The sequence below is a fragment of the Methylobacterium sp. CM6257 genome (assembly GCF_054611515.1).
The window spans coordinates 4,417,414-4,474,868 of the sequence record NZ_CM137735.1 but is presented as its reverse complement, the minus strand read 5'-3'; the positions used below and the strand labels follow the sequence as shown (position 1 = coordinate 4,474,868).

46 protein-coding genes and 3 pseudogenes (2 of these 49 only partly in view) are annotated in these 57,455 nt (G+C 67.9%); 20 read left to right on the top strand and 29 right to left on the bottom strand.

What is annotated here, in order from left to right; translation table 11 throughout:
- The 4 genes from ACYCO6_RS21795 to ACYCO6_RS21780 form a co-directional block, all read left to right on the top strand.
- Positions 1–893 carry the 3' portion of an OpgC family protein gene (locus ACYCO6_RS21795; protein ID WP_459763209.1) on the top strand. It extends 205 nt beyond the left edge of the window, so 893 of the gene's 1,098 nt are visible here — the last part of the coding sequence; its start codon lies beyond the left edge, outside the window; the stop codon is at positions 891–893.
- A gap of 53 nt (positions 894–946) precedes the next feature.
- The gene (locus ACYCO6_RS21790; RefSeq protein ID WP_459763207.1) at positions 947–1,744 is read left to right on the top strand and encodes an SGNH/GDSL hydrolase family protein; all 798 of its coding nucleotides are present in this window, start codon (positions 947–949) and stop codon (positions 1,742–1,744) included.
- Between the two features lie 81 nt (positions 1,745–1,825).
- The gene (locus ACYCO6_RS21785) at positions 1,826–3,163 is read left to right on the top strand and encodes a lipopolysaccharide biosynthesis protein (protein ID WP_459763205.1); all 1,338 of its coding nucleotides are present in this window, start codon (positions 1,826–1,828) and stop codon (positions 3,161–3,163) included.
- Positions 3,163–4,305 (top strand): GNAT family N-acetyltransferase, encoded by a 1,143-nt coding sequence (locus tag ACYCO6_RS21780; RefSeq protein ID WP_459763203.1) that lies wholly within the window; start codon positions 3,163–3,165, stop codon positions 4,303–4,305. The genes ACYCO6_RS21785 and ACYCO6_RS21780 overlap by 1 nt, the downstream gene beginning before the upstream one ends.
- Before the next feature lie 21 nt (positions 4,306–4,326).
- Here the strand turns inward: ACYCO6_RS21780 and ACYCO6_RS21775 are convergent, their stop codons facing one another.
- Positions 4,327–4,611 carry a hypothetical protein gene (locus ACYCO6_RS21775; protein WP_459763201.1) on the bottom strand — a complete coding sequence of 95 codons (285 nt, stop codon included), beginning with the start codon at positions 4,609–4,611 and terminating at the stop codon, positions 4,327–4,329.
- A 174-nt stretch (positions 4,612–4,785) separates the two neighbouring features.
- Between ACYCO6_RS21775 and ACYCO6_RS21770 the strand changes: the two genes are divergently transcribed.
- Complete coding sequence (locus ACYCO6_RS21770; protein ID WP_459763199.1) at positions 4,786–5,040, top strand: hypothetical protein; 255 nt, start codon at positions 4,786–4,788, stop codon at positions 5,038–5,040.
- Positions 5,041–5,049: 9 nt separating this feature from the next.
- Here ACYCO6_RS21770 and ACYCO6_RS21765 read toward each other — a convergent pair whose 3' ends face one another.
- The 5 genes from ACYCO6_RS21765 to ACYCO6_RS21745 form a co-directional block, all read right to left on the bottom strand.
- Entirely contained in the window at positions 5,050–7,398 is a 2,349-nt protein-coding gene (locus ACYCO6_RS21765; protein WP_459763197.1) for a PAS domain-containing sensor histidine kinase, read from the bottom strand.
- A gap of 178 nt (positions 7,399–7,576) precedes the next feature.
- Positions 7,577–10,198: an aminopeptidase N gene (gene pepN / locus ACYCO6_RS21760; protein ID WP_459763195.1), complete on the bottom strand. Its 2,622-nt coding sequence runs from the start codon at positions 10,196–10,198 to the stop codon at positions 7,577–7,579.
- Between the two features lie 109 nt (positions 10,199–10,307).
- Positions 10,308–11,507 carry an MFS transporter gene (locus ACYCO6_RS21755; protein WP_459763193.1) on the bottom strand — a complete coding sequence of 400 codons (1,200 nt, stop codon included), beginning with the start codon at positions 11,505–11,507 and terminating at the stop codon, positions 10,308–10,310.
- A gap of 23 nt (positions 11,508–11,530) precedes the next feature.
- Positions 11,531–11,956, bottom strand: coding sequence for an arsenate reductase (glutaredoxin) (gene arsC / locus ACYCO6_RS21750; protein ID WP_459773654.1), 426 nt, complete (start codon positions 11,954–11,956; stop codon positions 11,531–11,533).
- A gap of 7 nt (positions 11,957–11,963) precedes the next feature.
- Entirely contained in the window at positions 11,964–12,323 is a 360-nt protein-coding gene (locus tag ACYCO6_RS21745) for an ArsR/SmtB family transcription factor (RefSeq protein WP_459763191.1), read from the bottom strand.
- 98 nt (positions 12,324–12,421) lie between these two features.
- On the opposite strand from ACYCO6_RS21745, the gene arsH reads away from it, so the two are divergent.
- Positions 12,422–13,135 carry an arsenical resistance protein ArsH gene (gene arsH / locus ACYCO6_RS21740; protein ID WP_459773653.1) on the top strand — a complete coding sequence of 238 codons (714 nt, stop codon included), beginning with the start codon at positions 12,422–12,424 and terminating at the stop codon, positions 13,133–13,135.
- A 253-nt stretch (positions 13,136–13,388) separates the two neighbouring features.
- Here the strand turns inward: arsH and ACYCO6_RS21735 are convergent, their stop codons facing one another.
- The 13 genes from ACYCO6_RS21735 to ACYCO6_RS21675 form a co-directional block, all read right to left on the bottom strand.
- Positions 13,389–13,556, bottom strand: coding sequence for a hypothetical protein (locus ACYCO6_RS21735; protein ID WP_459763189.1), 168 nt, complete (start codon positions 13,554–13,556; stop codon positions 13,389–13,391).
- 409 nt (positions 13,557–13,965) lie between these two features.
- Complete coding sequence (locus ACYCO6_RS21730) at positions 13,966–14,520, bottom strand: hypothetical protein (RefSeq protein ID WP_459763187.1); 555 nt, start codon at positions 14,518–14,520, stop codon at positions 13,966–13,968.
- A 58-nt stretch (positions 14,521–14,578) separates the two neighbouring features.
- Positions 14,579–14,818, bottom strand: coding sequence for a hypothetical protein (locus ACYCO6_RS21725; RefSeq protein ID WP_459763185.1), 240 nt, complete (start codon positions 14,816–14,818; stop codon positions 14,579–14,581).
- 63 nt (positions 14,819–14,881) lie between these two features.
- The gene (locus ACYCO6_RS21720) at positions 14,882–15,919 is read right to left on the bottom strand and encodes a formate dehydrogenase subunit gamma (RefSeq protein ID WP_459763183.1); all 1,038 of its coding nucleotides are present in this window, start codon (positions 15,917–15,919) and stop codon (positions 14,882–14,884) included.
- A gap of 115 nt (positions 15,920–16,034) precedes the next feature.
- The gene (gene fdh3B / locus ACYCO6_RS21715) at positions 16,035–16,631 is read right to left on the bottom strand and encodes a formate dehydrogenase FDH3 subunit beta (RefSeq protein WP_459763181.1); all 597 of its coding nucleotides are present in this window, start codon (positions 16,629–16,631) and stop codon (positions 16,035–16,037) included.
- A 16-nt stretch (positions 16,632–16,647) separates the two neighbouring features.
- Entirely contained in the window at positions 16,648–19,590 is a 2,943-nt protein-coding gene (locus tag ACYCO6_RS21710) for a formate dehydrogenase subunit alpha (protein ID WP_459763179.1), read from the bottom strand.
- A 7-nt stretch (positions 19,591–19,597) separates the two neighbouring features.
- A complete protein-coding gene (locus tag ACYCO6_RS21705) occupies positions 19,598–19,840 on the bottom strand; it encodes a formate dehydrogenase (protein WP_459773651.1) in 243 nt (80 codons plus the stop codon).
- Between the two features lie 87 nt (positions 19,841–19,927).
- Positions 19,928–20,500, bottom strand: coding sequence for a TorD/DmsD family molecular chaperone (locus ACYCO6_RS21700; RefSeq protein WP_459763177.1), 573 nt, complete (start codon positions 20,498–20,500; stop codon positions 19,928–19,930).
- Positions 20,501–20,642: 142 nt separating this feature from the next.
- A complete protein-coding gene (locus tag ACYCO6_RS21695) occupies positions 20,643–21,395 on the bottom strand; it encodes a DUF3306 domain-containing protein (protein WP_459763175.1) in 753 nt (250 codons plus the stop codon).
- Positions 21,392–21,895 carry a DUF3305 domain-containing protein gene (locus ACYCO6_RS21690; protein WP_459763173.1) on the bottom strand — a complete coding sequence of 168 codons (504 nt, stop codon included), beginning with the start codon at positions 21,893–21,895 and terminating at the stop codon, positions 21,392–21,394. The genes ACYCO6_RS21695 and ACYCO6_RS21690 overlap by 4 nt, the downstream gene beginning before the upstream one ends.
- Before the next feature lie 10 nt (positions 21,896–21,905).
- Entirely contained in the window at positions 21,906–22,916 is a 1,011-nt protein-coding gene (locus tag ACYCO6_RS21685) for a DUF6352 family protein (RefSeq protein ID WP_459763171.1), read from the bottom strand.
- A 4-nt stretch (positions 22,917–22,920) separates the two neighbouring features.
- On the bottom strand, positions 22,921–23,472 hold the full coding sequence (locus ACYCO6_RS21680; RefSeq protein WP_459763169.1) for a DUF6505 family protein: 552 nt from the start codon (positions 23,470–23,472) through the stop codon (positions 22,921–22,923).
- Positions 23,469–24,218: a biotin/lipoate--protein ligase family protein gene (locus tag ACYCO6_RS21675; protein ID WP_459763167.1), complete on the bottom strand. Its 750-nt coding sequence runs from the start codon at positions 24,216–24,218 to the stop codon at positions 23,469–23,471. Before ACYCO6_RS21675 ends, ACYCO6_RS21680 begins: the two co-directional genes overlap by 4 nt.
- 192 nt (positions 24,219–24,410) lie before the next feature.
- Between ACYCO6_RS21675 and ACYCO6_RS21670 the strand changes: the two genes are divergently transcribed.
- A complete protein-coding gene (locus ACYCO6_RS21670; RefSeq protein WP_459763165.1) occupies positions 24,411–26,396 on the top strand; it encodes a 4Fe-4S binding protein in 1,986 nt (661 codons plus the stop codon).
- Between the two features lie 8 nt (positions 26,397–26,404).
- Here the strand turns inward: ACYCO6_RS21670 and ACYCO6_RS21665 are convergent, their stop codons facing one another.
- Positions 26,405–27,691 (bottom strand): c-type cytochrome, encoded by a 1,287-nt coding sequence (locus tag ACYCO6_RS21665; RefSeq protein WP_459763163.1) that lies wholly within the window; start codon positions 27,689–27,691, stop codon positions 26,405–26,407.
- A gap of 176 nt (positions 27,692–27,867) precedes the next feature.
- Between ACYCO6_RS21665 and ACYCO6_RS21660 the strand changes: the two genes are divergently transcribed.
- The 6 genes from ACYCO6_RS21660 (at position 27,868) to ACYCO6_RS21635 (ending at position 34,749) form a co-directional block, all read left to right on the top strand.
- Positions 27,868–28,962, top strand: coding sequence for a molybdopterin-binding protein (locus ACYCO6_RS21660; RefSeq protein WP_459763161.1), 1,095 nt, complete (start codon positions 27,868–27,870; stop codon positions 28,960–28,962).
- Entirely contained in the window at positions 28,950–30,947 is a 1,998-nt protein-coding gene (locus ACYCO6_RS21655; protein WP_459763159.1) for a molybdopterin biosynthesis protein, read from the top strand. Before ACYCO6_RS21660 ends, ACYCO6_RS21655 begins: the two co-directional genes overlap by 13 nt.
- Positions 30,948–31,177: 230 nt before the next feature.
- On the top strand, positions 31,178–32,428 hold the full coding sequence (locus tag ACYCO6_RS21650) for a molybdopterin molybdotransferase MoeA (RefSeq protein WP_459763157.1): 1,251 nt from the start codon (positions 31,178–31,180) through the stop codon (positions 32,426–32,428).
- Between the two features lie 100 nt (positions 32,429–32,528).
- Positions 32,529–33,224, top strand: a complete 696-nt coding sequence (locus tag ACYCO6_RS21645; protein ID WP_459763155.1) for an ABC transporter permease — start codon at positions 32,529–32,531, stop codon at positions 33,222–33,224.
- Positions 33,221–33,931 (top strand): ATP-binding cassette domain-containing protein, encoded by a 711-nt coding sequence (locus ACYCO6_RS21640; protein ID WP_459763153.1) that lies wholly within the window; start codon positions 33,221–33,223, stop codon positions 33,929–33,931. The genes ACYCO6_RS21645 and ACYCO6_RS21640 overlap by 4 nt, the downstream gene beginning before the upstream one ends.
- Positions 33,904–34,749 (top strand): ABC transporter substrate-binding protein, encoded by an 846-nt coding sequence (locus ACYCO6_RS21635; protein WP_459763151.1) that lies wholly within the window; start codon positions 33,904–33,906, stop codon positions 34,747–34,749. Before ACYCO6_RS21640 ends, ACYCO6_RS21635 begins: the two co-directional genes overlap by 28 nt.
- A gap of 287 nt (positions 34,750–35,036) precedes the next feature.
- Here ACYCO6_RS21635 and ACYCO6_RS21630 read toward each other — a convergent pair whose 3' ends face one another.
- Positions 35,037–35,663: a PRC-barrel domain-containing protein gene (locus tag ACYCO6_RS21630; RefSeq protein WP_459763149.1), complete on the bottom strand. Its 627-nt coding sequence runs from the start codon at positions 35,661–35,663 to the stop codon at positions 35,037–35,039.
- A 243-nt stretch (positions 35,664–35,906) separates the two neighbouring features.
- Here ACYCO6_RS21630 and ACYCO6_RS21625 point away from each other — a divergent pair, with 243 nt between their 5' ends.
- Positions 35,907–36,251 carry an avidin/streptavidin family protein gene (locus ACYCO6_RS21625; RefSeq protein WP_459763147.1) on the top strand — a complete coding sequence of 115 codons (345 nt, stop codon included), beginning with the start codon at positions 35,907–35,909 and terminating at the stop codon, positions 36,249–36,251.
- A gap of 53 nt (positions 36,252–36,304) precedes the next feature.
- Here ACYCO6_RS21625 and mobB read toward each other — a convergent pair whose 3' ends face one another.
- A complete protein-coding gene (mobB, locus tag ACYCO6_RS21620) occupies positions 36,305–36,850 on the bottom strand; it encodes a molybdopterin-guanine dinucleotide biosynthesis protein B (RefSeq protein WP_459763145.1) in 546 nt (181 codons plus the stop codon).
- Between the two features lie 226 nt (positions 36,851–37,076).
- On the opposite strand from mobB, the gene ACYCO6_RS21615 reads away from it, so the two are divergent.
- Genes ACYCO6_RS21615 through fdhF form a run of 3 tightly spaced genes read left to right on the top strand, consistent with a single transcriptional unit; the run spans position 37,077 to position 42,195 of the window.
- The gene (locus tag ACYCO6_RS21615; RefSeq protein ID WP_459763143.1) at positions 37,077–37,400 is read left to right on the top strand and encodes a hypothetical protein; all 324 of its coding nucleotides are present in this window, start codon (positions 37,077–37,079) and stop codon (positions 37,398–37,400) included.
- Positions 37,401–37,460: 60 nt separating this feature from the next.
- Positions 37,461–39,179, top strand: coding sequence for an NAD(P)H-dependent oxidoreductase subunit E (locus ACYCO6_RS21610; protein WP_459763141.1), 1,719 nt, complete (start codon positions 37,461–37,463; stop codon positions 39,177–39,179).
- Positions 39,180–39,222: 43 nt separating this feature from the next.
- Positions 39,223–42,195 carry a formate dehydrogenase subunit alpha gene (gene fdhF / locus ACYCO6_RS21605; RefSeq protein WP_459763139.1) on the top strand — a complete coding sequence of 991 codons (2,973 nt, stop codon included), beginning with the start codon at positions 39,223–39,225 and terminating at the stop codon, positions 42,193–42,195.
- Positions 42,196–42,558: 363 nt separating this feature from the next.
- Here the strand turns inward: fdhF and ACYCO6_RS21600 are convergent, their stop codons facing one another.
- The 6 genes and pseudogenes from ACYCO6_RS21600 to ACYCO6_RS21575 all read right to left on the bottom strand — a co-directional run bounded on the left by ACYCO6_RS21600 (position 42,559) and on the right by ACYCO6_RS21575 (position 53,588).
- Positions 42,559–42,912 carry a winged helix-turn-helix domain-containing protein gene (locus ACYCO6_RS21600; RefSeq protein ID WP_459763137.1) on the bottom strand — a complete coding sequence of 118 codons (354 nt, stop codon included), beginning with the start codon at positions 42,910–42,912 and terminating at the stop codon, positions 42,559–42,561.
- A 570-nt stretch (positions 42,913–43,482) separates the two neighbouring features.
- A complete protein-coding gene (locus ACYCO6_RS21595) occupies positions 43,483–45,567 on the bottom strand; it encodes a response regulator (protein WP_459763135.1) in 2,085 nt (694 codons plus the stop codon).
- On the bottom strand, positions 45,564–51,377 hold the full coding sequence (locus ACYCO6_RS21590; RefSeq protein ID WP_459763133.1) for a HAMP domain-containing protein: 5,814 nt from the start codon (positions 51,375–51,377) through the stop codon (positions 45,564–45,566). The genes ACYCO6_RS21595 and ACYCO6_RS21590 overlap by 4 nt, the downstream gene beginning before the upstream one ends.
- A gap of 218 nt (positions 51,378–51,595) precedes the next feature.
- A pseudogene (locus ACYCO6_RS21585) lies at positions 51,596–51,700 on the bottom strand (ArsR/SmtB family transcription factor); the annotation flags it as partial.
- A gap of 239 nt (positions 51,701–51,939) precedes the next feature.
- Positions 51,940–53,244, bottom strand: a pseudogene (locus tag ACYCO6_RS21580) (sodium:solute symporter family transporter); the annotation flags it as partial.
- On the bottom strand, positions 53,226–53,588 hold the full coding sequence (locus tag ACYCO6_RS21575; protein WP_459763130.1) for a hypothetical protein: 363 nt from the start codon (positions 53,586–53,588) through the stop codon (positions 53,226–53,228). The pseudogene ACYCO6_RS21580 and the gene ACYCO6_RS21575, both read right to left, overlap by 19 nt.
- Positions 53,589–53,848: 260 nt before the next feature.
- Here ACYCO6_RS21575 and ACYCO6_RS21570 point away from each other — a divergent pair, with 260 nt between their 5' ends.
- The 3 genes and pseudogenes from ACYCO6_RS21570 (at position 53,849) to ACYCO6_RS21560 (ending at position 57,075) form a co-directional block, all read left to right on the top strand.
- Positions 53,849–54,298, top strand: coding sequence for a hypothetical protein (locus ACYCO6_RS21570; RefSeq protein WP_459763128.1), 450 nt, complete (start codon positions 53,849–53,851; stop codon positions 54,296–54,298).
- Between the two features lie 1,259 nt (positions 54,299–55,557).
- Positions 55,558–56,628 carry an NAD(P)H-dependent flavin oxidoreductase gene (locus ACYCO6_RS21565; protein WP_459763126.1) on the top strand — a complete coding sequence of 357 codons (1,071 nt, stop codon included), beginning with the start codon at positions 55,558–55,560 and terminating at the stop codon, positions 56,626–56,628.
- A 131-nt stretch (positions 56,629–56,759) separates the two neighbouring features.
- Positions 56,760–57,075: pseudogene (locus ACYCO6_RS21560) on the top strand (HU family DNA-binding protein).
- 53 nt (positions 57,076–57,128) lie between these two features.
- Here the strand turns inward: ACYCO6_RS21560 and ACYCO6_RS21555 are convergent.
- Positions 57,129–57,455 carry the 3' portion of a hypothetical protein gene (locus ACYCO6_RS21555; RefSeq protein ID WP_459763124.1) on the bottom strand. The gene runs 213 nt beyond the window's last position, so 327 of the gene's 540 nt are visible here — the last part of the coding sequence; the start codon falls outside the window, past its right edge; the stop codon is at positions 57,129–57,131.

The following is a 57,455-nucleotide window of genomic DNA, read 5'->3' as shown; positions in this document are numbered from 1 at the left end:
GCAGCGTCGTGCGGCTGCTTGCCCGCACCGTCGAGGTCTACCGGGCCCAGCTCACGGTGATGCTGCTCGCGCTGGCGATCATCGCGGGCGCGGCGCTGCTGCTCGACAACCCGCTGATCCTCGAATGGCACAATGCCGGCGGCTTCTTCGCGGATCCGATCCAGTCGGTCTGCGGGATGGCCCTGCTGACCTACCAGCTCGGCTACTTCAACATCCTGCCCCTCTACGTGTTGCTGATCGGCATCGCGCCGGTCTTCGTGCTGGTCGGCCGGCTCAGCCTGGTCGCGGCCCTGGCCCTTTCCGGGAGCCTCTATCTCGCGAGCCTCGTGTTCGCGTGGAACCTGCCGTCCTGGCCCGGAGAGGGGGATTGGTTCTTCGACCCGCTGTGCTGGCAGGTGCTGCTGGTGCTCGGCTTCGTGCTCCAGGGCTGGAACCTGCGCACCGACACCCTGCGCCGCTGGTCGCGCCGGCTGTTTCCGGCGGGCGTGGTCATCGTCCTCGTCGGAATCGTGCTCGCCGTCACGGAGATCCGACCGGACCCGATGGTCGTGCCCGAGCCGCGTCTGCTCTTCACCTTCGAGAAAACCTATCTCACGCCGGCCCGACTACTCCATTTTCTGGGGGTATTGCTCGCCGTTGCGCCCGTTTACGCACTTCTATCCCCCCGAATCGGCCCTATCGTCGGCTATCTGAACAGGCTGGGTCGGAATTCCCTGGCTGTTTTCTCGATGGGTTCGATCCTGAGCCTGATCGGGCAGCTCGTGCGTTTCCAGACCGGCGGCGGCCTGCTGATCGACATGCTGGTCGCCGGCTCGGGCCTGGTCGGGCTGGGGTTTACCGCATGGTTCGTCGAGTGGCGCACCCGCAGCAAGTCTTCGCGACCCCGCACGTGAGCCCCGCGTGCCGTTCCGGGCCGCCCCCCTGCGGCCGCACCCGCGGTGCCGCGATGCGGCCCTTCCTGGCCCTGGCGGCTCTGATCCTGGCCGTCCTGGCGCCCCCGGCCGTGGCCGAGCAGCCGGCCGATCCCGGCGCGAGCGAGCCCGGCCTGTCGCAGGAGTGCCGTGTCCCGGGCGCGCAGCTCTACACCGCCGCCCAACTCGGCGCCGTCAAGGCGGCCCTGCTCGAGAACCGCCCCCTCAAGATCCTGGCGATCGGCGGCAGCGCGGCGCCGGGGGCCTCAGCGTCCTACCCGGCCAAGCTCGAGGCCGCCCTGGAGCACGCGCTGCCGAAGGTCGACGTGGTGATCGACCACCGCGGCCTGCCGGGCGAGATTGCCTCCGGCGCCGCCGAGCGCCTGCGGACCATGGTCACCGAGGCCGAGCCCGACTTGGTGGTCTGGCAGGTCGGCACCCATGACGCCATCGCCCGCGTGGATGCCGATGCCTTCGCGGACGCGCTCGGCGAAGCCGTGGCCTGGATCCGGTCGCACGGGATCGACGTCGTGCTGGTCGATCCGATCTACACGGCCAGCATGGCCGCCGATGTGGACTACAATCGGATCGTCGAGGCTGTTCGGACCGTCGCCACTCAGCAGGCGGTGCCCCTGGTGCGGCGCTACGAGGCGCTGCACTATCTGTCGAGCCGCAGCGACAAGGGCGAGGGGCATATGCTCGGTCGCCGGTTCCGGCTGAACGATCTGGGCCTGCGCTGCATGGCCGAGCACGTGGCCCTGACGATCGCCACCTCGCTGATGCGAACCGAGACGCCGAAGCCCCCAAGACCGATCCGACCGCCCCGGCCTTAACCGAGCCGCAACGCACACCGGGCTAGACCGGGCACTCGGAGGTCGGCCTTCCGCCGTCCCAGGTCTGGCGCGGAGCGCGTAGTGTCAGCCACGGCTCTCCCGGCCTTCGCGTTCAGCCGCCTGCGCGCCCTGCGGAACGGCCCACAACGGGCTGCCCTCACGGTCTTCGCGATCCGCGTCGGTTCAGCCGGCTTTGCATATGGCTCGCAGGTTCTGGCAGCGCGCCTGATGGGCTGGGAGGCCTATGGGATTTTCGCCTCCGTTTGGGTCTGGACCGCGATGCTCGGCCACACCCTGACGCTTGGCCTGTCCCAGGGCGCCTGCCGGTTCGTGCCGGGAAACCAAGCCCAGGGCGACCTCGACCTCGCCCGCGGCTACATCCGGGCTGGGGCGCTCGCGACCGGCGGCGCGGCGCTGGCCGTCGCCGGTCTCGGGGCCGCCCTCCTGAGCTTGGAGCCCGGATTGTTCGCGCCCGCCTACCGCATCCCGATCGCGGTTGCGATCTGCGTGATGCCGCTCTTCGCGCTGCAGGATTATCTGGAGGGCGTGGCCCGCAGTCAGAACTGGGTCGGCCTCGCCATCGCGCCGCCCTACCTCCTGCGTCAGACCCTGATGATGGCCTGCATGGTCGGGGCGGTCCTGATCGGAGCGCCACCGCGCGCCGAAGTGGCGATGGCCTGCATGCTGGCGGCAGCCGTAGTCGCGACGGCACTGCAGGCCGGCCTGCTCGTCATGCGGCTCCGGAACGACCTGCCGTCCGGACCGCATCGCTACCGATGGCGGATGTGGCTCGGAACGAGTCTGCCGATCGCCGCGATCGATCTGGCCAATGCCGGCTTCACCTTCGTGGACGTGATCGTGCTGGGCGTCCTGGTGAGCCCGGCCGAGGTCGGCCTCTACTTCGCGGCGACACGGATCCAGCAATTCGTGGTCTTCGTGCATTTCGCCGTCAGCGCCGTGACGCTCCAGCGCTACAGCGCGGCCCAGGCGCAGGCCAACCGCTTCCTGCTCGCCGAACTGGTCCGCCGCCAGGGCCGGATGACCGCGGCCGCGACGCTTGTGGTGGGCGGCGCGATCCTGGCCGCCAGCCCCCTGCTTCTGGCGATGTTCGGCCCGGGGCTCGGCGCGAGCGTGCCGATCCTCTGCATCCTGGTCGCCGGCAGCGTCGCGGCCAGCCTGTTCGGGCCGGGCGAGGACCTTCTCACCATGCTAGGGGGCGAGCGGCTCTGCGCCGGCATCACCGCGGGGAGCCTCGTCGCCGCCGCGGGCCTGTGTCTCGCACTGGTTCCGGCGCTGGGGACGCTCGGCGCGGCCCTGGCGGTGGCGCTCGCCACCGTCGGCCGGGCCGGTCTCCTGGCGCGTGCCGCAGGACGTGTCCACGGGCTTCGAACACCTGTCTGGTCGGCGGGAGCGGCCTGATGAGCCCGGCGCCGCTGGCTGCCCGCGGCCTCTCGGATTTTACGATCTCCCTCGACGGTGCGCCGGAGGCGACCGCGTGGGACGCGTTGTTCGCGGATGGCATCACGCCGCACCCGCATTTCTCCCGGCACGTGATCGAGGCGCACCGGGCCGCTGGCCTGCTGCCGGAGGCCCTGCGCTTCGTGACGATCCGGCGCGGGGATCGGCTCACCGCGCTGCTGCCCTACACCCTGAACCGCGACCTCACCGGTCTGGGCGGCCTGGTCGCCCGGCCGTTCCTCTCGCCCTTCGTGACCGCCGCCGCGCCCCTCGTCGCCGCTGAACCCGACCGCGCCGGCCACGCGCAGGCGCTGGTGACCGGCCTCGAAGCGGCCTCAGGCGGCCGGGCCTGGCGATGGCCGCTCCTGCCGACCGGGGAGGGCGCCGTGTCGGCCATGCTGGAGGCCATGCGGGCGCGCGGCTGGACGGTCGGCACGGTGGCGGCGTTCGACCGACCGGTGATGGACCGCCGCGCCGACCACGAGGCGTTTCTGGCCGGCCATCCGCACCGGTCGCGGTTCAAGGATCTGCGCCGCCGGGCGCGTCGGCTTGCGGACCTTGGCGCCGTCGCCCACGCGAGCGCCACGGAGGGCCCGGACCTCCAGCGCCTCCTCGCGGCCTTCCTCGACCTGGAGCGCGCCGGCTGGAAGGGCCAGGCCGGTACCGCCCTGGCCTGTCGGCCCGAGACCGCCGCGCTCGCCCGCGCCCTGTTCGCCGGATCAGATGGGCCGGTCGGCATCCGGGCGGACGCGCTGACCCTCGACGGACGCCCGATCGCGGTCAGCCTCGCCCTGCTCGGGGGCGGCATCGCGACCCTGCTGAAGACCGCCTACGACGAGGATCTGCGCAGCCATGCCCCCGGGCTGCTGCTGGAGGCCGAGATCGTGCGCGCCTGCCACGACACCCCCTTCGCCGACCGCCTCGATTCCGCGACGCTGGACGGTTCGGCCCTGGAGAGCCTCTACCGCGACCGGACCCCCGTGGCCGAGATCATCGCGGTCCCGCCGGGCATCCGCACCCTATCCCTGGAGCGGCGCGTGCGGCTCGCGCGGTTCGAGCGGGATGCGCGCATGGCCGCCAAACGAATCCTGCGGAGGCGTTGAAGCGAGGGCTCAGGGCCGCTTCTATCGAGCCCGATGCGGACCGTCGCCCTCGACCCGGTCGTACACGCCGTGGCCGGTTCGGGCCCGATAGGCGCGGCCGGCGATCGCGCCGGGCGTCGGCGGCGTCCCGGGCTGGGCGAAGCTCGTCTCGGGGCGATAGGCCGGCCCCCAACCGATCTCCTCGTCGCCCGCGGGGTCCTTGCCCGGGAAAGCGGTGACGTAGCCCGTGCTCTGCGCGAGTGCTGGGGCGGCGGCGAGCCCGAGCAGAGCCGCGAGGGTGAGGCGTAGCGTTGTCCTGTCGGGCATCGGTCGTATTCTCCGATCGTGATCCGCCGGGCGGACCGTATTCGGAGCAAACACCGGGCCCAGACGCGGGTTTTGAGGGCGCGCAGTCATGCCGCGGGGTGCGGCATCACACGGTCCGGAAACACCTGCCGGCCGGGCACGTGCGGACGGGGCATCCGCTCGGAGGCGCGAGCCATGGAAGACTGGAAGGCCGGGTTCCGGGCCGAATTGCGGGCCATCGAGATCGCCACCGGCGAAGCGGCCTCGGCGCAGCTGCCGGGCCTGCTGCGTCGCCTGCATCGGCATCAGGCAGGTCTCGGAGGCAATCCGGTTCTGTCGCTTTACCGGCGCTGGCGCATCCGGTGCCTCACCCGGAGAGTCGCGGATGCCCGCTGGCACGCGGAACAGGGGCGCCTCGCCCGCCTCGGCGGCCTCGAACCGCGCCCGTGACAGCTGCCCTCAGGCGGCGAACGACCGGGCGGCCGCCCGGCGGCCGGGGCGCTGTGCGCCCGACACGCGACCCGCCGCGGATTCCGACGCGAGCCGCGCCTCGGCCGGGGCGGGGAGGCGCACGAGGACGATGGTTCCGACCGACTCCTCCGAGCGGATCCGCAGGGAGCCGCCGTGCAGTTCGACCATCGAGCGCGTGATCGCGAGCCCCAGGCCCGACCCCTTGTGGCTCCGGGTCATCTGCGTCTCGACCTGCGTGAAGGGACGGCCAAGCCGGGCGAGGTCGGAGCGCGGGATGCCGATCCCGTCATCCTCGACGAACAGGTGCGTGCACCCGCCCGCGCGCCGGGCCCGGATCGCGACGCGGCCTCCGGCCGGGGTGAATTTCACGGCGTTCTGAACGAGGTTGACGAGGATCTGCTGCATCGCGCTGGGATCAGCCACGAGTTCGAGCCCCGGGGCGACGTCGACGCTGACGGTGATCGCCTTCTCGCGGGCGGCCGCCTCGACGGGTTGGAGGGCGGCCGCGATGACGGCCTCTGCGGCGATCGGGCGGGGATTCAGGCGCACCCGGCGCGCCTCGAGCCGGGCCATGTTGAGGATGTCGTCGATCATGGAGAGCAGGTGCGAGCCGCTCTCGCGGATGTCCCGGCAATACTCGGTGTAGCGGGGCGTGCCGAGCGGGCCGAGCACCGCGTTCTCCATGACGTCGGCGAAGCCGATGATCGCGTTGAGCGGCGTGCGCAACTCGTGGCTCATGTTGGCGAGAAATTCGGACTTGGCCTGGTTGGCCGCCTCGGCGGCAGCCTTCTGGTCGAGGTAGCGCTCGGCGAGGTCGGCGAGCTGCTGGGTCTGGAGTTCCAGGGTACGGCGGGAGCGCTTGAGGTCCTTCACGGTCTCAATCAGCTCGCGCTCCGAGGCCAGGAGCTGCTCCTGGTTGCGCTTGAGGCTGGTGATGTCGGTGCCGACCGAGACGTAGCCGCCGTCCTTGGTGCGGCGCTCGCTGATCTGCAGCCAGCGACCGTCCGCGAGTTCCGCTTCGAAGGTTCGGGCCGCCATGCCGGCCAGCGCCATACCGGCCTCCGGCGATTCCCGCCGGATCTGGGGCAGCACGCCCCGGCCCATCACATCCGTGTAGCTCCGGCCGGCCTGCGCATCCTCGGGGCTGAGGGCATGGAGGTGGCGGAATTTCGAGTTGCACAGGACCAGCCGATTGCCGGTATCCCAGAGGACGAAGGCCTCCGAGATCGCTTCGACGGCGTCGCGCAGGCGCATGTCGGCGGCCGCATTGGTCTCTTCCAGCGCCCGCTGCTCGCTGATGTCGGTGGCAATGCCGACGAGATGACGGCTCCCGTCAGAGGCGTCCGCCACGACTTCGGCCCGGGCCCGCAGCCAGACATAGGCCCCGTCGGCGCCCCGCATCCGGAAGGCGTGATCGATGCAGTCGTGGTTTGCCGCGAGCCCCCGGGCGAGGCTGTAGAGATCTCCGTCGTCGGGATGGACCAGGCCGTTGACGTCCCCGAAGGAGAGATACTCGTGCTGGCGCCGGTAGCCGAGCAGGCTGTACATCGAGTCGGACCAGTAGATCCGGCCCCGGGCGATGTCCCAGTCCCAGATGCCGCAGGCGCCCCGCCGCAAGGCCGTCTCCAGACGGCCGCGGATCTGTTCCCGGGCCCGGTCGGCGCGGGCCGCCTGCCGGGTCTGAAGCCCGTAGGCGACACCGACGCCGACGATGACGAGAATCGCGGCGGCGATCAGCACGATCTGGTCGCGGGTGCGGGTGCTCCAGCCGCGCAGCAACGGCTCCACGGGCTGGAGCACCGCCACCTGTCCGGTACCGTCGGGCAGGCTGTGCATGGCGGCCAGCACGCTCTCGCCCCCGGGAAGGTCGAGCGCCATGGCGCCGGCGCGCTCGCCGAGGCCGGAGAGCGGCTCGCTCTCGCCGAGCACCTGGGCCAGGGTCGTCAGGTCGGCCGGCAGGGGCGGGTGGGCGGCGGCGATGCGGGTATCGGAGCGGACCAGGAGCAGCCGTCGGCCCGGATGCCGGTGGCTTTCCGGCAGTAATGCGCGCAGATCCGCAGAGGCGATCTCCGCCGGAGCGAGGGCCCGGGCCGCCATCCAGGCGAAGCCCTCGACCTCGGCCTGGGCCCCGGCGAGGATCTCGGCCCGCTGACCACGGATGTGGAGGGCGGCGAGCCCGACCAGGCAGGCCAGGAACACGGCCAGGGTGCCCGGCACGGCGTAGCGCAGCAACCGCTCCGCCTGCCCGAGCCGTGGATCCCGGGCGCGCATCGGCCAGGACACCGTGAGACTCGATTCCGCACGCGCGGAGAAGGAAGCGGAAGCCGCCTCCGGCATGGCCGAACCTCACCCGTGGGAGCTGCGATCGGTTCGTGGCGTCCCGCGCCCCCGAATCTGAGTGAATACAATCACCTCAGAGGGCAGTTTGTCCACGGGTTTTTTACCATTTAACCTTGACGGGCCGCCAGTGTGGCAGCGCCGCCAGGGAATCAATTTCTACCGCAAGTTCAATATGTTAGCCGCCTCCAAGCGTGCGCGCCACGATGTCGGCGGTATCCCGCGACAGGCCCGGGATCGCCTTGATCTGATTAAGCATTTCGGCGGCTTTCTCCGCCCGCGCTTTTTCCAGCCGGCGCCAGGACCCGAAGGCCGTGAGCAGCCGCGCAGCAACCTGCGGGTTCGAAGAATCAAGCACCGCGACCGTGTCGGCCACCAAGTCGAACCCCTGTCCGTCCCGTCGCGCGAACTGCGTCGGGTTGCCGAAGGCGAAGCTCCCGATCAGCGCCCGGACCCGATTCGGATTGGTCATGGTGAAGGCCGGGTGCTCCTTGAGGCGGGCGATCCGCTCCAGCGTGCCGGGCTCGGGAATCTGGGCCTGGATCGCGAACCACTTGTCGAGAACCAACGGCTCGTCGGCGTAGCGCGCGGCGAAGTCCGCGAGCGCGGCCTCGCGGCTCGCCCCAGGTATCAGCGCGAGCGTGCCGAGGGCGGCGAGCCGATCGGTCATGTTGGTGGCGTTCGCAAAGCGCTCCGCGGCCCGTTGCGCGCCGGTCCCGGGATCGCCCGCAGCGATCAGGTCGAGGGCGGCGTTGCGCAGGGAGCGCCGTCCCGCCGAGGCCGCATCGGGGCTGTAGCCCGCGCCATCCGCCGGCGCGAGCGCTCCGTCGAGCCGTTCGAGGCGCGGTCGAAGGGCGCGCCCGAGGTAGGACCGCAGGTCGAAGCGGGCCCGGTGGATCGCGTCGGGATCGACGTCGGCCGGCACGGCATCGGCGGCCTCGCCCTCGCTCGGGAGAGCCAGGACCAGAGCCGCGAAGGCCGGGTCGGACAGGGCCTCGCCGTCGAGGAAGCGCCCGAGCGCTTCCGCGAAGGCCTCGGTCCGGGCTCGATCGGGGTCGAGGATGAGCCGCAGGGCGACATCCTGTGCTGCCTGCCAGCGGTTGAAAGGGTCGCTGTCATGGGCGAGCAGTCGCATGCGCTGCGCGTCGGTGAGCTCCAGCTCGAGCCGGACGGGCGCCGAGAAGTCCCGCAGCAGCGACGGGACCGGGTCCTCGGAGACGTTCTCGAAGACGATCTCGGCCTCCGGCCGGTCGAGGACGTAGACACCGTCCGTCACGGCCGGGCAGGTGGCGCCCGTGAGCGGCCCCGACGCACCAACAAGCCCGAGGGCCACCGGAATCACCAACGGCATCTCCTCCTGTCCCGCCTCGGCCGGCAGGCTCTGCGCGAGGCGCAGGACGCAGCGGGCGGCGGCCGGCTCGTACGCATAGGTGACGCTGAGACGGGGCGTGCCGGGCCGCTCGTACCAGCGGGCGAAGACCGTGAGATCGCGCCCGGTGACGGAGGTGAAGGCGGCCAGGAAATCCTCCACCGTGGCGGCGCGCCCGTCATTGTCGGCGAAGTAGCGGTCCATGCCGGCCCGAAACGCCTCTGCGCCGATCAGCGTGCGCAGCATCCGGACGATCTCGGCGCCCTTGTCGTAGACGGTCGCCGTGTAGAAGTTGTTGATCTCCGCGTAGGCCCTCGGCCGCACCGGGTGGCGCAGCGGCCCGGCATCCTCGGGGAACTGCCGCGCCCGGAGCGAGCGCACCTCGGCGATCCGGTGGACCGGCCGGGAGCGCATGTCGGAGGAGAATTCCTGGTCGCGGAAGACCGTCAATCCCTCCTTGAGGCAGAGCTGGAACCAGTCCCGGCAGGTGACCCGGTTGCCCGACCAGTTGTGGAAATACTCGTGGGCGATGATCGCCTCGATGGCCGCGTAATCCGCGTCGGTAGCGGTCTCGGGACTCGCCAGCACGTATTTGTCGTTAAAGATGTTGAGGCCCTTGTTCTCCATCGCGCCCATGTTGAAGTCGGACACGGCGACAACGTTGAACACGTCGAGGTCGTAGGGTCGGGCGAAGGCGGTCTCGTCCCAAGCCATGGAGCGGATCACGGCGTCCAGGGCGTAATCGGCGCGATCCTCCTTTCCGGGCTCCACGTAGACCGCACAGGTGACGGCGCGCCCCTCCATGGTGGTGAAGGGCGACTCGACCTTCCCGAGTTGCCCCCCAACCAGGGCGAACAGGTAGGCGGGCTTCGGGTGCGGATCGTGCCAGACGGCGAAATGCCGGTCCGTTCCCACGGGGCCGGACTCGACGAGGTTGCCGTTGCCGAGCAGCACCGGCGCCTCGGCGCGGTCCGCCTCGAGGCGCGTGGTGTAGACTGCCATGACGTCGGGGCGGTCGAGGAAGTAGGTGATCCGCCGGAAGCCATCGGCCTCGCACTGGGTGCAGTAGACGCCGTTCGACCTATAGAGGCCCATCAGCTTGGTGTTGGCCGTCGGGTCGACCTCGGTGACGAGGCGCAGGGTGAAGGGCTGCCGTGGCGGCTTCAGGAGCGTGAGACCCGAGGGCGCCGCCGTGTAGGCGTCGCCCGGCAGTGGAGCGCCGTCGAGGGCGACCGAGACCAGCCGCAGGTCGTCGCCGTCGAGGTTGAGCGGCGCGCCCGGTTCGCCCCCCGCGTTCGGACGCAGCGCCAGCGTCGCGTCGATCCGGGTCGCGTGCGGATCGAGGCGAATATCGAGATCGACGCGGTCGATCAGGTAGTCGCTCGGCCGGTATTCCTCGAGGCGGATCAGCGGCGGCGTCTCGGTGCGCATTCAGCTCCCTCCGGGTGCGGGTCTGGCCCGTTCTGGTCTCTCGGAGCCGCCGGTGCAACGCGGTTGACGGAACTGAGCCGAAAGCCGGACCAGGGGGCCGTCCGCTCGATCAGCCGGCTTTCCGTTTCTGCCGCCACAGGCCGCCGATCAGGCCGAGGTTGATCACGGCGAGCACCGCCAGAATGCCCCAGAGGGCGTCCGCGCCGGTCCATGTCAACAGGAAGGCCCCTAGAGGCGGGGCGGCGGCCTGGGCCATCAGGCCGGGCCGGGCCAGGCGTCCGATCAGCGCGGCGTAATGATCGGGGCCGAAAAGGGCCAGAGGCACCGTGCCACGGGCGATCGAGTAGATGCCGTTTCCCGCACCGTACAGGACCAGGGCGACGCCGATGCCCGGGAGACGGGCCGCCAGCAGCAACAGACCGAGCGCGACCAGGGCGAAGGCCGCGGTCAGCGTCCAGAGCGGGTGATGCCGTCCCCGTCCGGCCATCTCGATCAGGCGCGCGCCCACCTGTGACGGACCGATCAGTCCGCCATAGGCGACCGCAGAGGCGAGGGCGACGCCGCGGGCCTGCAGCAGCGTGATCAGGTGGACCGAGACCAGCGCCATGATGGTCCCACCGAGGACCAGCACGCCGGCCATCAGCAGGACGGCGCGGCGCTGCCACGGGGCCAGCGGCAACACCGCCTCCGTCTGGCCGCCCGCCGTGGCCACGAGGGGCGGAGCCGGCGGGATCATTCCGAGTACCAGGGGCAGGGTCAGCGCGAGGTGCAGGCCTGCATAGGCCAGGCACGTCCCACGCCAGCCGACCTGCGCAACCAGGATCGCCGAGAGCGGCCAGCAGACCGTGCTGGCGAAGCCACCCCAGAGCGTGAGGGCCGTGATCGCGGGCCGCGCCTCGGCACCGTAGAGGCGGCCGAGGGTGGCATAGGCGGGATCGTAGAGGCCGCAGCCCATGCCCAAACCCATCAGGAGCCAGCCGCCGAGGAACACCGGAAGGACCGGGGCGAGGCCCAGAACCGCGAGACCGGCCGCCAGCAGCAGGGCCGCGAGCGCCAGCACGGGCCGTCCGCCGCGGCGATGGATGGCCGCACCGACACGCGGCGAGGCGATCCCCGCGACGAGCAGCCCGAGGGACAGGCCGCCAACGATCCAGGGCAGCGGCCAGCCGGTATCCCGGGCGATCGGCTCCGCCAGCACGGCGGGCAGGTAGTAGGACGAGCCCCAGGCGAGGATCTGCACCACGCCGAGGGCGGAGATCACGGGCCAGCGGCGCGTCCGATGAAGCAAATCGGCGGCCGGCATGCGCATGCAGGCGTTCCGCGCCGGCGCCGCTACGCCGTGCCGACCCGGCGGCCGTGCTCGTCCACGACCCGCTCCCCGTCCTCCTTGACGAACTCGCCCTGCTGCACCGGCAGCAGGTCCAGCACGACCTCCGACGGCCGGCACAGGCGCACGCCCTTCGAGCTCACCACGATCGGACGGTTGAGCAGGACCGGGTGCGCCTCGATGGCATCGAGCAATTGGTCGTCGGTGAGCGCCGGATCGTCGAGGCCGAGTTCGGCGTAGGGCGTGCCCTTCTCGCGCAGCACGTCGCGTACCGAGATGCCGGCGCGCGCCACAAGCTGCCTCAGCAGCGCCCGTGTGGGCGGAGTCTTCAGGTACTCCACAATGTGCGGCTCGATGCCGGCGTTGCGGATCATAGCCAACGTGTTGCGCGACGTGCCGCAGGCCGGGTTGTGATAGATCACCACGTCCAGTGCGCGATCAGGCATGGTCCACCTCGCTTTCGGGTATGTAGGACGCCGACAGGGCGGCCAGCGCGGGGGCGCAGACCTCGGGATGCCCCTGGCAGCAATCCGTCATGAGGAATTCGACCACCCCGGACAGGACGGGGTAGGCGACGCTGTAGATCATCGACCGCCCCGCGCGGCGGGACCGGATCAGCCCGGCCTGCTGCAGCTCCTTGAGATGGAAGGAGATCGTCGAGGCGGACACGCCGATCGCACTGGCCAGCACCCCAGAGGCCAGGCCCTCGGGACCCGCCTTCACCAAGACCCGGAGCGCCCGCAGCCGATGCTCCTGGCCCAAGGCCGCGAAGGCCGCGAGGGCTTGAGGTTCATCCATTTTCATTTCAACATTCAAACCATCGTTTAAGCATAAGGGACAGCCGATCCGTGGACAAGCCCGAGCCGGCACTCCCCAGGCAGCCCTTCGCAGACGGGATGCCCCATCTCAGCGCGCCGCATTTCGTGGTCCCGACCGCCGCACAGCTTCAGGTCACGCGGCCCTTGGCGCATGCGCCGCGCTTTCTGCTCCTCTACGGGTCGCTGCGTCCGCGCTCGTTCAGCCGCCTCCTGGCCTACGAGGCGGCGCGCCTGCTCGAAGCCATGGGCGGCGAAGTGCGAATCTACCACGCCCACGGGTTGCCCCTGCCCGACGACACTACCGCCGATCACCCCAAGGTTCAGGAGCTGCGAGCGCTCTCGCTCTGGTCCGAGGGCCAGGTCTGGGTCTCGCCCGAGCGCCACGGCAACCTCACCGGCGTGATGAAGAGCCAGATCGACTGGCTCCCCTTGAGCGAGGGCAGCCTGCGCCCGACCCAGGGGCGTACGCTGGCGGTGATGCAGGTCTCGGGCGGGTCGCAGAGCTTCAACGCGGTGAATGCCCTGCGCCTGCTCGGCCGCTGGATGCGGATGATCACCATCCCCAATCAGTCCTCGGTGCCGATGGCCTACAGGGAGTTCGACGAGGCCGGCCGCATGAAGCCGGGGCCGCTCTACGAGCGTGTCGTGGATGTCTGCGAGGAGCTGATGAAGTTCACGCTGCTGACGCGCGAGCGGGCCGCGTACCTCGTCGACCGCTACAGCGAGCGCAAGGAGCGTGAGCCCGAGCGATTGAAGGCCGTGGCGGCCGATATCGGCTTCTCGAAACCATAGGGCCCGCGGCGGGCCACCCGCGTGCCCGAGTGCCCATCCTCCAAGCGCAGTGCGATCGCACAGACTGGGCGTTCACACCGACAGCTCGGCCCAAGTTCGGAGACCGCTAACGCTCCCGGAACGCGATTTGGGATCAGATCTTCCCGCCGGCTGTGCACCGCGTGCTATGGTCCGCGGGCGCTTGGCTCGGCAGCGGCGACACAGGATGCGTGGCGCTGTCATAAGGGCATCGAACCCGACAAGCGCCGGCAGCTTATCGGGTGATGCGCTTCGGCGAGATCGGGTCGCTGGCCGGGAAGGTCTCCTCGATCGCCTCGTCCAGCAACTGCTCCTGCCGCTGCCTCAGGTCCTCGCCGGGGCTCAGCGGCCCGGGAGCGGAATCTGCAGCCAGATCAGCGTTGAACCGGCCGCTTGTCCGCACCGTCTCATCCCGTTTCGAATCGATTCCCTGGCCGAGAGAGGATTGTCTTGGATTAGAGTTCGTCATGAGACGCCTCCTCTGGTGTTAAATCACCAACTCTTGAATAAATCGATTGTTCGAAGGCTGATCGCTCGCATCTGAATGCTCTGAACGCGGCGCTCCGTGACCGGCACAATCACAGGGCATTCGGACCCGTTAGCCCTTCGCTGCGGATCCGGGCCCCACCCGAGCTCGGCTCCGCAATCGACGCTTGGCGTCCCATGCTCACAGTTTCGAGTGGGATGCTCGGGCCTTGAGAAGAGCGGCTCGATGGGTCCTCAGGCCGCGAGGACTTGAAGATGGACCTCGTTCGAGGCGCGGGACAGGCTGATCGCCAATGCCCGAGCGATCACCCGGACATCGGCGAGCCCTACTGGGCGTAGAACTTCGGATCGAGCGCAGCGAGCGCAAGGAGCGGTGGCGGGAGAGCAACCCCGTGCAACCGCATCGTGCGCGCGGCCGCACGACAGCCGAGCTGGTCGTTGGCTGCGGCGGCCGCTTCGACCTTCGCAACGGTGGCAGGGTCAGGGGGAGGGGCTGGTGCCGGCGCGCCGGCTGCCGGCGCAACCTTCGCCGCCTTGTTCGCTTGGTCGCGCTGGGCCTTGGGCCCCGTCTGATCCGGAGACTCTGCTTTCGTTGGGCCGCTCAGGCCGGATTTCTGCTGGACGTCACCACCGCTGGAGGATGGCGTACCCTGGCTCGACCCGGAGGGGTTTGAAACGGCGGTCGACTGTTGCGGCGGGGTCACGGCCGCCTGCTTCGCCGGCTCCGGCTGCTTCACGAACGCGAGAAGCTCCTGGCAGAGATTGGCTGGCCGGCCGGTCGGGGTGGCGGTGCCGCTCTCCTGCGCGCAGGCGTTATCCGCCGCCAGCAAGGCACCTACCAAGCCGATCGCCGTGGCGCACGTGGTCAGTCGCCGCTTCATCGGATGAGCTCCTCCAGAAACCTCAGTCTCGCCGCGGCTGGTGCTCGCATTCCAAGCCTCAGGAGCGCTTCGGCTGCGAGGCAGCGCCCTCGGCCTTTCCATGCGGCTCGCCGGCGAATTCGTCGGGAGACGGGTCGCCGTTCCAACGGGGACCGACAAGGTTGGTGCCCGGCTCGGAGACCCGCGCACCTGAGGTCGCGAATGCCTGATAGGCAAACTTTTGGTTGCTTGTGAGCGCCAACATGGCCGCAACTCCTAAGAGAACGGCGGCAATGACGGCGGCAATGAAGGCTTTCATCTTCGTGGTTCCCGTTAGGAGCCCAGAGCGCTTGCTGCCACGCCGGGAGGCCGACCCGGCCCGTCATTCGGCGGGTGCCGCGCGTGGCCCGATCTGCGGGCCACCCGCATTGCGGGCTTGCTCCTGCTCGACCCAAAGGTCGTGATGCGCGCGTGCCCAGGCAAGATCGACTTGGCCGCTGCCCATCGCGTCGTAGGCGCCCTTCATCCCGAGCGTGCCGATGTAGATGTGGGCCAGGATACCGGCGATGAAAATGATACCGATGAGGGAATGGATCACTTGCGTGATCTGCATCCCGTTGACGTCGAAGAGCGCGAACGGAAAGAGCATCATCAGCCCGGTCGCTCCCATCGCGGCGCCGAAGCCTGCCACCATCCAGAACACGCCCTTCTGGCCCGCGTTGAAGCGGCCCGCATGCGGGTGTTTGCTGCCTACGAAGCCGCCCCCTGCTTTGAGCCATTCCCAGTCGATCCGGTTCGGGATGTTGTCCCGGATCCAGACGACGAACATGAAGGCGACGCCCAGCATGAAGGGCCATGCGAGGTAGACGTGGCTGTACTTCGCGTACTGGGCGAGCGCACCGAAGGCATCCGGCCCGATCAAGGGCATCAACAGCCGTTTGCCGAAGATGTAGTTCAGGCCAGACAGGGACAGGATGATGAAACACACCGCCGTCATCCAGTGCGTGAACCGCTCGAAAGCGTTGAATCGGAGGATCTTCTTGCCGGATTCCTGGCTGTGATCCGTGATGATCCGGCCGCGCCACAGGAAGAAGAGCGCCAGCGCTGCGAGCATCCCGAGGATAACGAGCGCCCCGATCCAGGGCAGCCACCCCTCGCGGAACATCTGATACTCGCGGCCCTGGGGCTGGATCAGGTTGGCGGCCTTGCTGTCCGGAATGCTGATGCGCCCGCTGATCTTGGGGGCCTGCCGGAACAGGAGTTCCTCATTGATCGAGTCCGCCGTGGGATTGGCGCCCATCGGGTTCTGGCCGTTGGCCTGGATGGGGTTCTGCGCGTGTGCACCCCCGTAGGCACCCGGTGCCGTCCAAAGCGTCGTCGCCAAGACGAGCGTGCTGAGAAGCGTCAATGGCCGCCGCATTGGCGTTCCTTTCAGGTCGGTCGAGAGGAACGCAGACGCCACTGCGCTCCAGTCCTTGGTCCTTCGCACTTCCCAGCAGAGACGGCTCCCGCCTCGGCCGGGAAGTGCCATCGAATCAGATCGCGATCGTCTCTCGGTACGCCGTCTTCCAACCCCAGGCCCCCGAGCCATACCCCCGCTTCACCACCCGCTGCTTGTAGATCTCGGCGATCATCTCGCCGTCGCCTGCCAGCAATGCCTTGGTCGAGCACATCTCGGCGCAGAGGGGCAGCTTGCCCTCCGCCAGCCGGTTCGAGCCGTATTTTTCGTACTCGGCGGTCGAGAGATCAGGCTCGGGGCCGCCCGAGCAGTAGGTGCATTTGTCCATCTTTCCTCGGGACCCGAAGTTCCCGACGCGCGGGTACTGCGGCGCACCGAACGGACAGGCATAGAAGCAGTAGCCGCAGCCGATGCAGATGTCCTTGGAGTGCAACACCACCGCGTCGGCGGTGGTGTAGAAACAATTCACCGGGCATACGGCCGCGCACGGCGCGTCGGTGCAATGCATGCACGCCATCGAGACCGAGCGCTCGCCAGGCTTGCCGTCGTTCAGGGTAACCACCCGCCGCCGGTTGATGCCCCACGGCACCTCATGCTCGTTTTTGCACGCAGTGACGCAGGCGTTGCACTCGATGCAACGATCCGCGTCGCAGAGAAACTTCATGCGCGCCATGATCAGGTCGCTCCTCTCAGGCCGCTCGGATCTGACACAGTGTGGCTTTCGTCTCCTGCATGCCCGTGACAGGATCGAAGCCGTAGGTCGTGACGGTGTTCACGCTCTCGCCGAGCACCACCGGGTCAGTGCCCTTCGGGTAGTAGTCGCGCATGTCCTTGCCTTCGTACCAACCGGAGAAGTGGAAGGGCATGAACGCCACGCCCTTCCCCACACGATCGGTGACAAGCGCCTTCACCTTCGTCTTGGAGTTGTTTTCCGCTCCCGTCACCCAGACCCATTGACCATCCTTGATGCCGCGCTCCGCCGCGTCACCGGTGTTGATCTCGACGAACATGTCCTGCTGCAGCTCGGCGAGCCACGGGTTGGAGCGGGTCTCCTCGCCGCCGCCCTCGTACTCGACGAGACGGCCCGAGGTGAGGATGATCGGGAAGTCTTTGGCGACGTTACGCTCGACCGCGGATTTCTGCACCGAAAACCCGATGTTGGGCATGCGGAACTGACGCTCATCGGGCCGCGTCGGGTACTTGGCGACGAGGTCCGGCCGCGGCGAGTAGATCGGCTCGCGGTGGACCGGCACCGGATCGGGCAGGTTCCAGGCATTCGCCCGGGCCTTGCCGTTGCCGAACGGCGAGACGCCGTGCTCGAGACACACGCGCTGGATGCCGCCCGAGAGGTCGGTCGCCCAACTCACGGTGTCGGGTTTGTCGCCGCCGATCTTCAGGATCGTCGCGAGCTCGTCGGCGGTCAGATCCTTGTCCCACCCGAGCTTCTTGAACACGCCGAGGGTGAATTCCGGATATCCGTCGGTCAGGTCCGAGCCTTGCGAGAAGGAATCCTCGGCCAGCAGCGTCTCGCCGTTGCGTTCGGTGCCGAAGCGCGCCCGGAACGTGCCGCCCCCCTCCTTCACGTGCAGCGCCGTGTTGTAGAGGATGGCCGAGCCCGGATGACGGATCTCGGGCTTGCCCCAGCAGGGCCAGGGCAGGCCGTAATAATCCCCGCCGACCTCCGGATCGTCCTTCGGCGCCCGCAGGGTGACGAGGTCGAATTTCTGCTGGTTGCGCATATGCGCCTTCAGGCGCTCGGGCGACTGCCCGCAATAGCCGGTCGACCAGCCGCCGCGGTTGATCTCCCGCAGAATGTCCTCAGCCAGGGGTATGTTGTTCTCGACTTTGATATTCTTGAACAGCGCCTCGGCGAAGCCGAGCTTTTTCGAAAGCAGGTAAAGGAACTCGTAGTCGTTCTTGGACTCGAAGGCGGGCTTCACGATCTGCTCGCCCCATTGCAGGGAGCGGTTCGAAGCCGTGCGGCACCCGTCCATCTCCAACGAGGTGCAGATCGGCAGCAGGTAGGTGTTGTCCTGCCGCGCATCGAGCGCCGCGAACGTCGTCGGATGCGGGTCCGCGACGACCAGCAGGTCGAGCTTGTTCAGGCCTTCCAGAGCTTCGGGCAGGCGCGTGACGGTGTTGCCGCCGTGTCCGGAGATCATCATCGCCCGTGTGGGGCTTCGCTGATCGATCTGGTCCGGCGGGAGGTTCACGGAATCGAACCAGCGGGTCGAGGTGATGCCCGGCGTCTCCATGTTCTCCTTGCGGGAACGCGCCTTGCGACCGGCGACCGCGGGGACTTCGTCGAAGCGCGACTGCAGCCACGCGTAATCCACCTCCCAGACGCGGGCCCAGTGCCGCCAGCCGCCCTCGACCAGGCCGTAGTAGAGCGGCAGCGTCGTCACATCGAGGCCGAGATCGGTCGCCCCCTGCACGTTCGTGTGCCCGCGGAAGATGTTGGCGCCCGTGCCCGGCTTGCCGACATTGCCCGTGGCCAAGCACAGAATGCAGAGCGCGCGCACATTGGCGGTGCCGACCGTGTGCTGCGTGTTGCCCATGCACCAGATCATGGTGGCGGGCTTCTCCTTGGCGAACTTCTCCGCCACGCGGCGGAGCTGCTCGCCCGGCACGCCGGTAACGCGCTCGACTTCCTCGGGCGTCCACTTGGCGACTTCCTTGCGGACGTCGTCCATCGCGTAGACGCGCTGGCGGATGAACTCCTTATCCTCCCAGCCATTCTGAAAGATGTGCCAGAGGAGGCCCCAGGCGACCGGAATGTCCGTCCCGGACCGAATGCGCACGTATTCGGTGGCGTGCGCCGCCGTGCGGGTGAAACGGGGATCGATGACGATCAGGTTGGCTCGGTTGATCTCCTTGCCGGACAGCACGTGCTGCATCGAGATCGGATGCGCCTCGGCGGGATTGCCGCCCATGATGATCATGGTCTTGGCGTTGCGGATGTCGTTGTACGAGTTGGTCTGGGCGCCATAGCCCCAGGTATTCGCAACGCCCGCCACGGTGGTCGAGTGGCAGATACGTGCCTGATGGTCGACGTTGTTGGTGCCCCAGAAGGCTCCGAATTTCCGCAACAGGTACGCGGCCTCGTTCGTGTACTTGGCCGAACCGAGCCAATAGACGGAGTCGGAACCCCACTTCTCGCGGATGTCCAACAGCTTGTTGCCGATCTCGTCGATCGCCTGATCCCAGGAGATCCGCTGCCATTGCCCGCCGACGAGCTTCATCGGATACTTCAGTCGGCGATCCGACGAGACCAGTTCGCGAATTGCTGCGCCCTTGGCGCAGTGTGTGCCGCGGTTGATGGGGCTCGCCCAGGACGGTTCCTGGCCGACCCACACGCCGTTCACGACTTCGGCGGTCACCGTGCAGCCGACCGAACAATGCGTGCAGATATTCTTCTTGATGACCGTGCCCGGCCCTACGGCCGAGGAGCCGGCGGCCTCGGCCTTGCGGACGGCGCCGAGCTGGATCGAGCCCGCGGCGGCGAGCGCGCCGGCCGTGAGCCCGGACTTGCGCAGGAACGCGCGTCGATCCAGCACTCCGGCCGCGAGACCCGCGGCGACCGCCTGATGCTTGCTGCGGCTGGCTTCGCCGCTCTTGCGCTTCGTCAGCATGGCAGCCTCACTTCGTCCCGGGCGCGGGATCGGGATTTTTCAGGAGCGTCTCGTAGCCGTTGGTGCGGTAGTACGCCTTCACGTGATCGCTCAGGCGGTATCGGCTGCGCGTCTCGTCCTGGCCCGGATCGTAGGCCTGGGCCTCCGTCGCACCCATCGGCGACGCAACCGCTGCGGCCGCCGCCACGGTACTTCCGCCGAGCGCCCGAAAGAACTGGCGACGACCGAGTGTCTTCGGATCCTGTCGCATCATCCATCTCCCCAGCGACACCAGCTTGATAGGAAACTTAACATCACGCATTTCGGTCACGCTCCGGCCACGGGGGCCGCATCCGCGTCACGCATCCATCGCGAAGGCTGCCGCCTCCACCTCCATGAAGGTGCGCCCGAGGCCGCCGACCGTCCGGTAGAAGCGGGCATTCTGCGCCTGCTCGAGATCTGCGAAGAAGCGGTCGGCCCAGGGAACGAGGTGTCGGCCGAAGAAGCGCGCCTGCGCGCCGAGCTCCGCCTCGAACCGCCCAGCGGCCAGCCCGGCCATGACCTCTAAGAGGAATGCAAGGTGGTCCTCCGGCTCGCTCATCGCCTCGACCCGCGAGAGACCAAGTGCCGCGAGATCCTCTCGGACCAACGCGAGCGGGCGCTCGTTGAGGAAGCCGGTGAGATAGTAGGAGGCGTAGGGGAGAAGCTCTCCCCTGCCCACACCAATGAAGAGCGAGAAGAACTCGCGCTCGACCTCCGCGCCCGTCGCCTCTGCCGCCGCGCGGCTCAGGTCCGCGACATGCTGGCCGAGGATCCCTTCGCCGCCCGAGAGGCCGGCGAGCGTATTGAGCAATTCCTGGCTGGGCGAGCGTCCGAGCAGGACGGCTAAAAGATCGTAGTGCCGCGCGCGCAGCCCATCGACGTCGTCCACGTGGCGGCCGCCACGCGACGCCTCCGGTTCCGCAGGTCTTGACGTCGACGACACCGGAATACTCTACGCGCCCGAGATCATGCCGATCCCGCTCTCTGGAACGATAATAAGGAGGGGTCTTAATCCCCGCAATCCGAATCTCCTAGCCCGTGGAGGGGACAGCCCCGCCGTGACGGCGCAAGCGCGGCCGCGGATCCGTCGGCTCTCCCCGGACAGCACGCGCGGCCTCGAGTCCGGGCCCGGGTTCGGCGGCCGATGCCGCTTGCCGGGTCGGTACCGTTTCGCCCGCGACGGGGAGGGCCGGTACGTGGTCCTGCAGATCGGCCGAGGGCAGGGCGGGATCGGTCGTCCGGGGTGGCTCCGGCGCCAGGCTTGGCGCCCGCGGGTCCTCGGGCTCACCGTCGCGCGCCTCTCCCGACGCAGCCTCCGCTCTGGAAGCGCCGCCCAGGAGCCGCCCGAGCATCGCCTTGACGTCGTCGCTGGGCAGAAGCGGGCCCAGCCCGGGCACGCTGCCCGGTGTGTTCCAGTCGTAGGCGTATTCCCGCGCCTCGCTGACGAAGTCGCGGATGGCCGGATCGAGGGACCACATGCGGCGCAGGGCCGCGTTACGCAAAGCCGTCGGAACGCCAGCCTGCAGGAACTGCGCGAGATCGCTCTCCGGGGTCAGTGCGTCGACGGACGGGAGATCCAGCGCCGGACCGTCGGCCCACCCGGGTTCCGGCGGCCCCGCCTCGGGTCCAGCCTGCGGTTCGATGTGGGCCGCCTCGATCGCAGGCGCATCCGGCGCCGGGACGGACGCGTCGTCGGGGACGGCCGGCGCGTCGCGGTCCGCCAAGGCGGCGGCGCGCACGGCGAGCTTGCGCCGCGTCCACCGCGCGAGAAACCCCTCGCTCATGCGCCTCCCTCCCGAGCGTTCCGCGCGCGACGGGCCAGCGCCTCGGGATCGGCGCGGTCGCGCTTGCGCTTCTCGAATTTGCGCTCCACGTGGAAGGCCTCGAAGAAGGCCAGGAGCTTGACCTGCACCTCGGGCGGCATCGGCACCGGCTCGACGATCTCGCCGACCCCTTCGGCCATGGACTCACCCTCATACGGGTCGGCCGTGACGCACGCGACCTCGTAGGTCTCTTCTGCCGTGTTGCGCAGTGCCACCCACAGGGACGGACGACCGGAGACGAGATTGTCGCGGTAGTGCCCGGTCTCACCCGGGTGCAGCGAGACCTCGTACGAGCCGGCATAGAAGGTCGCCTCGTCCTCGGTCTCGGAGAGCTTCGTCCAGGGCGAAGCGACCGCCGCCGCCGGCAAGGCCCCGATCGGGAGCCAGGCATGGCTCGCCCAGGGGCCGTTCAGGCGCCGCCGCGCGACGATGATGCCGACCTCGAAACGATGCTCAGGCATAGTGGACACCTCAGGCGGCCTCCCGGTCATCGGACAGGGGCAATCCGACAACGAGATTGTGCGGCTTGAGCTGCAAGCTTCTATCCGGCGCCGCGGCCAGCAGAAGGTAGACGGGGCGCTCACCCACGTTCGGCAGAACCTGTGCCGGGTCGTCGAAGGTGAGGCTGAACACTGCGAGCACGCGCTCGCGTGTTCCGGTGTCGAGCGTGTCACCGCGCCAGAGCGCGTTGCCGATGCGCGTACCCTCCTGGTCGAGCCCGACGAACCAGCGCCAGTCGGGGTCTTCCAGTCGGTCAAGCGGCGTTACGTTTACCGCGACGTTCAGCAGGTGGCTCACGAAGGCTTCGATCACCCGGGCCAATCCGGCGCGGCTGCGGGGATCGGAGCCGAGATTGAGCGCCATCGTGAACGCGTCCGACCGGCTCCAGTAAGTCCAGGCATTCTCCGCCGTGAGCACGTCCAACTCGCTCACCGCCTCTTTGCCCAGCATCGTCAGCAGCGGCGAGAGAGGCGCGCTCCCCTCGCGCGCGGCGATCACCTCAGCATCAGCCAGGAGCAGGGCGCCCTCGTGGAAGCTCACGCGCTGGGGGCGGAAGAACAGCTCGGCCGCGCGCAGGATGAAAGGGTCCTCGCAACCGTCGAGGGCATTGCGCAGGATCAGATGCACGAGCTGGTTCAGGAAGAGGGACGGCACCCCCTGAAGGTCGCCGCGCACGAGCGACAGATATCCGGCCTCGATAGAGCGCGACGCGAGAAGGCGATCGCGGAAGGCGAGGATCACCCCCCAGTTCTCCCGTGCGTCGGCGTCGGCGATGGCGGCGACCTCTGCGGGCTCCACAGGCCGCCGGGGCGCAGCCATCAGGGTCGCGTGGAGGGCGACCTCGGACGCGCAGGCATCCTCCGGGGGCACGAGTTCAGGCCGCGCGAGATACGCCAGGATCAGCTCGTCCGTGACCATGAGGCCGCCGCCGGCCGTGCGCTGCGTGAGGTGATGGCCACTTGAGACCCAGAACTCGATCATCCGCTTAGCGTCCTGCCGTCGTATCACGCAGAAGACCGACGAGATCGGCCTGTTCCTCCGGCCAGTCCTCGTCGGCCTCGACGAAGTGGAAGGCGCGTCCGTGCAGCCGGTCGACACCAGGACGCTGGTGCAGCGTACGAAACTCCTCCCGAATTGCCCCGTCCTTCTCAATGCGGTGCATCGCGACGACGCTGCCGACCGGCAGGTCGCAGAGGGAGGCGGCGACATCGAGTTCCTCGCTGGCGGCCGCGCGGGCGGCGTCCCGATCGGGAGCACCGAAGCGCTCGTGAATGTGGCGGGCGAGATCCTCTACGGCCTGCACGCGCTCCTCTACGCTTGCCTCGCTCACCACGACCAGGGTCGAGAAGCCGAGCGAGCGTACGCCGACGAACCCTGAGCGGAAGGCCGTCAGGGCCTTGGCCGTCAGTCGCGATGGATCTGCGTCGAGGAACAGGAAGGTTCCGGTCACAGCCCATTCCCCGGGTTCGGCGGCCTTCGCAAAGACGAAGGTGTCGGAGGGATCCAGTCGCAAGGTTCTGGGCAGCTTGAGCGTCACAGCCGTACCCCGCCGGTCTTCCGATCGTGCCAGCTCGGCTCCTCCAAGGCTGTGCGCAACGGGAGACCTTCCGAACGCCCGTCCGGCCAGGTCAGCCGTCCATCGCCAGAGGCCTCGATCGCGGCCCGCACACCGGACCCCAGGGGCAGGTGGGCCAGATAGAGTGCGGCGAGATGATCGAACCCGTCCTCGCGCCAGATCTCGAAGCTCTTGGTCAGGTGACGCGCGAAGCTCTCGACCAGAGGCGTGCGGAGGTTCGTGCCGAACCCTTCCTCCTCCAGGGCGGTGGAGTCCGGCGTGTGCCCCGGGTCGCCCGCCGCCAATTTCGAGGCGATCAGCATCCCCGAGAAGACGAGCCAGTCCGGCTCCTCGTCCTCGGGGCACTCCTCAGGCCAACCGAGGCGCCCGCCTCCGAGGCGCGCGCCATTGAACAACAGGGTCCCGGGCCACCCAAACGTGACCGGGATCTCCGGCGGTCCGAAGGCGCCGACGGCGTTCGCCAGCGCGACCATCCCGGCAAAGACAGCGCGTCGCGCCGTGACGAGCGGCTCGGCCGGAGCGAGCACCACTGCGAGGTCGATCAGGTCGTCGCGCCGAGTCAGGACGAGCGTTGCTGTCTCGGCCTCAGCCGAAGCGGCGAGCCGGCAGGCTTCCGAATGGGCGTCGGACGGCGGCTCCGTTGCGCGCTCGCTGAAGCCAGGGGGCAGGACCAGCCGCGGCGGGCCGGCATCGACAAGGACGGTCATGGAGCGGCTTTTGCGACGGGCCGGTGCGAATCCGGGAGCGGGCGGCCACCTGCGCCCGCATGCCGGATCGTTGTTTCGAAGGGTTCGAGTATAAGGGACCGGCCCCGTCGCGCGAAGGGGCCATACGTCCGAAGCTACACGGGTCCGATCTTGTCCGACCGCCTCGTACTTGCCTGCTCCTGCGAGAGGACGATGTCCCTCGATACCGCCGTCATGGGCGGTGCCTGCGGCGGCGAGCTCCGCACCGCCGACCAGCTCTGCGGCCGCGAACTCGACCGCTTCCGGGCAGCCTTGGCGACCGGGCGACCCGTCACCGTGTCCTGCACCCTCCAGGCGCCGCTCTTCGACGAGGTGGCCGAGGAAGAAGAAGCGGAGGACCGGGTCGCCTACGCCAAGATCCGGGAAACCGCCGGCTGGTCGTCCGAAGCCGCGGCTGCCGGAGCGAAGATGGCCGCCCTGCTCGCCGCGGCGGCGGAGCCGCTGCCCGACGCCGCGACCGTTTCCTTGGGAAGCCGCGGCGTGGCCTTGATCTACGGGCGGGACGAGGTGGCGGTCGAAGCCGGCCGGCGGCTCGCTGAGCATCTCGACATCACGGTCCTGCTGACACGGCCCCGCGAGATCGCGCCGCCCCACCGCAACGCCTTTCCGGTCCTGCAGGGCACGGTTCGGAGCGCGCAGGGGCACCTCGGTGCGTTCGAGCTCCGCATCGATGACTATGCCCTGCCAGCTCCATCCTCGCGCACGCACCTCGTCTTCGGGGCGCCTCGGAACGGGGCCGTGTCGACTTGCGATCTGGTCATCGACCTCTCTGGCGGCACGCCGATGTTTCCGGCACACGCGCTGCGGAGCGGCTATCTGCGCGCGGATCCGGCGGATCCCGCGGCCGTCGAGCGGGCGCTGGCGGAAGCCTCCCATCTCGTCGGCGAGTTCGACAAGCCGCGCTTCATCGATTTTCACGGCGAACTCTGTGCGCACGCGCGCTCCCGCATCACGGGCTGCACGCGCTGCTTGGACGTCTGCCCGACCGGCGCGATCGCGCCCGGCGGCGACACCGTGCACATCGACCCTCATGTCTGCGCGGGCTGCGGCAGTTGTGCCGCGGTTTGCCCCACGGGGGCGGCGGCTTACGCACTGCCGACCTCCGACGCGCTGATGCGCCGGCTGCGCAGCCTGATGCGGGCCTACCGGTTGGCGGGCGGGCAGAACGCGATCGTCCTGTTCCATGACGGCGACCACGGCGAGCCGCTCATCGATGCGCTGGGCCGCTACGGCGATGGCCTTCCCGCGCACGTCCTCCCGGTGCAGGTCAACGAGGTGACTCAGATCGGACCGGAGGTCATCGCCGCCCTGTTCGCCTACGGCGCTGCGGGCATCAGGGTTCTGGTGCGGGCCCGAGCCAAGCACGATCTCGCCCCACTGTACGGCACACTGACCCTCGGGGACACGCTGGCTCAGGCGCTGGGCTACGGCCCGGAAGCCGGCGGGAGCGTGGTGGCGACCATCGAGACCGACGACCCGGACGTGCTCGGCGGCGCCCTCAGACGGGCCACTCTGGGACGCTCTGCCACGATCCCGGCCGGACTTCTGTTTCTGGGAAACAAGCGCGAGGTGCTGCGCCACGCCTTCCGGTCCATGCACAGCGCCGCACCCGTTCCCGTGAATCGGATCCCGCTCGCGGCCGGGGCTCCTTTCGGCGGGCTCGATTTCCGAACCGCGGACTGCACCCTGTGCCTTGCATGCGTGAGCGCCTGCCCGACCCACGCCCTCACCGACAGTGCCGAGCGGCCGCTTCTCGCCTTCGAGGAGAGCCTGTGCGTGCAGTGCGGCCTGTGCGCCGCGACTTGCCCCGAGGACGTGATCGACCTCCGCCCGCAGATCGATTTCGAGGCGTGGGCCGCCCCCCGTCGCATCGTCAAGGAGGAAGAACCCTTCTGCTGCACACAATGCGCCAAGCCCTTCGGCACGCGCTCCACGATCGAGCGCATCATCGAGCGGCTGCGCGAGCGGCACTGGATGTTCAGCGGCGCCGGCGGCGAGGAGCGCATCCGCGCGCTGACGATGTGCGAGGATTGTCGCGTCGAGGTCGCGCTGAATCAGGGCTTCGATCCGCACGCGGCGCCGGAGCGCGACAAGCCCCGTACGACCGAGGATTACCTGCGCGAACGTGCCGGCGGCTGACGGGCGCGTCAGCGGGACCCGGTCGCTTGTTCGAGGAATCGGATCAGTGCCTCGCGGTCGGCGGGGCTGCCGATCGTCTGCTCGGGCATCTTCGTCCCGGGCGTGTAGCGGGCAGGCCCGACCTCGAAGAGGCGTGAAACGGTCTCGGGCGTCCAGACGAGGTCCATCCGCTTCAGCGGCTCCGAGTACCGGTAACCGGGTACGCTGGCGATCCGGCGGCCGAACAGGCCGGCGAGCGTCGGCCCGGCCCGCTCCCCCTCGCCGGGCGTCAAGGTGTGACAGGCAACGCACGCCCCGAACACCTCCGCGCCGCGGCCGCCATAGCGAGCCGTGAGGGAGTCCGTCGGTCGCTGCACGACGAGCGCACCGATCGGTTCGCCGCTCTTCGCGTTCCAGCGCCGGACGAGGCGATCGCCGCCGCCCGTGACCAGTTCGGCGCCGTCCGGACGCCAAGCGAGCGACCAGACGGGAAGACCCGGCCCAACGAGGCGCACCAGGATCCGGGCCGTCGGTCGCTCGACCACCGCGACGGTGCCGCCGGTCGTGGCCGCGGCCACCCTGGCCCCGTCCGGGGACAGGGCCAGGGCGATCACCGGGTTCGGGCCGAGCTCGGCGACGGCGCGGACGGTTCCATCAACCCGGATGAATCGCAGCACGGCATCGGCCCCAGCCACCGCGATCTCGCCGTCAGGAGCGACCGCGATGGCGTTGAGGTTCGCCGATACGGTCGCCAAGACCGTGGGTGTGCCCGTCTTCGTCCAGATGCGCACCGCTCCATCAGTCCCCGCCGTGACGGGCTCACCGCCCGGCAGGAAGGCCACCGCGTTCACGTTGCCCCGGTGCGCGTCGAGCACGCGGACCTCTTCTCCGGAGAGCGGCCAGATCCGTGCCGTGCCGTCCCAGGAGGCGGAGGCCAGCGAAAGGCCGTCTGGCGACACGGCGAGCGCGACGATCGGGCCCGTATGGCCTTCCAGAACCCTTTCCGGCTCCGCTCGCCCCAGTCGCCAGAGGGCGATCCGCCCATCCTCGGAGGCCGTGGCGAAGCGTCCGTCCGGGAGCGCGGCGACCGCGTTCACCGCGCCATCGTGGTAGCGCAGCACCCCGAGCGCGGCGCCGGTGTCGATGGCCCAAACGATGGCCGATTGGTCGAAGCTGCCCGAAATCGCGAGGCCGCCGTCTCCCGTCAGGGCGAGCGCCCGCACCGGGCCGCCGTGGCCCCGCATCTGCGCGCGGGCCGGAGCGGCGCAGAACAGCAGGAGGGTGATCAGGCTCAGGATCCGCGCAACGCTGGTCATCGTGGCTCGGCTCTCAAGGGGCCGCCCCACCATACTCGGGTGTCGGCCAGGATGTCGCGGTGCCGCGGAAGCGATCGATCATTCACCGGGCGCGGGCTCCGGCCCGTGAGGCGGGACCGGGGTAGCACACCGGCTGAATCTTGATCATCAACACGGGATGACGCATCGCTCCGGCGATGATCCGAACCGCCTCCGCGGCTTTGCTGCCGCTCCGGGACGCGCTGACCCTGCTGTGTGGGGAAGTCGAGCCCGTCACATCTTGCCGCTTAGCCCTCTCGGCGGCGCGGGGCCGGATCTCCGCCGAGGCGATCGTGGCGCCTCGCGCCGTTCCGGACCGCTTTACGGCCCTGCGTGACGGTTTCGCCGTCGATGCCGCCTCCGTCGGCGGCGCATCGCCCTACGCGCCGGTCCCGCTCGCGCCTTCGCCCCCTTGGGTCGAAGCCGGCGAGAGCCTGCCCACCGGCACCGACGCGGTGCTCCCGCCCGAAGGTTTCGAGGGTGGCGCTGTGATGGCGGATGTCGCCGTGCGGGAAGGCGTGCGCGCCCCGGGTGAGGAGATCGATGCGGGCGAAATCCTGATCACGGCCGGCACGCGTATCGGGTCGCTCCAACTCCTCGGGCTTGCGGCCATCGGTCTGGAGACCGTCGAGGTGCGGCTGCCGCGGCTCCGCGTGATATCGACCGGTGCGCCGGTCCTGAATCCTCTGGCGTCCCTGCTCGTCCGGCTGATCGAGGATCATGGCGGCAGAGCCGAGAGTGTCGCGACCGGCCACGAGGCAGAGGCAATCGCCGAGGCCATCCGTGTCGACGTTTCCGATGCGGTCATCGTGCTCGGCGGCAGCGGTTTCGGCCGCACCGATCACAGCGCGGAGGCCCTCGGCCACGGTGGAAAGGTGCGAGCGCACGGGATAGCCCTGCGGCCCGGTGAGACCGCCGCAATCGGCAGCGCGCGGAGCCGTCCGGCGCTGCTCCTGCCGGGCCGTCCGGAGGCGGCACTTGCGGCCTTTCTGGCGCTCGGCCGGCCGCTCCTGGCTCGGCTGACAGGCGCGTGCGAGGCCCCCCCGCGATTCGCAAAGCTGCTGCGCAAAATCGTTTCTCCGATCGGCCTCACGGAGGTGGTCTTCGTGCGCAGCCGGCCAGACGGCGTCGAGCCGCTCGGCGGATCCGAGCTCCCGCTGCGCCGCTTGATCGAAGCAGATGGGGTCGTGATGGTCGCGCCGGAGCGCGAGGGCTATCCGGCGGGCGAAGAGATCGAGGTTTGGCGGCTGTGAGTCCGGATTCGAACTCGGAAGCCCAGACAGCCTTTCACGAGAGGCTCGCTGCGGCATCGCGCCAGGAGCAATTCCTCACGGTGATGAGCCGTGAGGATGCGCTCGCGTCTTTCCGGGCAGCGGTCCCGCATACCGCGCTGCCGGCTGAGACGGTGCCCCTGTCCGATGCACTCGGCCGGGTGCTTGCCCGCGACATCGCTTCGCCCCGTGACGTACCGCCCTTCGATCGTGCTCTCGTGGACGGTTTCGCGCTGCGCGCGGCCGATACCGAGGGGGCCTCGCCGGCGAGCCCGAGACGCCTCACGCTCAACCGAGAGATCTTGGCCTGCGGCGTGGCGCCAGTCCTGGCGGTGCAGCCCGGCTCGGCAACGCCCATCGCCACGGGCGGCGTGATCCCGCGCGGGGCGGACGCGGTGGTCATGGTCGAGCAGACGGAATTCGACGCGGAAGCCCTCACCGTCGAGGTGGCGGCTGCTGCCCGGCCCGGCCAGTTCGTGGGATATGCCGGCTCGGATATGGCCGCTGGTGAGACGGTGCTGCGCAAGGGGCTGCGGATCACAGCCCGTGAGATCGGGATGCTGGCTGCCTGCGGCCTGGCCGCGGTGGCGGTGGTGCGGCGCCCGCGCGTGGCGGTCCTCTCCACAGGCGACGAGCTGGTCGCCCCCGGCGAGCCACTACCTCCGGGCTCGATCTACGACTCGAACGGTGAGATCGTCGCAGCCGCGGTTGCCGAGAACGGCGGCGAACCGGTGCGGCTCGGGATCGTACGCGACGACGCAGCGCTCCTGGAAACGACCCTCTATGGCGCCCTGCGCGACCACGACCTCGTCGTGCTCTCGGGGGGCACATCCAAAGGGGCCGGCGATGTCTCACATCGCGTCCTCTCCCGTCTGGGCGAGCCTGGCATCCTCGTCCACGGCGTAGCGCTAAAGCCCGGCAAACCCCTTTGCCTGGCCATGGCGGAAGGCAAGCCGATCGTCGTGCTTCCCGGCTTTCCAACCTCTGCGATGTTCACGTTCCACGAGTTCGTCGTGCCTCTGATACGGGCGCACGCCGGATTGCCGCCCCGTGAGGAGGAAACGATCGCGGCGCACCTCACGCAACGCGTATCCTCGGAACTCGGCCGGACCGAGTTCGTGATGACCTCCCTCGCTCGCGGACCGGAGGGGACGATCGCCCTGCCGCTTCCGAAGGGCTCCGGTTCGGTCACCGCCTTCTCCCAGGCCGACGGTTTCTTCGCAGTGCCGGCCGAGCGCTCGGGCGCTGAGCCGGGGGAAAGCGTCTCAGTCGTTCGGCTCGGCGCGGGCATCGAGGCCCCGGATCTCACGATCGTCGGGAGCCACTGCGTCGGCCTCGACCGCATGATCGGCCTGCTGGCGGATAGAGGGTTCCGCGCACGGACCATCTGGGTCGGCTCGGCCGGGGGCCTCGCGGCGCTGCGTCGCGGCGAGTGCGACCTCGCCGCCATGCACCTCTTCGATCCCGTAACGGGCCGCTACAACGCGCCGTTCCTCGAGCCCGGCATGACTTTGGTCCCGGGCTGGCGGCGTCTCCAGGGCGTCGTGTTCCGTCGCGCCGATCCGCGCTTCACGGGTCGCGGGCCAACCGACGCGGTAGCGGCTGCCGTAGCTGACCCGGAGGCCGTGATGGTCAACCGCAACGCGGGTTCGGGCACGCGCCTGCTCATCGACGGGCTGCTGAAGGGCGCCAGGCCGGCGGGTTTCTGGAACCAGCCACGCTCGCACAATGCGGTCGCCGCCGCCGTGGCGCAGGGACGGGCGGATTGGGGCGTGGCGATATCGAGCGTCGCGGAGTCCTACGACCTCGGTTTCCTTCCCTTGACGGAAGAGAACTACGACTTGGTCCACCGAGGCGCCGCGGAGGAAGTCCCGGCACTCGCCGCTTTCTTGACGGTCCTCAGAGAGGAAGAGGCTATGCAGGCGCTGCGGGCGCTCGGGTTCGCGCCAGCGGAACGCCCGCGGTGAGCGGGCCGCATCTCACGGCTTCGCCGCCTGATACAGGCCGGCAGCAGGGTGCTGCCCGACTTGCCACATCGCCCGACGTCGTCCCCGAGCACCAAGCGCAGCCGGAACCTCGGGCTGCTATTGGGGCTCGACGATACGGCAGGTATCGCCAATATCGTGGTGACCCGGGCGAAGGTGCTGGACAGGGTACTGGCCCGGTAAAAGCCAGTGAGCCGAGAGAGTTGTAGGCGGTGGCACAGCTGACCGACGATTGCTTCGCCTTCGGGGGCAAGCTCATGCGGATCGAGGAGGCGGTCGCCCTCATCGCCGAACGCATGCCAATCCTCGCCGATGTAGAGACCGTGCCGCTTGATCGCGCCGATGGACGCATCTGCGCTCATGATGTCCTGGCGAAGAACGATCTGCCGCTGTTCGCCAATTCGGCGGTTGATGGTTACGCGGTGCGCCACGCTGATCTCGCGCGTGATGGCGGGACCACCCTGCCACTGGGCGGGCGCCTCGCAGCCGGCGCGGAGCCGGGTCCCGAGGAGATCGCGGGTGCCGTACGGATCTTCACCGGCGCGCCGATGCCGAAGGGGGCCGACACGGTCTTCATGCAGGAGGATGTCCGCGCCGATGGCGGCCGTGTGTACCTTCCGCCGAATTTGAGGCTGGGCGCCAACATGCGACCGGCGGGCGAGGACTTGCCGCGCGGCGGTTTGGCAATTCCCGCGGGGCGCCGCTTGCGTCCGCAGGACCTCGCTCTCGCGGCGGCCACGGGACACGCGGCGATCGCGGTGCGCCGCCGCCTCCGTGTCGCGCTGTTCTCCACGGGTGACGAACTGGCCGAGCCCGGCGCAGCATTGCGACCCGGCCAGGTGTACGACTCGAATCGCGCCCTGCTCGCGGCCCTCCTGAAGCGCCTCGGGGTCGAGGTCGATGACCTCGGGATCCTCCGCGATGACCCCGTGGCCCTGAAGGCCCGGCTGGACGCGGCCAGCGGCGGCCATGATCTGATCTTGACCTCCGGCGGCGTCTCGACCGGAGAAGAGGATCACGTGAAGGGGGCGGTCGAGGCGCTGGGGCGGCTGGTGGTCTGGCGGCTTGCGATCAAGCCGGGGCGGCCGATCGCCATCGGCCTGATCGGGGACAAGCTGTTCGTCGGGCTGCCGGGCAACCCAGTCGCCGCCTATGTGACGCTGCTCTTCGTGTTGCGACCGCTTCTCGCCAGGCTCGGAGGGGGCTCGACCGAAGCTCCGGTATCATGGCCCGTGCGTGCCGCCTTCGACTATCGAAAGAAGCCCGGTCGGCGGGAATATGTACGGGTGTGCCTCGCGCGCGGCATCGACGGTGTTCCCGAGGCTCGCAAGTTTCCCCGGGAAGGGGCGGGCGTGCTCACCTCCCTGACGGAGAGCGACGGCCTCGTCGAACTTCCCGACGACGCGACAACGGTCGCCGCAGGAGATATGCTCGCCTACTATCCGCACGCGCTCCTCTGGTAGGCGTGGTGGGTCCATGCCGCCGAATCCGAGCTTCGAGGCCGGATTCATCGGTTGACCTCGCCACCCGCCTCGTCCCATTCCGGAGGACCGGCCCGGGCGCATGATGCAGACGCTTCAGGAAATTCTGTCCCGCCTGTGCAGCCTGGATCGTGACGTGCTGGCGATCGCTTGGTTGTCGCTGCGCGTCAGCCTCACCGCGGTCGGCATCGGTCTCGTGCTCGGCATTCCCTTGGGTGCCCTCGTGGCCGTCGCCCGCTTCCCGGGACGCGGCGCCGCGGTGGGCCTGCTGAACGCCTTCATGGGGCTGCCGCCGGTGATCGTCGGCCTCGCGCTCTACCTCATCTTCTCCCGCTCCGGCCCGCTCGGACCGCTCGGCCTGCTGTTCACCCCCGGCGCGATGATCGCCGCGCAGGCGACGCTCGCGACCCCGCTCGTTGCCGCCCTCACGCAGCAGGTCGTCGCCGACGCTCGGGTGCATCTCGGGGAGCAGCTGCGCTCCCTCGGGCTCTCCGCACCCCGTCAGGCCGGGGCGATGATCTACGACGTGCGTTTTTCCCTGGTGACGGCAGCGCTGGCCGCCTTCGGCCGGGCGATCTCGGAGATCGGTGCGGTCCTCGTCGTCGGCGGCAACATCGACGGATATACCCGCACGATGACGACGGCGATCTCGCTGGAAACCCAGAAGGGCGATCTCAGCCTCGCGCTGGCGCTCGGTTTGGTGCTGATCGGCCTCGTTCTGATGGTGAACATCGCCGTTGCGCTGCTCCGCCGGCACGCCGCGCGGGCCTATGGATGAGCGCTGTGCCGGCGATCCGCCTCGAAGAGGTATGTCTGTCCCTCGACGGGCGAACCGTGCTCGACCATCTCTGCATGAAGGTCGCTCCGGGCAGCGTCACGGCCGTCATCGGTCCGAACGGCGCCGGCAAGAGTGTGACCCTCCGGGTGATCGACGGGCTCCTGCGGCCCGACGGCGGAACGGTTCAGGTCGGCGCCCGCCGTCGCGCTTTCGTGTTCCAGCGCCCCGCCCTGATCCGCGCGACCGCGGCCGCGAACGTCGCGCTGGCTCTCCCAGGCCTGCCCCGCGCCGCGCGCGCCGCCCGGGTGCAGGAGGCGCTCGCCCGCGTTCGTCTCTCGGAGCGCGCACGCGATGCCGCGACGCGGTTCTCTGGCGGCGAGCAGCAGCGGCTGGCGCTGGCCCGCGCCTGGGCGGTTGAACCCGACTTGCTTCTCCTCGACGAGCCGACCGCGAACCTCGACCCCACCTCGACCGAGATCGTCGAGGGATTGGTGACCGCAATGGCACGGACCGGGACCACGGTGGTGCTCGTCTCCCACAATCTCGGGCAGGTGGCGCGCCTCGCCGACACGGTGATCGTGCTGGCCTCCGGCCGCGCCGTCGAGCATGGTTCATCCCACCAGATCTTGTTCTCGCCCCGCACGTCCGAGGCGCGGGCCTACCTCGCTGGGGAGTTGCCGTGGACCCCTTTCGTCGTCGCTTCCTGACCCTCGGGCTCGCCGCGCTCCTGGGCACGATCGGCCTCATCTCGTCGGCTTGCGCAGAACCGACCTCGATCGTCGTCGCCTCGACGACGTCAACCGAGCAGTCCGGCCTGTTCAAGCATATCCTCCCGCTCTTTCGGGAGAAGTCCGGCATCGACGTGAAAGTCGTCGCTCTGGGCACGGGCCAGGCCCTCGACGCAGCGCGCCGCGGCGATGCTGACGTGGTGCTGGTCCACGACCGACCGGCCGAGGAGAAATTCCTCGCCGAGGGCTTCGCGAAGACACGGTACGACGTGATGTACAACGATTTCGTGTTGATCGGCCCGGCCTCCGATCCAGCCGGCGTGCGCGGCCTGGGCGTACGCGAGGCGTTCGCCAAGCTTGCAGCCAGCAAGGCGGCGTTCGTGTCGCGCGGCGACCGCTCGGGAACTCATAGCGCTGAGCTGCGCAGCTGGAAGGAGGCGGGCGTCGATCTCGCGGCGGTGCGTGGCGCATGGTACCGGGATGTCGGCCAGGGGATGGGTCCCGCCCTCAACACGGCCTCGGCCCTCGGCGCCTACATCCTTGCCGACCGGGGAACGTGGCTCGCGTTCAAGAATCGCGCCGACCTGGTCATCTTGGTTCAGGGTGACCCGAGCCTGTTCAATCCCTACGGCGTGATGCTGGTGAACCCCGACAAGTACCCGAGCGTGAAGGCCAAGGAGGGGCAGGCCTTCATCGACTGGCTCATATCACCTGAGGGGCAGCAGGCGATCGCGAGCTATAAGGTGGGCGGTGAGCAATTGTTCTTCCCGAACGCCGGCGCGCAGGGAACGCGCTGAACCCGGCCTCAGCGGGGTGGAGGGCCGGATTGGCGGCGACGCGCAATGTACCAGAGGGCCAGGACCACCGCGGCCACAAGCAGGCTCAGCCAGACCCAGTTGAAGTCCGTTGCCGCGGACGTGGCCGCTCCCGAACTGGATTGTGAGGGGCCCGATTCCGAGATCGGAGGCGCTGGATTGGTCTGCTGAGCCAGCGCGCCCTGGAGGCTCACAGCCCATATCAGGCCACTGAGGACGGCGCTTCTCATGGGGATCCTCCGGGTGAGACGTGAGCGCTAGAGGCGGGACTACTCGGTGCGGAAGGCCGGCGCCGCTTCCAGTTGCGCCCGGGTGAGACGGACTTCGGCACGCCATGGCTTGTCGCCCGCGAGGACCGTCGCGGGCGTGCTGCTGGGCCGCTGCGCCTCCACCGAGCCGGTCGCGTCGGTCACGCGACCGCTATGCTGGTTCTGAACCGCGCCGAGCACCTCGCGGGTGGTCTGCGCACCCGGCATCGTTTCCGGCCCCGTCTGCGCAGCCGCCTGCGGACTGGGCGCGGTCTCGGGTGTCGTGATCGAACTCGGCCCTCCTGTCAGCGGCACGTCGCTGAAATTCCAGGCGAGTTGGTCGAAGGGAAGCGCCACGGCTTTCCCGCCCATGCCGAGAAAGCCGCCGACTCCGATGATCACGGCCCGGACTTGCCCGCTCCCGTCGACCAACACGTCCTCGATCTTGCCGACCCCCACGTGATCCATTCCGATCACCGGAACCCCGATCATCTCGGAGGCGCGGATCGTTCCGGGCTCGGGTCCTTCGATGAATCGCGCCGCGAGTGCCTCGGACTGCGCCGGTTGCGATGCCGCCGCTCCAGGCAGCGCGGCGGCAGTGACCAGAAGGACGCTCAGCATCGTGGCTTTGAGCAGGGCACCGCGCATTCCAGGCTCTCCAAACTCAAGCCAAAACACATGAAACGAGAACGACGGATCGAGCCCTCGGGTTCATCGAAGGCGTGGGCCGCGATCCGGCACCATGGCCACCCGAGCAGAGGATCCTTGAGGGTCTCCGCCGTGACCGGCGCCCGGATCGGGTATTTTGAGCTGACAACCGCGTTATAGCCGTGCATAAATATCGCTCTTCGCGCGGCGAAGCGCCCGCAAGGCTGAAAGTCTGACGCATCGATGTTTGAGGGCTTGTGGCGCAGCGCGACAGGCGCCGAGATCCGCCTCCTGCAGTGTGGCGACGCCGTGTCAGGCACCTACACTGTTCAGCCGACCGAGCGGGACATACCATCAAGCTGCCGCATGCTCGTCGGAGCGGTCAAGGGCGACAGCATCGGCTTCGTGACGAGCTCCGCCTCATCACGGTCCATCAAGAGCTGGACAGGTCACCTCTTCCAGACAGACTCGGCGGGCGTCCCGGAACTGCATGCCGTGTGTCACACAGCCGACTGGTCGGTGCAGCGGCCCGATCTCCTCCGTACGGTGACCCTGAAGACGATTGTGTTCAGAAAGGCTGCTTCATGACCGGCGCGGGCCACCCCACGCGATCATTCCGCCAGCAGAAGCAGACCGACCACCTAAGTCATCACCCGGGCCTCTAAATCCCGCAGCACGATCTCGATGGGCCTGGCGATGTCACGCATGAGCACAGCCACGGCTTCAGCATCGTTCAGATCGACCACCGGGACATCGGCGTTCTCGAAGGGAACGTCACTGGCCACTGCGACGATCAGCGGATCATGGGGGTGCAGCGGCGGCCGGCCATTCGCAATGCGATAGACCTCGACCTTAGGGATGGCCTCGCGCTTGAAGCCCTCGACGATGACAAGGTCACAGGGACTGATCCGTTCGAGCAGCTGGGCCAGAGTCGCTTCCGGCTCCTCCCCCAACTCATGGACGATCGCCCAGCGTCGACCCGACGACACCAGAACCTCGCTCGCACCGGCCTTGCGGTGCTCGTAGGAGTCCTTGCCCGGCCTGTCAGTGTCGAAGTCGTGATGGGCGTGCTTGAGCGTTGCGACCTTCAAGCCGCGGGCGACGAGCGCCGGGATCACACGGATCAGCAAGGTCGTCTTGCCCGATCCGCTCCACCCGGCAAGACCGATCACGCGCATGCCGGACATCGCTTCGCAGCCTTCACCATCACCGGTCAGTGCCTCGCCCTGCGGACACGGGCAAGACCGAAACGTGCATGCGGCCAGCGCCCCTCCGTCGCCGCGCCGATTTGAACCCTCAACAAAAGCAATATACCAACGCGGCTATAACGGCTGTATAATGCATGCCGAAGCGAACGCCACGCCACAGACCCGAACGGGCCGTCATGCAGGACAGATGGAAGAGCGAGCAGGTATGAGCAGGGATGCCACGAAGGCGGCCTCCCCGGCCGCCGACGCCGTCGTGCTGGCCTACGCTGCCGAAGCGAAATCGCCTCTCACCCAGGAGTTGACCGCGCGCCTGCGCGCAGTTCTGGCCGAGGCTCTTCACGACCCGGCCGAAGCAGGCGCTGAGTCCACGCCGTTGGATCGTCTGAACGCCGCGCTCGATGGATTCGAGGCCGATCTCCGATCGGTCGTCGGGCCGCGCGTTGCGACGCTGGATGAGGCCACGGGCGCGGTCACGATGGTGCACCGTTCCGAGGCCGGCAAGCCGCTGCGGGCCTTCGGCGGCCAGTAGGCGCGCTCGCGACCGCAAACACCCTTTCGTCCGTCGACCAAGCTGGAAAACAGATCGCGTATGAGTGAGGCACCAGGGACTATCAGGAACTTCGCGCATCCCGGCCGCGGGCGGAACAAGGCCCGCCCGGTACCGAAGGGGCGCCAGGTCGAGCCGCAGGCGAAGGTCGAGATCGAGGAACTCCTCGGTTCACGCTCGCGTCAGCGGGACCTGTTGATCGAGCATCTCCATCTCATCCAGGACACCTACGGCCAGATCAGCGCCGAGCACTTGGCCGCTCTGGCCGACGAGATGGGGTTGGCCTTCGCCGAGGTGTTCGAGACCGCGACCTTCTATGCCCATTTCGACGTCGTGAAGGAGGGCGACGCTGCCGTCCCGCGGCTCACCGTGCGCGTCTGCGACAGCCTCACATGCGCGATGTTCGGCGCCGAGGACCTGCTGGAGACGCTGCGGCGGGAGCTCGCCTCCGACGCGGTGCGCGTCGTGCGTGCACCCTGCGTGGGCCTGTGCGATCACGCCCCCGCCGTCGAGGTCGGGCACAATTTCCTGCACAAGGCCGACGTTGCGTCGGTGACCTCCGCGGTCGAGGCCGGTGACACCCACGCCCACATCCCCGCCTACACCGACTACGACGCCTACCGGGCGGATGGCGGCTATGCCACGCTCGAGCGCATCCGGCGCGGGGCGCTCCCGGTCGAGGACGTCCTCTCGGTGCTCGACGACGGCGGGTTGCGGGGCCTGGGGGGTGCGGGCTTTCCGACGGGGCGCAAGTGGCGGTCCGTGCGCGGCGAGCCGGGGCCGCGCCTGATGGCGGTCAACGGCGACGAGGGCGAGCCCGGCACCTTCAAGGACCAGCTCTACCTCAACACCGATCCGCACCGCTTCCTGGAAGGCACGCTGATCGGCGCCCACGTGGTCGAAGCCTCGGACGTATACATCTACCTGCGCGACGAGTACCCGATCGCCCGCGAGATCCTGACGCGCGAGATCGCCAAGCTTCCCGCGGGCGGGCCCCGCATCCATCTCCGCCGCGGCGCCGGCGCCTACATCTGCGGCGAGGAATCCTCGCTGATCGAGTCCCTGGAAGGCAAGCGCGGGCTGCCGCGGCACAAGCCGCCATTCCCCTTCCAAGTCGGCCTGTTCAACCGCCCGACGCTCATCAACAATGTCGAGACGCTCTTCTGGGTCCGCGACCTGATCGAGCGGGGGGCCGCTTGGTGGAAGAGCCACGGCCGCAACGGCCGCGTCGGCCTGCGCTCGTACTCGGTCTCGGGGCGCGTGAAGGAGCCGGGCGTGAAGCTGGCGCCGGCCGGTCTCACCATCCAGGAGCTGATCGACGAGTATTGCGGCGGCATGGCCGAGGGGCACGCGCTCGCGGCCTACCTGCCGGGCGGCGCCTCCGGCGGCATCCTGCCGGCGTCGATGAACGACATCCCGCTCGATTTCGGGACCCTCGAGAAGTACGGCTGCTTCATCGGCTCCGCGGCCGTCGTGGTGCTGTCCGATCAGGACGACGTGCGCGGCGCGGCATTGAACCTGATGCGGTTCTTCGAGGACGAGTCCTGCGGGCAATGCACGCCGTGCCGGTCCGGCACGCAGAAGGCGCGCATGCTGATGGAAAGCGGTGTGTGGGACACGGAGCTGCTCGAGGAGCTGGCGCAGTGCATGCGCGACGCCTCAATCTGCGGCCTCGGGCAAGCGGCCTCAAATCCCGTCAGCAGCGTGATTAAGTATTTTCCCGACCTCTTCCCGGGTCCTCAAGCGGTGGCTGCCGAATGACCGTCGCGACCCCCCATCCGACGCCCGAGCCTGGAGCGGACGCATGAGCATCGCCGACGATACGCACGGCGCCAAGACCGAGCGGCCCGAAGTCCGGGCGGACAGCCAGCAGGATGCCGGCGGACCCGCGCAGGGTGCGCGGCCCGGGGCGGGCGGCACGTACTCGCAAGGGACCAAGTCGGGCGGCCAGGCCGCCCCTGAGCCGTCCGGCCTGTTCGGGCTCGAGGGCCGTCCCTCCGCCCCGCCCACCATCGTGTTCGAGCTCGACGGCGCGCAGGTCGAGGCACGCCCCGGCGAGACGATCTGGTCCGTCGCCAAGCGGCTCGGCACCCACATCCCGCACCTCTGCCACAAGCCCGAGCCGGGCTACCGCCCGGATGGCAATTGCCGCGCCTGCATGGTCGAGATCGAGGGCGAGCGCGTCCTGGCCGCGTCGTGCAAGCGCACGCCGGCCGTCGGCATGAAGGTCAAGACGGCCACCGAGCGGGCGACCAAGGCCCGGGCGATGGTGCTGGAGCTGCTGGTCGCCGATCAGCCGGAACGCGCCACCTCGCACGATCCGACGTCGCACTTCTGGGCACAGGCCGACTTCGTGGAGGTCGCCGACAGCCGTTTCCCGGCAACGGACCGGTGGGAGGGCGACTTCAGCCATCCGGCCATGAGCGTCAACCTCGATGCCTGCATCCAGTGCAACCTCTGCGTGCGCGCCTGCCGCGAGGTTCAGGTCAACGACGTGATCGGCATGGCTTACCGCTCGGCCGGCACCAAGGTGGTCTTCGACTTCGACGACCCGATGGGCGGCTCGACCTGCGTGGCTTGTGGCGAGTGCGTCCAGGCCTGCCCGACCGGCGCCCTGATGCCGTCCGCCTATCTCGACGCCGAGCACAAAACCCGGACGGTTTACCCGGACCGCGAGGTCAAGTCGCTGTGCCCGTACTGCGGCGTCGGCTGCCAAGTGTCCTACAAGGTCAAGGACGAGCGGATCATCTACGCCGAGGGCGTGGACGGTCCCGCCAACCACAACCGGCTCTGCGTGAAGGGTCGGTTCGGCTTCGACTACGTCCACCATCCCCACCGGCTCACGGTTCCGCTGATCCGGCTGGAGAACGTGCCCAAGGACGCCAACGACCAGGTCGACCCGGCCAACCCGTGGACGCATTTCCGCGAGGCGACCTGGGAGGAGGCGCTCGACCGTGCCGCTGGTGGCCTGAAGAAGATCCGCGACACCAACGGAAGCAAGGCGCTCGCCGGCTTCGGCTCGGCCAAGGGCTCCAATGAGGAGGCTTACCTCTTCCAGAAGCTGGTGCGGCTCGGTTTCGGCTCCAACAACGTCGACCACTGCACGCGCCTCTGCCACGCGTCCTCGGTCGCGGCCCTCATGGAAGGCCTGAACTCGGGTGCCGTCACGGCTCCGTTCTCGGCGGCCATGGATGCCGAAGTCATCATCGTGATCGGCGCCAATCCGACGGTGAACCATCCGGTCGCCGCGACCTTCCTCAAGAATGCCGTCAAGCAGCGCGGCGCCAAGCTGATCGTGATGGATCCGCGGCGGCAGACGCTCTCGCGGCACGCCTACAGGCATCTCGCCTTCCGGCCCGGTTCGGACGTCGCGATGCTCAACGCGATGCTGAACGTGATTATCGAGGAAAAGCTCTACGACGAGCAGTACATTGCGGGGTATACGGAGAACTTCGAGGCGCTGAAAGAAAAGATCGTCGATTTCACTCCGGAGAAGATGGCGTCGGTCTGCGGCATCGATGCCGAGACCCTGCGGGAGGTCGCCCGACTCTATGCCCGGGCCAAGTCCTCGATCATCTTCTGGGGCATGGGCATCAGCCAGCACGTCCACGGGACCGACAACTCGCGCTGCCTGATCGCGCTGGCTCTCGTAACCGGGCAGATCGGCCGGCCGGGCACGGGTCTGCACCCGCTGCGCGGCCAGAACAACGTCCAGGGCGCCTCGGATGCCGGCCTGATCCCGATGGTCTACCCGGACTATCAGTCGGTCGAGAAGGCTGCCGTGCGCGAGCTGTTCGAGGAGTTCTGGGGGCAGAATCTCGACCCGAAGGCGGGCCTCACGGTCGTCGAGATCATGCGCGCGATCCACGCGGGCCAGATCAAGGGCATGTTCGTCGAGGGTGAGAACCCGGCCATGTCGGACCCCGACCTGAACCACGCCCGGCACGCGCTGGCGATGCTCGACCACCTCGTCGTGCAGGACCTGTTCCTGACGGAGACCGCCTTCCACGCCGACGTGGTCCTGCCCGCCTCAGCCTTCGCCGAGAAGGCCGGCACCTTCACCAACACCGACCGCCGCGTGCAGATGGCTCAGCCGGTGGTCGCGCCGCCGGGCGACGCGCGCCAGGATTGGTGGATCATCCAGGAGCTGGCCAAGCGCCTGGGGCTCGCCTGGGATTACCGGGGGCCGGCCGACATCTTCGCCGAGATGGCGCAGGTGATGCCGTCTCTGAACAACATCACCTGGGAGCGCCTGGAACGTGAGGGGGCGGTCACCTACCCGGTTGACGCCCCGGACAAGCCCGGGAACGAGATCATCTTCTACGCCGGTTTCCCGACCGAGAGCGGCCGCGCCAAGATCGTCCCGGCGGGCATCGTGCCGCCGGACGAGGTACCGGACGAGGAGTTCCCGATGGTGCTGTCGACCGGCCGGGTCTTGGAACATTGGCACACCGGGTCGATGACTCGGCGGGCCGGCGTCCTCGACGCGCTCGAGCCGGAGGCCGTCGCCTTCATGGCGCCTCGCGAGCTCTACCGTCTCGGGCTGGAACCGGGCTCGAAGATGAAGCTGGAGACACGGCGTGGCGCCGTGGAACTGAAGGTGCGCTCCGACCGCGATGTGCCGTCGGGCATGATTTTCATGCCCTTCTGCTACGCGGAAGCCGCCGCCAATCTCCTGACCAATCCTGCCCTCGACCCGATGGGCAAGATCCCCGAGTTCAAGTTCTGCGCGGCTCGGGTCTCGCCGGTCCACGCGGCACCGATGGCTGCAGAGTAGCGGCCCCTCGCACGACTTCCTGGTCGGCACGCCCTGGCGTGCCGACCGGACCTTGATCGCCGAGCCTGGAAAATGGCGGCTCGCGGCGGCCAGAACGCTGACGCGGGCAGCAAGCCAAGCAGGTGGCCACCGCGCCGGCGGTGGCCTGTGCCCGCTTGGTAGTCTGCGCCTCCGGCAATGGCACACGGTGCACGCTTAAGCACGCCAGCGATCCGACCAGCATCTCGGCAATCAGGCCAGGAAGGTGTCGGCGTGCGCTGCTGACCAGGAGGTTCAGAACCTGCTGATCGGTTTCAGGAGGTCGCAGCATCCGTCCTGAGCGGGTGGTATGGACTCTTGGCTACATCGATCAGGGGCAGCTCGTTACTCCGGGATCGGAGTCATGAGCGAGCTGAGCAGATCCAGCTCGCCCGCGACGGCTTCCGAGGCCAGCCGCTCCATGCGCAGGTAGCTGTCGAGGATGGCATCTCCCATGGACGTGAGCTGAGCTCCCCCACCGGCCTTGCCACCCCGGCTTGCCGTCACCAGCGGCCCTCTGAAAGCGCTGTTCAAAGTGTCGATCAAGTACCAAGAGCGCTTATAGCTCATCCCCATGCGCCGGCCGGCGGCGGCGATAGAGCCTGTCTCGCGGATACCTTGTAGCAGGGCGGCTTTGCCCGGCCCGAGCAGGGTGTCGCCCCCCAGCTCGACCCGCAGGAAGATACTCGCTCTATCCACCCTGTCCTCATGAAATGGCTGCTCTGAAAAGAGACGGCCGCCTATACTGCCGAGTGGATGATCGAAGGCAGCCGACCTAATCTTCGGCGTCCTCTCCCGAGCGGCGCCGAGACGGGACCCTGGGATTCCGTTCCGGCAATTCGGCAGCCTTTCTGATGGGCTGGACGGAGCTTTGCAACAGGGCAAGACCGGCCTCGGTGATGGCGCATCGGCGAGAGCCATCCTCAACTGACCGGATAAGGACGCGATCAGCCCACGGTGGGAGAGAGCTTTGCACCGGTGATCCTCAAGACCGTATCGACGCGCCCCCGCGAGAGAAGCTTACATCGGTAGCGCGCGTTTACAGCCAGGCGGACATTTTCCTCTGTCACGATGGCATTCCCTGTCCCGACCGCATCTCTTCGGATGCGTTTGCTGGACGAGATGCCTCGACGGCCGCCGCCCTCTCCGCCGCGATCTGCAACCTAACTTGCTAACACATGTTCCTGGAACCCGATGGGAGCAGTGGCGATCCTGCCCACCGTATCCAGGCTCGCGACGTCCAGTTCACTCTCGATAATCTGCGATGTGTCATCCCACAGTCATCGCCCCGTGAGCGTCACCGAGCAGTCCTCGTAACGTTTCGACCAGATCGGACGCGCGGTAAGGCTTCTGCAGCAACTCAAAGCCGTTCGTGTCCTGATCCTCTCGAAGATAGCCAGAGGCCAGCAGGACTGGCATGTGCGGCCATCGCTGGCGGATGATGTGTCCGAGGTCGATGCCGTTCATCGCGCCGGGCATGTTCACGTCGCTGAAGACGAGGGCGATGTTCGACTCCATCTGCAGGAGGCGCAGGGCCTCGCTGCCATCATGCGCGCTGAGAACCCTGAAGGCGAGCGCCTCGAGGGTCGAGACAACGGTCGAGCGAACATCAGCGTCGTCCTCGACGACGAGCACGGCCCGGCCTGCACCGTTCACCGGGTTAGGCGGTTCGGCGGCCGCGCCAAGCTCAACGTCATCCGGAGTGGAACTCCGCCCGGACGCCACAGGCAACGTGATGACGAACTTGGTACCCCGGTCCGGGCTACTGTCGACTGTAATCGTACCGCCGCTCTGCTGCACGAAGCCGTATACCATGCTCAGACCGAGGCCCGTGCCTTTGCCGGCCTCCTTCGTCGTGAAGAAGGGTTCGAAGACGCGAGCGAGAACGGCGGGCGACATCCCCGTGCCCGAGTCGGCAACGGTGATCTCGACGGAGTGCATCTCGGCGCCCGCTGGCGCGGCGGTATGGCGGTGCCGGATGCGGATGCCCAACGTCCCTCCGTCCGGCATCGCGTCCCGCGCATTCACAGCAAGGTTGATGAGGGCAGCCTCGAACTGGGCATGATCGACGCAGACTTCCGGAAGTCCCTCCTCCAACTCCGCCGAGATCGTGATCCGCTCGCCGAGCGTGCGCTCGAGGAGCTTGATCAGGCCAGGTATGAAGCTCGTAAAGTCCAGGGCTCTGGGCTGGAGAGGTGAGCGCCGCGAAAAAGCCAGCAGCCGGCTGGTGAGTTCCGCACAGCGATGCGCTCCCTCGATGGCACTCTCGACACGGCGGAGTGCCTTCTCGTTGCCCTGCAGCGCTCCCTTCACCAAGTCCAAGTTGCCGATCACGATGCTCAGCATATTGTTGAAGTCGTGCGCGATGCCACCCGTCAGACGGCCGACCGCCTCAAGCTTCGAGGCGTGCTGCAGGCTGAGCTCGAGTTCCTTGCGTTCCGTCACATCGAACCACATCCCGAAGAGTTCGATCGCCGTGCCGCTCTCATCACGGTTGACCACGATTTGATCGAGGATGTGCCGCTCCGTGTCGTCTGCATTGCGCCAGCGATATTCCAGAGCCACCGCGCCGACTACCGAGACGGTGCGCAGATCTGCGGAAACGCGATCCCTGTCTTCCGGCTCGAGGCGGGATTCCCAAAGGCTAGAGGTGGAGAAGGCCGCACGGGAGTAGCCGGTGATGCGCTCGATGCTGTCGTTCGTGAAGTGAAGCCGCCGGTCTTCCACGCCGAGCGGGGAGGTGTAGAGCGCGATGGGGAGGCCGCGCAGCACAGCGGCCTGATGCTCCTCGCGCCTGCGCAAGGCCTGCTCGGCCTCCAGCTTCTCGCCGCGCACGCGCAGGTTCTCCAAGAGCAGTTGCTTCTCGGCCGCCGCCTTGCGCTTGATCTCCTCAGCCTTGCGATACAAGTCGACGAAAACGTCCACCTTCGACTTCAATACGAGAGGCTGGATGGGCTTGAACACGTAGTCCACCGCTCCCGCGGAGTAGCCGCGGAAGATGTGCATGTCCTCCTTATTGTGCGCCGTGAGGAACAGGATCGGCACACGGGAGGTGCGCGAGCGGCTGCGGATAAGGGCGGCGACCTCGTAGCCGTCCATGCGCGGCATCTGCACGTCGAGCAGGATCAAGGCAAAATCCTCCCGGAGGGCCCGACGCAGGGCTTCCTCCGGTGAGTTCGCCAGGACGAGGTCGACCGCCGGATCGGCGAGAACTTCGGAGGCGGCGAGCAGATTGCGCTGATCGTCATCGACGATCAGGATCTTCGCTCGTATCGCCTCCGGCTCGGCGAGCGCGGCCTGTTGTCCGGCGACAGCACCTGTACCAGTCGGATGAGAATCCACTCGGCCCGTCATTGTGGTCGCTGCTCAAGGTCTTTCGCGCCCCCGCGAATCTTTGCCGCGCCGTCTGCGACCTCGCCACGCCGTGCCAACTGCACCCGCAGCACGGCGAGGAGCTGATCCATGTCGACCGGCTTGGAGACGTAATCGGATGCGCCCGCCTCGAGGCACTTCTCGCGGTCTCCCTTCATCGCCTTCGCGGTGACTGCGATGAGCGGCAGGCTGCGGAAGGCAGGCTCGGCCCGGATCGCACGCATCGTCTCGTAGCCGTCCATCCCCGGCATCATGATGTCGACCAGCATCGCGTCGACGTTCGGATTGGTCTTGAGGAGCGCGATACCGTCCTGCCCGTTCTCGGCGAACAGAACTTCCAGCCCATGCTGCTCCAACGCGCTCGTGAGCGAGAAGATGTTGCGCAGGTCGTCGTCGACCAGGATGACCCGGCAGCCCTGGAGTGACGCCACGTCTTTCCGCTCGACAAGGATCTGCTCCTCGACCGGAACGCTGGCGATGGTCCGATGCAGGAACAGGGCGGTCTCATCGAGGAGCCGCTCGGACGAGCGCGTGTCCTTGAGGATGATCGTCGAGGCGGTCTGCCTGAGCTGCTGCTCCTCGGCGGCGGTCAGCTCCCGGCCCGTATAGACGATGATCGGCAACTCCTCCCCATCCCGCGAGGCTCGGATCTGCTCGATCAGCTCGGAACCGCCGATATCGGGCAGACCAAGATCGATGATTGCGCAGTCGAACCGCCCGCCTGTGAGGGCTTCCAACGCGGCGGACGCCGTGCCCACGGCGAAGATCTTGACGTCCTCCTCACTCAGCAGCGCCGTGATGCTGGCGCGCTGGTTCTCGTCGTCCTCGACGAGCAGGAGGTTGCGCACCGGCCGCGTGATGAACTCCTTCGAGCGCTCCAGGGCCCGCAGGAGGCCCTCGCGCTCCACCGGCTTCTCCAGGAACCCGAACGCGCCCGCGCGCAGGCCACGCTTCTTCTCGTCATTGACCGAGATGACATGGATCGGGATGTGCCGGGTGCGGGGGTCGTTCTTCAAAAGATCGAGCAGGGCCCAGCCATCCATGTCGGGCAGGCCGATATCGAGGGTGATGGCGTGCGGCTTGAAGCGGTGGGCGAGGCTCAGCGCACCGGCACCGTCCTGTGCGATCAGACCCTTGAACCCACGCTCGCGCGCAAGCTCCAGCAGCACCGAGGCGAACATCGCGTCGTCCTCCACGATGAGCACGATATGGTCGCCCGGGTGGAGCGCATGACGGTCGTCGGCCGAAGCCGAGAGCGCCATCGCGGCGTTGGGCTGGCGGCCGATCAGCGCCGAAGTCCCGTTTCCGTCGGCAGCCTCGGGGCCGCGGCCCGCGATCGCCTGCACCGGCGGCTCGAAGGGCAGGAACAGGGTGAAGGTGCTGCCCGAACCGACGCGGCTCTCCACCACGATCTCGCCGCCGAGCAGGCGCGCGATCTCACGGCTGATGGCGAGGCCGAGGCCAGTGCCGCCATATTTGCGGCTCGTGGTTCCATCGGCCTGCTGGAACGCCTCGAAGATGATGCGTTGCTTGTCCTCGGCGATGCCGATCCCGGTATCGGTAACCGACATGGCCATCCACTGACTCCCGGCCCGCAGCGGCGATCCCTCGGCGGAGCCGATCTTCAGAGAAACGCTCCCCGTTTCGGTGAATTTGAACGCGTTGGAGAGCAGGTTGCGCAGAACCTGCTGCAGACGCTTCGAATCCGTTCGAACCGATCGCGGCAGACCCGGCTCGACCTCGATCACGAAGGCGAGGTGGCGCTCCTCGGCGAGTTGCCGGAAGGTTCTGTTGAGGTTCTCGACGAGGTCCTGCAACCCGATATCGCCGATCTCGAGCGTCACCGTCCCAGATTCGATCTTGGAGAGGTCGAGGATGTCGTTGATGAGCGACAGGAGGTCGGTCCCGGCCGCGTTGATGGTCTTAGCGAATTCCCGTTGCTTGTCGGTGAGGTTGCCGTCGCGGTTCTCAGCGAGAAGCTTTGAGAGGATCAGCAGGCTATTGAGGGGCGTGCGCAATTCGTGGCTCATATTGGCCAGGAACTGCGACTTGTAGCGCGAGGTCAGGCTCAGCTGCTCGGCCTTCTCCTCCAGCGCCGTCTTGGCGACGGAGACCTCGCGGTTCTTGCCCTCGACCTCGCGCTTCTGGATCTCCAGCAGACGCGCCTTCTCCTGCAGCTCTTCGTTGGTCTGCTGAAGCCGCTCGCGCTGGCTCTTGAGAAGGTCCTCCGACTGCTGCAGCGAGGCGGCCTGCAGCTCCAGGCGATCGTTTGTTTTCTTGAGCTCCTCTTGCCGGCTCTGCAGCTCGCCGGTCAGGAGCTGCGACTGCTTGAGGAGTCCCTCGGTCCGCATGTTGGCGGCAATCGTGTTGAGCACGATCCCGATGGATTCGGTCAGCTGGTCGAGGAAGGACTGATGCGTCTCGCTGAAACGGTTGAAGGACGCGAGCTCGATCACCGCCCGGACTTCCTGTTCGAACAGGACCGGCAGCACGATGATGTTGAGGGGCGGTGCCTCGCCGAGTGCCGAGCCGATGGTGATGTAATCGCCCGGCACGTTAGTGAGGAGGATGCGCTTCTTCTCGAAGGCGCATTGCCCCACGAGTCCCTGACGGAGGCGGTACCGGTTGGACAGGTTCTTGCGCTCCGTGAAGGCGTAGCTCGCCATCAGGTCCAGAACCGGCTCTCCGCCCTCGTCCTCCACCATGTAGAACACGCCCCGCTGGGCGTTCACGAGCGATGCGATCTCGGACAGGATCAGGTTCGAGACGGTGGCGAGGTCGCGCTCGCCCTGCAGCATGCGGGTGAACTTGGCGAGGTTCGTCTTCAGCCAGTCCTGCTCGGCATTCTTGAGGGTCGTATCCCGCAGGTTGCGGATCATCTCGTTGATGTTGTCCTTCAGCGAGGCAACCTCGCCGGAGGCCTCGACCGAGATTGAGCGCGCGAGATCGCCCTTCGTCACGGCGGTGGCCACCTCGGCGATGGCGCGCACCTGGGTCGTCAGGTTCGCCGCGAGCTGGTTCACGTTATCCGTCAGATCGCGCCAGAGGCCGGCGGCACCCGGCACCCGGGCCTGACCACCGAGCTTGCCTTCGACACCCACCTCGCGCGCGACGTTGGTGACCTGGTCGGCAAAGGTGGCGAGCGTCTCGATCATCTCGTTGACGGTATCGGCAAGGGCGGCGATCTCGCCCTTCGCGTCGACCGAGAGTTTACGCTTGAGGTCGCCCTGCGCCACCGCGGTGACGACATCCGCGATGCCGCGCACCTGGCCGGTGAGGTTGGCGGCCATCATGTTCACGTTGTCGGTCAGGTCCTTCCAGGTCCCGCCGACGCCGCGCACCTGGGCCTGTCCGCCGAGCTTGCCCTCCGAGCCAACCTCGCGGGCGACGCGGGTCACCTCGGAGGCGAAGGAGTTCAGCTGGTCCACCATCGTGTTGATGGTCGACTTGAGCTCCAGGATCTCGCCCTTCACGTCGACGGTGATCTTCTTGGACAGGTCGCCGTTGGCCACCGCGGTGGTCACGTCGGCGATGTTGCGCACCTGGCCGGTCAAATTGGCGGCCATCATGTTCACGTTATCGGTCAGGTCCTTCCAGGTCCCGCCGACGCCGCGCACCTGGGCCTGCCCGCCGAGCTTGCCCTCGATACCCACTTCGCGGGCGACGCGGACCACCTCGGAGGCGAAGGAGTTCAGCTGATCGACCATCGTGTTGATGGTCGACTTGAGCTCCAGGATCTCGCCTTCGACAGCGACGGTGATCTTCTTGGACAGGTCGCCGTTGGCCACCGCGGTGGTGACCTCGGCGATGTTGCGCACCTGGCCGGTCAAATTGGCGGCCATCATGTTCACGTTGTCGGTCAAGCCCTTCCACACGCCGCCGACACCCTTGACCTGGGCCTGTCCGCCGAGCTTGCCCTCCGTGCCGACCTCGCGGGCGACGCGGGTCACCTCGGAGGCGAAGGAGTTCAGCTGGTCCACCATCGTGTTGATGGTCGACTTGAGCTCCAGGATCTCGCCCTTCACGTCGACGGTGATCTTCTTGGACAGGTCGCCGTTGGCCACCGCGGTGGTCACGTCGGCGATGTTGCGCACCTGGCCGGTCAAATTGGCGGCCATCAGGTTCACGTTGTCGGTCAGATCGGCCCAGGTCCCCGCCACACCCTCGACGCGAGCCTGCCCCCCGAGCTTGCCTTCCGAACCGACTTCCTTCGCGACGCGGGTCACCTCGGAGGCGAAGGAGTTGAGCTGGTCCACCATCGTGTTGATGGTGTTCTTCAGCTCCAGGATCTCGCCGCGCACATCGACGGTGATCTTCTTGGACAGGTCGCCGTTGGCCACCGCGGTGGTCACGTCGGCGATGTTGCGCACCTGGCCGGTCAAATTGGCGGCCATCAGGTTCACGTTGTCGGTCAGATCGGCCCACGTGCCGGCGACTCCGCGCACCTGGGCCTGTCCGCCGAGCTTGCCTTCCGAACCGACCTCACGGGCGACGCGGGTCACCTCGGAGGCGAAGGAGTTGAGCTGGTCCACCATCGTGTTGATGGTGTTCTTCAGCTCCAGGATCTCGCCGCGCACATCGACGGTGATCTTCTTGGACAGGTCGCCGTTGGCCACCGCGGTGGTGACCTCGGCGATGTTGCGCACCTGGCCGGTGAGGTTGGCGGCCATCATGTTCACGTTGTCGGTCAGGTCCTTCCAGGTCCCGCCGACACCCTCGACCTGGGCCTGCCCGCCGAGCTTGCCTTCCGTGCCGACCTCGCGGGCAACACGCGTCACCTCGGAGGCGAAGGAGTTCAGCTGGTCCACCATCGTGTTGATGGTCAGCTTCAAGGCCAGGATCTCACCCTTCACGTCGACCGTGATCTTCTTGGACAGATCGCCCCGTGCGACCGCGGTGGTGACCTCGGCGATGTTGCGCACCTGACCAGTCAGGTTCTCGGCCATCATGTTGACGTTGTCGGTCAGGTCCTTCCAGACACCGCCGACGCCTTTGACCTGCGCCTGACCGCCGAGCTTGCCCTCGGAGCCCACCTCCTTGGCGACGCGGGTCACCTCGGAGGCGAAGGAGTTCAGCTGATCGACCATCGTGTTGATGGTTGATTTGAGGTCCAGGATCTCGCCTTTGACGTCGACCGTGATCTTCTTGGACAGGTCGCCGTTGGCCACGGCAGTCGTGACCTCGGCGATGTTGCGCACCTGGCCGGTGAGGTTGGCCGCCATCAGGTTCACGTTGTCGGTCAGGTCCTTCCAAGTTCCGCCGACGCCTTTGACCTGCGCCTGACCGCCGAGCTTGCCCTCGGAACCGACCTCACGGGCGACGCGCGTCACCTCGGAAGCGAAGGAGTTGAGCTGATCGACCATCGTGTTGACCACTTTGCCGATGCGCAGGAACTCGCCCCTCAGCGGGCGGCCCTCGATCTCGATCTGCATGGTCTGGCCAAGATCGCCCTTGGCGACCGCACCGATGACGCGCGCCACCTCGGTGGTCGGCTGAACGAGGTCGCCGATCATCGTGTTGACCGAGTCGACGCAGTCGTTCCAACCGCCTGTCGCCGCCGGCAGCTTGCCGCGCTCGCCGATGCGCCCGTCCTTGCCTACCGCGCGCGCGACCCTGTCGAGTTCACGGGCAAGCCCCTGGTTGAGCTCGACGATGTCGTTGAACGCTTCCGCGATCTCGCCATCGATGCCCGTGAGATCCAGCGGTAGCCGGGTCGAGAAGTCACCTTTCCGGAAGGCGCGCAGGCTCTTCAGGAGGAGCTTTGGCTCCAGCTGCGACGTTGTCGGCGTCATTGGGCACACCTTACAGGATAGATGCGTATGGCTCGGCGAGGCGGCCATCTGGATCGTAGCGACCGCGAGTGACCACCGACGAGGAGGAACGGCAATAGGGCTCAGCGCAGATGGTTGCTCATTCCTTTGGATCCCGGATCACAACCCAGGGGCGAGCCTCGAACCGTTATCATCCCATTGCGCGGTCGTTCTGACAAAATTGGGGCTGCCCGTCGCGGCGTCACCGTCAGGGCGCGGCCATCGAGCAGGGCCACGAGGATGTTGGCCCGTGCGGGATCCCCAATTAGGACGGCGGTTCCGGACAGGCTGGCAGCGTTCGTTATCACACGACCCTAGGCCTTTGACGTTCGCCGCTGACATCGTCGAGGCGACGACGCGACTTGTGGCCGCCAAGCTCGGAGCACGGCCCTGGGCCCCGGTACGTGCCGCCTCGACCACAGCGGAACGGATCCGGGCTCCGCTCAAGGATCCGGGGCATTGTGGGACCGTCCGCCGAGGTGCAAGAACGCGTCGAAGGGGCGCCTCGCAGCACCCCCTCGTCGTGGCAGGCGCGGCCCGGAAGTCACCGTCCCGGATACGCTTCCCGGGATTTCCCGAACATGATCCGGTGGCGCATTTCACGGAAGGTGACCTCGGCGCCGTCCTCCGGGGTGAGGAGCCAGACAGCGACCTCCACGAGGAAGGACAGCGGCATGCTGATGATGACCGGGTTCTTCATCGGGACGAACCATCAGGCTCGCGAGACATCGGCGAGGTACTTCCCGAGCACGTCCACCTGAACCGTGGGCGAAAGCCAGATCATCACGAGGGCGGAGAACGTCCCGACCAAGGTTCCGACGACCGCCGCCGAGGTCGTGAATCGCTTCCAGGCGATGGACAACAACAGCGCGGGGAAGTTCGCAGAGGCAGCGACGGCGAAGGCGAGCCCTGCCATGAAGGCGACGTTCTGGCCCTCGAAGGCGACGCCCAGGAACATCGCCAGGGCGGCGATGGCGACCGTCGCGATCCGAGCGACCGTGAGCTGCTCGCGCTCGGAGGAGTGCCCCTGGCGAACGACGTTAACCCAGAGGTCGTGGCAGACCATCGCCACCCCGGACAGCGTCAGTCCAGCGACGACCGCGAACATCGTCGCGAACGCCACGGCGCAGATGAACCCGAAGAACCCGCTTCCCCCGACCGTGGGGGCCAGGAGGGGGGCGGCCATGTTGCCGCCGCCGCCCGCCTTGGTCACGACCTCGGGACCGACGAGGACCATCGCCCCGAACCCGATCACGAAGACGAGGAGGTGAAACGAGCCGATGATGCCGGTGGCGTAGAGGATCGACATCCGGGCCGCTTTGACGTCCGGCGCCGTGAACGCGCGCATCAGGACGTGGGGCAGCGCGGCGGTCCCGAACATCAGCTCGACGCCCAGCGAGATCGCGTCCCAGCCGCTGCCGGCGATCTTGGTGCCCGGCTGAAGCACGCGGTCGCCGTACTTCTCGACCGCGGCCGAGAAGAGTTGGAGCGGGTTCATGTCGAAGTGCGCCAGAACCAGGAGCGCCAGGATCAGCCCCCCGATGGACAGCAGCACCGCCTTGATGACCTGCACCCAGGGAGTCGCCAGCATGCCGCCGAACAGGACGTAGACGAGCATCGCCGTCCCGACCACGATGACCGAGGCGGTGTAGGGCAGCCCGAACAGGAGTTTGATGAGCGAGACCGTCGCGACCATTTGGGCGATGAGGTCGAGCAGGATGATGGTAAGCGTCCCGATGGCCGCGGCCGTCCGCGCCGGCCGCTGGCGCAGGCGGTAGGCGACCACGTCGGCGAAGGTGAACTTCCCCAGGTTGCGCAGCGGCTCGACGATCAGGAACGAGATGATCGGCGGAGCGTCTCGTGCGTGTCCTCGGACGCGAACGGCGCGAGAAAGATGCCGACGGAGCACTCGCCCTTCTGCGCCACGACGGCCGGCTTTGTCGACGAACAGTGGACGTAGCTTGTCTCTTCGCCGCGAGCCTCACGGCCGCTGTAGCTCGCGTGAGAGGCTTGTACACGCAGACGCTTGAGGCTGCCCTCAGCGACGGTACGCACCGGCTCCGCCGCGCCGACGCGAAACTCGTCGCACCCGTCCGGCTGGCACAGACCGCGGATGAGATCGGCCCGGTTGTAATCCTGCGCGAGCGCAGGGGTGGTGAGCAGGGCGGCGGCCAGTAAGACTCTGATGTGCATACGGACCCTTCGCGGGCAGGTATCTCGGGTTAGCCGCTGAGTTTGACCCGCGCGTGGCAGCGGGCGACGCTGGCGATCCTGGGTCCTGGTGCGGCTGCCAACAAAGCAGCGCACTGTGCATGCACTGGTATGACAGCGAGGTGCTTCTCTTCTGAGGAATTGTAAGCTGACGTTAACGCTACACGTGTCACCTGGAAAGCAGTATGCCGCAGCCTTTCCGGCCGGCAGGTCCAGACTGAGCAAACAAAAGCGAGTGTGTCATGCGTACCCTACTCGCACAGCCGCGCTGGGATATGCGGGTGCTTGCCGCCTGGAGGCCAAGCCGTACTGCTGTTGTGCCGGCGCTCTTCGGCGTTTGCGCACTGTTGGGCTGGGGCGCGTTCATAGGGAAGACTGCAATGCAGCGTGATCTGGCCGAGCAGGTCACGTCGTTGCAGGCCGACCAAAACGGTTTGGTTCGCCGCATCAGGCAGTTGGAGCAGGCCAACGGGGAGCTCCTGCGCGACTCAGAGGGCAAGCTCGCTGCGGTCCGGGAGGAGCTCCGGCAGATTTCGGCCGCACGGGATGCGGTCAAAGCGCAGCTTGCTGCCTCACAGCGTGAGCTTGTCACCTCGAAGAAGCGCCTTGAACAAGCGTCGCGTGATCGCGTCAACGAGACCGGCAGCATCAAGGCCGGTGATTCAACGAAGAAGCCAACGCCCAAGCCGTAGCGTTGCCCGAAGGGCCGCCACCACGGCGTCGTCATTGATGTCGATCCCTGTCTCGGATGCGTTCTTGTCTCTTAGGCCGGCTGGGTTGATCTGGGTCGCGTAAGTGATGCGACCTTGCGTCGTGGGACGTGTTAAGACCGAGAGTAACTGTCGTCTGGGCGGCACCTTTCGGCTGACCGGCTGAGCGTGCGACACGGAGCGCCCGAGGAGCTCCGTCCTACGTTGATGTCAGGGCGTATGACTATGTCGGAGCCGGCCCAGCGCTTGGAGCTGTTTACCGGAGCCGGCCGGCGGCGGACGTGGTCGGATGATGAGAAGGCGTCCATCGCCGCCAAGCGTGAGAGGCCGGGCACCTCGACCCGCCGCCGACCGCAAAGCCCAACTGAGCGGTCTCCCGCCCGGCCCCCCCACTACTCCACGGCAATCGCAGGCGCTTCGTCAGTTCGCGCCTCATCCGGGTCGGGCGGCCCATCCGGTCAGCGTCAACGGGCCCGCGACCGACGCCACGTCCGAGCGGCGCGAATGACGCCAGCGAGTGTGACCAGGGCGGCGGCTGTCGTCACGGGCGGTATCCTCTCGAGCGGAAACCAACGATCACCGCCCTGACGGGTTCAGCCCCCCTCTGTGTCTTCGGACGGAACGAAAAAGCCCGCCGCTGCGAACCGGCTCGGCGAATGGTGTCAGCGGTGCGCTCAGAAGCCCAGCTAACGTGTAGCAACTAGCAGGCCGGCAACCGCGAGGATGCCAAGCGTCACGATGCCGGCTGCCGTGACGCTGTTGTACGTGGGGCAGGCATTTGCGCCGACCGCATCCAGCAGCCCGCACGTGAACGAGCCCAATGTCCGCATTAGATCGCCCATATCGAAGATTGTGAGCGTCAAATATTAACAGATTCGGACGCGCTCCGCGCAATGGATCGTCGCGAGTCGTTCGCACCAGACCGTCGGCAGTTCAGTACTCGCGTCAGATCGCTTGCCAGAATGTCCGCCCACAGACCTCCGGCCCATAGTTCTACCCGCGCCACTACCCGTCCGAATTTTCGCGGGATCGCTTTGGTCGCAGCCGCCCACGGCCCCTCGGCAGCCATTCGACGGTGCTGCCGATCCGGCCCGGCATAAGTTGCTCGCCAGCGGCAATCGGACACGAGCGGCCCATGTCGGCCGGACGGCATGGTTGAGTCGACGTTGAGTGTCGGTGCGGCCTGACAGCCACGATCCGGCCGGCGTATACTTTCAGAAGCACGTCACCCGGATCGAAACATGAGCGCTGCCCTTCGCCGAGCTGAAACCTTCTGCTCCCGGTTCGGCCTGCAGGCGCCGATCCTGTTGGCACCAATGGCGGGCGCCTGTCCTCCGGCCCTGTCAATCGCTGTGGCGAGAGCCGGCGGCCTCGGCGCCTGCGGCGCCCTCCTGATGCGGTCTGATGAGATCCTGGTGTGGGCGGGAGCGGTTCGCGCCGGCTCAAACGGCGCTTTCCAGATCAACACGTGGATCCCTGATCCTGCTCCGGCCCGTGATTCAGCGCATGAGGCGCGGGTGCGGGAGTTCCTGGGTCGCTGGGGGCCTGAGGTCCCGCCCGAGGCTGCGGATGCTGTGCCGCCCGCCTTCGACGCGCAGTGTCGGGCTATTCTTGAGGCGGGACCGCCTATCGTCTCCTCGATCATGGGGCTCTATCCGGCACCGTTCGTCGCCGAGTTGAAGGAGCGCGGCATCGCGTGGTTTGCGACCGTGACGACGGTTGCCGAAGCGCGAGCGGCCGAGCGTGCGGGGGCGGACGCGGTCGTCGCGCAGGGCTCGGAGGCAGGTGGTCATCGCGGTAGCTTCGACGCGGGCGAGGCCGAGCGTCTGCAGGTCGGATTGTTCGCGCTGCTGCCAGCGGTTGTCGATGCTGTCTCAATCCCGGTGATTGCCGCGGGCGGCATCGCCGACGCACGCGGCGTCGCGGCTGCCCTGGTCTTAGGTGCGAGCGCGGTGCAGATCGGCACCGGTTTCCTGCGCTGCCCGGAGGCTGGCATCCACCCTGCCTGGGCCGACGCTCTGGCGCTTGCCGCTCCGGAGGAAACCACTGTCACCCGCGCCTTCAGCGGCCGAGCGGGGCGGAGCCTGGCGAACGGCTACGTGAGAGCTGCTGCCGCGGCGGATGCACCGGCTCCCGCGCCCTATCCAGTCCAGCGTGCCCTAACGGCCGCAATGCGTGCTGCGGCTCAAAAGGCGGGCGACGTGCAGCGGATGCAAGCTTGGGCAGGCCAGTCAGCGCGCCTCGCCTCTGCTGAGCCGGCCGAGCAGGTCGTGCGGCGCTGCTGGGAGGGCGCGAAGGCGCTGCTGTCGTGAGCGGATCGCAATACCACGGCAGCGCCAGGCGGACACGAATCGCTGGCTGGGTTGCACAACTGAGGTGACGGTGAGGGAAAAGTGCTGCCCCACACTTGCGCAGCGTGTGATGCCCTCGCCACCCTGCGCGTATGATCCGATCCGAACTCGTGACCCGCATCGCGGAGCAGAACCCGCACCTCTACGCGAGGGATGTCGAGGCGATGGTCGACGCGATCCTTGATCGGATCCGCTGCACTGGCCGTGGGCGACCGGGTTGAGTTGCGCGCCTTCGTCACGTTCTCGACGAAGGCGTTACAGGAGCGTGCTGCACGCAACCCTAAAACGGTCGAGATCGTCACCGTGGCCGCTAAACGCGGCATCCACTGCAAGCCGGGCAAGACGATGCAAGCCCGGCTCAACCTTGAGAAAAGGTGGATCGTGAGCGAGAGGCGGAGCGGATCCTAGGGGCTTCCTGACTTCACGCCCGAGTTTTCGCAGCGCTCCCTCGCATCGGGGTTTCACCCGACGTTTTCAGGCACCTGCGGCAGGCCCAACCATCCCTTCACCTTCGCGGGCAGAGAGCCAGAGCGCTTCTTCACCGGCGTGGCTAGACTGCGAACTGTATCCAACCGGCTCGCCGCCTCATCCAAGCCGAGCGGATCCGCCTGTCGCCCGATAGCAAGCGCGCCTTCCAGAACCCGCAGCCCTTCGTCGAATTGGAATTCGCGCGCGAAAAACCGGCTTTGGCTGATCTGGGCGTCGATGTAGCGGCCCCGTTCGCGCTCCACCTCAGGCGTGTCCGCACAGGCCAGCCGCGTCACGAATGGCATCAGGTGCTGCCGCTG

Excerpts from the sequence above, each read along its gene's own strand:
- ACYCO6_RS21690 (WP_459763173.1), bottom strand. The coding sequence starts at position 21,895 with ATGCCTGAGCATCGTTTCGAGGTCGGCATCATCGTCGCGCGGCGGCGC.
- ACYCO6_RS21640 (WP_459763153.1), top strand. The coding sequence starts at position 33,221 with ATGAGCGCTGTGCCGGCGATCCGCCTCGAAGAGGTATGTCTGTCCCTC.
- ACYCO6_RS21645 (WP_459763155.1), top strand. The coding sequence starts at position 32,529 with ATGATGCAGACGCTTCAGGAAATTCTGTCCCGCCTGTGCAGCCTGGAT.
- ACYCO6_RS21570 (WP_459763128.1), top strand. The coding sequence starts at position 53,849 with ATGCGTACCCTACTCGCACAGCCGCGCTGGGATATGCGGGTGCTTGCC.
- ACYCO6_RS21565 (WP_459763126.1), top strand. The coding sequence starts at position 55,558 with ATGAGCGCTGCCCTTCGCCGAGCTGAAACCTTCTGCTCCCGGTTCGGC.
- ACYCO6_RS21615 (WP_459763143.1), top strand. The coding sequence starts at position 37,077 with ATGAGCAGGGATGCCACGAAGGCGGCCTCCCCGGCCGCCGACGCCGTC.
- ACYCO6_RS21755 (WP_459763193.1), bottom strand. The coding sequence starts at position 11,507 with ATGCGCATGCCGGCCGCCGATTTGCTTCATCGGACGCGCCGCTGGCCC.
- ACYCO6_RS21675 (WP_459763167.1), bottom strand. The coding sequence starts at position 24,218 with ATGACCGTCCTTGTCGATGCCGGCCCGCCGCGGCTGGTCCTGCCCCCT.
- ACYCO6_RS21595 (WP_459763135.1), bottom strand. The coding sequence starts at position 45,567 with ATGACGGGCCGAGTGGATTCTCATCCGACTGGTACAGGTGCTGTCGCC.
- ACYCO6_RS21790 (WP_459763207.1), top strand. The coding sequence starts at position 947 with ATGCGGCCCTTCCTGGCCCTGGCGGCTCTGATCCTGGCCGTCCTGGCG.
- ACYCO6_RS21665 (WP_459763163.1), bottom strand. The coding sequence starts at position 27,691 with ATGACCAGCGTTGCGCGGATCCTGAGCCTGATCACCCTCCTGCTGTTC.
- ACYCO6_RS21685 (WP_459763171.1), bottom strand. The coding sequence starts at position 22,916 with ATGATCGAGTTCTGGGTCTCAAGTGGCCATCACCTCACGCAGCGCACG.
- ACYCO6_RS21725 (WP_459763185.1), bottom strand. The coding sequence starts at position 14,818 with ATGAAAGCCTTCATTGCCGCCGTCATTGCCGCCGTTCTCTTAGGAGTT.
- fdh3B (WP_459763181.1), bottom strand. The coding sequence starts at position 16,631 with ATGGCGCGCATGAAGTTTCTCTGCGACGCGGATCGTTGCATCGAGTGC.
- ACYCO6_RS21610 (WP_459763141.1), top strand. The coding sequence starts at position 37,461 with ATGAGTGAGGCACCAGGGACTATCAGGAACTTCGCGCATCCCGGCCGC.
- ACYCO6_RS21780 (WP_459763203.1), top strand. The coding sequence starts at position 3,163 with ATGAGCCCGGCGCCGCTGGCTGCCCGCGGCCTCTCGGATTTTACGATC.
- ACYCO6_RS21590 (WP_459763133.1), bottom strand. The coding sequence starts at position 51,377 with ATGACGCCGACAACGTCGCAGCTGGAGCCAAAGCTCCTCCTGAAGAGC.
- ACYCO6_RS21660 (WP_459763161.1), top strand. The coding sequence starts at position 27,868 with ATGATCCGAACCGCCTCCGCGGCTTTGCTGCCGCTCCGGGACGCGCTG.
- ACYCO6_RS21705 (WP_459773651.1), bottom strand. The coding sequence starts at position 19,840 with ATGCGACAGGATCCGAAGACACTCGGTCGTCGCCAGTTCTTTCGGGCG.
- ACYCO6_RS21770 (WP_459763199.1), top strand. The coding sequence starts at position 4,786 with ATGGAAGACTGGAAGGCCGGGTTCCGGGCCGAATTGCGGGCCATCGAG.
- ACYCO6_RS21625 (WP_459763147.1), top strand. The coding sequence starts at position 35,907 with ATGTTTGAGGGCTTGTGGCGCAGCGCGACAGGCGCCGAGATCCGCCTC.
- ACYCO6_RS21710 (WP_459763179.1), bottom strand. The coding sequence starts at position 19,590 with ATGCTGACGAAGCGCAAGAGCGGCGAAGCCAGCCGCAGCAAGCATCAG.
- ACYCO6_RS21670 (WP_459763165.1), top strand. The coding sequence starts at position 24,411 with ATGTCCCTCGATACCGCCGTCATGGGCGGTGCCTGCGGCGGCGAGCTC.
- ACYCO6_RS21775 (WP_459763201.1), bottom strand. The coding sequence starts at position 4,611 with ATGCCCGACAGGACAACGCTACGCCTCACCCTCGCGGCTCTGCTCGGG.
- ACYCO6_RS21730 (WP_459763187.1), bottom strand. The coding sequence starts at position 14,520 with ATGAAGCGGCGACTGACCACGTGCGCCACGGCGATCGGCTTGGTAGGT.
- ACYCO6_RS21575 (WP_459763130.1), bottom strand. The coding sequence starts at position 53,588 with ATGCACATCAGAGTCTTACTGGCCGCCGCCCTGCTCACCACCCCTGCG.
- arsH (WP_459773653.1), top strand. The coding sequence starts at position 12,422 with ATGCCCCATCTCAGCGCGCCGCATTTCGTGGTCCCGACCGCCGCACAG.
- ACYCO6_RS21630 (WP_459763149.1), bottom strand. The coding sequence starts at position 35,663 with ATGCGCGGTGCCCTGCTCAAAGCCACGATGCTGAGCGTCCTTCTGGTC.
- ACYCO6_RS21695 (WP_459763175.1), bottom strand. The coding sequence starts at position 21,395 with ATGAGCGAGGGGTTTCTCGCGCGGTGGACGCGGCGCAAGCTCGCCGTG.
- ACYCO6_RS21765 (WP_459763197.1), bottom strand. The coding sequence starts at position 7,398 with ATGCCGGAGGCGGCTTCCGCTTCCTTCTCCGCGCGTGCGGAATCGAGT.
- fdhF (WP_459763139.1), top strand. The coding sequence starts at position 39,223 with ATGAGCATCGCCGACGATACGCACGGCGCCAAGACCGAGCGGCCCGAA.
- ACYCO6_RS21745 (WP_459763191.1), bottom strand. The coding sequence starts at position 12,323 with ATGGATGAACCTCAAGCCCTCGCGGCCTTCGCGGCCTTGGGCCAGGAG.
- ACYCO6_RS21720 (WP_459763183.1), bottom strand. The coding sequence starts at position 15,919 with ATGCGGCGGCCATTGACGCTTCTCAGCACGCTCGTCTTGGCGACGACG.
- pepN (WP_459763195.1), bottom strand. The coding sequence starts at position 10,198 with ATGCGCACCGAGACGCCGCCGCTGATCCGCCTCGAGGAATACCGGCCG.
- mobB (WP_459763145.1), bottom strand. The coding sequence starts at position 36,850 with ATGTCCGGCATGCGCGTGATCGGTCTTGCCGGGTGGAGCGGATCGGGC.